Genomic DNA, 56,757 nt, shown 5'->3' with positions numbered 1-56,757 from the left:
CGGCCTGAAAATCGTGAACGCCATCGGCGAGGTCGCTGAGCGGATGAACCACCACCCCGACGTCACCCTGCGCTACACCCAGGTCGACGTGCGGCTGACCAGCCACGACGAGCACGGGGTGACCCAGCGCGACATCCGCCTGGCCCGCGCCGTCTCGTCGATCGTGTCAGGCGCCGGCGTCCGGATGGAGAGCGCAAGCGTCTCCCGCCTGGAGTGGGGCCTCGACTCGCCGGCGTACAGCTCGATCCGCCCCTTCTGGGCGGCCATCCTGGCCATGGAGACCCCGGCCGGCCGGGAGGATCTGACCGACCCGGCCGACGTGCTGCCCGAGATCTGGTTCCAGGAGTCCGGCTCCGAGGAGCCGCGCCAGCGCTGGCACCCCGACATCTGGCTCGAGCCGGCCCAGGTCCAGCCCCGCATCGCCGCCGCCGTGGCCGCCGGCGGCACCCTGGTCAGCGACGAGGCCGCCCCGTCGTTCTGGGTCCTGGCCGACCCCGAAGGCAACCGCGTCTGCCTGTGCACCTGGCAGGAGCGTCAGAGCTGAAGTCGTCCTCCGTCCTGGCGTGGCGGCTCCGCCGGCACGGGTTGCATCCACGCCTCCCCACCGGCGACCCGGCGGCGGTCGCGGAACGCGTGTGCGGCCTGCACGCCCAGGTGATGAGCTCGGCCGACCTGAGCCTGCTGGCCCGGCTCGACGACCACCAGCCGGGCGCCCTGGCGACGGCTCTGTGGCGCGACCGCACCCTGGTCAAGCTGTGGGCCGCCCGCGGCACCCTGCATTTGCTGCCCGCGGCCTCGCTGCCGACCTGGCTGGGCGCGCTCAGCACCCTGCGGAAGTTCGGCAACAACGGCCACCCCGACACCCAGCGCATCTGCGACGCCGTCGCCACCGCCCTGCACGACCGCATCCTCACCCGCCCCGAACTCGCCGAGGAGGTCGGCCGCCTGACCGGCTCCCCACGGCTCGCATCCTGGGTGTTGTCGAGCTGGGGCTCCGATCTCAAGGCGGCCTCCTTCCGGGGCCTGCTCTGCTTCGCCGAGAACGGCTTCACTTCGCCCGAGCACTGGCTCGGCCCGATCGACCGGTCCGGCTCGTCGTCCGACTCACTCCGGTCGGTGGTCCGGCTCTTCCTGCGGTCGTACGCCCCCACGACCCCCGCCCAGATCGCGCGCTGGTGGGCCGGCCCACCCCGCGAACGCCTGGGCCGCGAGCTGCTGGACCTGATCCGCCCCGAAACCGAGCTGGTCCACCACGCCGGCCACGACGCCCTGGTCCTGGCCGCCGACTTACCCGAACTTCGCGCCACCGCCGGCCTACCCCCGCCTCATGCCAGCGCCGGCCTACCCCCGCCTCATGCCAGCGCCGGCCTACCCGCGCCCCGCACCTCCGCCGGCCTGCCTACGCCCCACGCCGCCGTCGACCCACCCACGCTCCGCGCCGCCGTCGACGTGCCTGGGATCCGCGCCGCCGATGATCACTCCGAGGCCCATGCGGTGGAGAGCGCCTCCTACCGGCTGCTGCCCGCCTTCGACCCCTGGGTGCTGGGCATGCCTCGCGAAGAGCCCTTCATAGACCCGAAGCACCTACCCGCCGTCTTCCGCCCCGCCGGCCGCATAGCCCCCGTAATCCTGACCAACGGCCGGATAACCGGCACCTGGACCCATCGAGTGACCCCACGCCACGCCGAGATCACCCTCACCCCCTTCGACCCGCCCGCCACCCGCCAGCCCTTGACCGACGAGGCCGAACGCATAGCCACCCACCTGGGCCGTCCTCTCAGCATCAGCTGGGCCTGGTAGGAGGGTCATCCACGCCCGGCGATCATCCACAGAGGACATCGCAGGGCGTCGCCGGGGCGGTGTGGCAGGAGGCGGAGTGACGCGCGATGCGGGCGTGGTGTGGCAGGGGTGGGCCCCGACGGGGTGCGCGCGGTGTGGTGGTAGCGGGGCCCGACGGTGTGGCGCGCGGCGGGGGCCTGGTGTGGCAGGGGCGGAATGGCGCGCGTGGGGCGGGGCGGGGCTCGGCTGGGTGGGGCGGGCGCGGTGTGGCGGGGACGGGGTGGCGCGCGGGGCAGGCGCCGTGTGACAGGGGCGGTGTGGCGGCGGTGATGCGGTGCCGCTTGGCCCGGGGGCTGCCGCTGGGGTCGTGTGGGTGGCGGGGTGGGAAAGGCGAAAGCCGGCGGCGGGCGGGGTGCCCGGTCGCCGGCTTTCGTTGTGGAGAGGGTTAGCGGGAGCCGTAGCCCGCGTTGTTGTTGCGGTATTCGTTGTCGTCGCCCTGGCCGCCGTCGCGGGTGAAGTCCCAGCCGCCGGCGGACTCGCGGCCGGGGCGGCCGCCCATGGCGAAGCCGCCGATCTCCTGGCCTCGGCGCCAGCCGCGGAAGTAGCCCGTGGTGTGGGCGGCGATGCTGGCGGCGTCGCGGACGATGCGGAGCGGGCGCTCCTCGCGCAGCGATGAGCCGGGCACCAGGTTGGCCTGGGGAACGCGCTTGGGCAGGCCGGCCGCTGTCTCGGCGGCCACCTCGGGGGTGGCTGCTTTCTCGGCGGCGCGCCAGCCGGCGTCGTTCGGGTTGGTCCAGTCCATTTTGTCGGACTGGTCGGTGTGGCCGGTGAACCAGGCGGACCGGGCCTGGGCGAAGATGAGCAGGTCGCCGTCGCTGCTGTCGGAGGGGACGGGCGGGGCGATGCTGCGGTCGAGCGCGGTCAGGGTCGAGCTGGTGGCCGTGCCGGTGGGGACGCGGCGGGCGGCCGCGTTGCGCCGGGCCTCGCCCTCGACCAGGCGGAGCGACGGCGGCTCGGTGACCGCCGGCATGTCCGTCACCGTGGCGTCGAGGCTGGTGCCGGTGTCGACCAGGCGCAGCGCGGGCGGCTCCTTCGGCATGTCCTGCCAGGGCGGGCGGACCCGGCCGTCGGCCGGCGGGCCGCTCGCGGAGGCGGCCGGGATGGTCGCCGTCTCGTCGGCGCCGCTGTTGACCAGCGGCCAGTTGGCGCGGGAGCCGGGCTCGGGCTCGGGACCGCCGGGGCGGTTGGCCGGCATCGGCAGCGAGAAGTCGGTCGCGCTGCTGTTGGCCGCCGGCGCCGACGAGGTCGGGCGGGTGGTCGGGCGCGGCGGGATGACCGTGCGCTGACGCTCGGCCCGGGCGTTGCTGATCGCCGCGTTGGTGAGCGTGGCCCGGAACGGCTGGCCGGTCTCGGCCGGCGTCGGAGCACCCGAGGAGGGCGCGGCCGCACCCGGCGACACGGAGGCGGCCGGGAAGGACGTCCGGGTCGGCAGGGAGGGCGACGACGGCGACGACGTAGGCGCCACCGGGTTGCGGGAGCCGGGCACCGGGCGCGAACCCGGGGTGATCGGCGTCATCCCGGGCGGGGGTGGCGGCGTCGAGACGGGCCGGTTGGCCGGACCGGAGACCGGACGGCTGCTCGGCGCCGAGACTGGGCGGCTGCTCGGGGCCGACACCGGACGGCTGCTGGGCGCGGGCGCCCGGTTGGGGAACGCGGCGGCCGGCGCCGACGGGAACGCGGCGGCCGGGGCCGAGGGCCGCGGCGCGACCGGTGACGGCGCGAGCGGCGGCGGCCCGATCGGGTCGGGTGCGACCGGTGGCGAGGTGAGCGGCTGGGGTGAGGCCGGGCCGCTGCCGGTGGCGGACGGCTCGGGGCGCCCACGGCGGCCGAAGGCGGCCACCGACTGCAGCGGGGCGGGCTCGGTGGTGCGGCGCCCGGCCCGGCGGCCCACGCCGGCGGCGGGGGTGCTGCGGGCGGCGATGGTGCCGATCAGGGAGGCGCAGGCGGCGTCGCAGGCGCGCACCGCGGCGACGGCCTGGCGGACGGTCTCGCCGGCGGCCGGGGCCAGCGACTTGTTGACGCCGCCGCGGCGCGGCGACTCGCTGATCGCGACGTGCAGCGCGGTGACCGCGGCGATGATCTCGTCCTCGGTGCCGGCGCCGGCCCGGGTGAGCTCGGCCGCGACCTGCTCGGCGGCGCGCTCGGAGTCGCCCTGCCCGGTGAGCCGGCCCGGCTCGGGCAGCGCCTCGAGCACGGCCAGGGCCAGCGGGTGCGACGGGTCGGGGTACGCCCGCAGAGCCGCCGGGTACAGCTCGCGGAGCACCTCGCGCAGCGCGATGGCCGCCGCGTGGCGCCCGCTGAGCAGCGCCACGTGGGCGGCCAGGACGGGCTTGTAGCTGACCAGCTCGCGGGAGACCGGCAGGCTGCTCGCGACGAGCGCGCCGGCCTGCAGGGCCCGGGCCAGGCCGACCGCCCGGCGGGCGGCCGGTGGGGCCTGCATCTCCTCGACCGAGTCGTCGTCGGCGAAGCGCTCGGCGAAGTCGTCGGTGGTGTCGTCGTCGGCCACGACCAGCGGCCGGCCGGCCGCGGTGAGAAGCGACGTCACGAGGTGATCGTCGCTGTCGGCGGCGACCGCGGCGTCGGTGAATCCACTCGTCCGTTCCACGAGCAGTGAGCCGAGCTCGGCGTACCCGCCGGGGTCGTCACTGATCTCATGGACGCCGAGCAGTCGTCCTGCGTCGTCGACCACGGCGATGGTCAGCTGCGGGGCCGAAACCCCACGCACCGATTCATCAGCCGACGCCAGACCGCAGTACACGCGCACGAGCGCCACGGCGTCGTCCTCCTCCCCGGGACTTCTATTACATCTTGGCCAAGGACTGATGCTCCCTGGTTAGGGGTCAGTCGCGCCAGTCCACAGCGGCAGAGATCTTGCCGATTACCGAGCGCCAGCCGAGACTTGCCTGTTGTGCCCCGATTTTCTTCAATCGACGGCGACCGAAGAATCCGCCCATACCCCCGCTTTCCGCGGAACGGAGGGACTCGTCCAGGTCATCGAGGGGCGAGCCGGGCGACAGGGCCAGGATCACCGGCTTGAGCCGGAGGGCGAAGCCGAGATCGCGGGCCACCTCGCCGGCGGCGATGAGCAGTGGAAGGTCCCACGTGTCGTGCCCGCCGCGCAGATTTTCCACCACGAGATCGAGCTCGTAGCGGTCGTCGGGCTGCGGGTCGATGTCCGTCGACTGTACCCGGTCGGCCAGGGTGGCCCAGGAGTCGAGTTGTGCGAGGTCGTGCGGAGCACCCGAACGAATGAAAGAGACCAGCGACTCGGGGGTCTTGAAGGCGAGCAACCGGCCCTTGTGGCTCAGGAAGAGGGGGACCTCCTCGTCCTCCGTCTGGGCGGTCTCCTCGTCCTCGAAGTCGGCCGGGTCGGGCTCGTCGGCGTCGGCCGCCGGCTTGTCCTTGTCGTCCGCCTCGCCCTCGGCCAGCAGGGCCTTGAACTCCTCGTCGACGATGACCTCTTCCTCGTCGTCGTCATCGCCGGCGGCGGGGCGCTGGCGCGACTCGAAGAGGTCCTCCTCGGCCTCGGCCTCGGTCGGGGTGATCTCGGAGGCCTTGCGGTACGCCCGCAGGGTCAGACCGACGCCGGCCGGCAGCGCGATCTCGACCGGCTCGATGCCGACCTCTTCCCACAGCGCACTGCCGGAGGCCCCGTCAGTGGAGGCGACCTGCGCCTCGGGCTCGTCGGACTGGCTGGCCACGGTGACCTCCGCTTTGGTGGGCTGTGGGACGGGTGAGTCTGCCGACACACCTTAGTGGTCGCGCCTGGGCGCAGGCTGACCGTCCCCCGCAACTGTGCAATGACCGTTAAACAACGATCAGAAACCTTTCGGGTGCCACACCGTCTTTGTCTCGAGCAGAGCGGTCATCCGGCCCACCCCGGGATCTTCGGCCCAATCAAGAGAAACAGGCCGCAGTACGCGCTTGAGCGTGCCCGCGGCGGTCCGCTCGAGCTCGGTCGCCAGCTCGGGATCGTCGACGCCGGCCAGGTCGATCGCGTTGACGTCGTCGTGCGAGGCCAGCCAGGGCGCGATCTCAGCCGCGTGTCCGGTGAGGATGTTGACCACCCCGCCCGGCACGTCGGAGGTGGCGAGCACCTCGGCCAGGGTGACGGCGGCCTGCGGGTTGGCCGCGATCACGACCACCGTGTTGCCGGTGACGATCGCCGGCGCGATCACGCTGACCAGGCCGAGCAGCGACGGCGGGGCGGCCAGGGCGACCACGCCGGTGGGCTCGGGGGCCGAGATGTTGAAGAACGGCCCGGCCACCGGGTTGGCCCCGCCGGCCACCTGGGCGATCTTGTCGGACCAGCCCGCGTACCAGACCCAGCGGTCGACCGCGGCGTCCACCTCGGCCCCCTTGACCCCCAGGGCCTTGAACTCGGCCCGGCGGGCCTCGAGCATCTCGGCGATGCGGTAGAGCACCTGACCCCGGTTGTACGCGGTGGCGCCGGCCCATTTCGGCTGGGCGGCCCGGGCCGCGACGACCGCGTCCCGGGCGTCCTTGCGGGAGGCGAGGGAGACGTTGTCGCCGTCCACCAGATAGGTCCGTCCTGACTCGCTGCGCGGGAACTTCCCGCCGACGTACAGCTTGTAGGTCTTGCGCACGGAGAGGCGCGTCGCTGACTCAGGCAAGGTACGCCTCCAGGCCGTGACGGCCGCCCTCGCGGCCGTACCCCGATTCCTTGTAGCCGCCGAACGGCGACGTGGGGTCGAACTTGTTGAACGTGTTGGCCCAGACCACGCCGGCCCGCAGCTGGTCGGCGACGGCCAGGATCCGGGATCCCTTGTCGCTCCAGATGCCGGCCGACAACCCGTACGGCGTGTTGTTGGCCTTTTCGACGGCCTCGGCCGGCGTGCGGAAGGTCAGCACCGACAGGACCGGCCCGAAGATCTCCTCGCGGGCGATCCGGTGGGCCTGGGTGACGCCGGTGAAGATCGTCGGGGCGAACCAGAAGCCGCGGTCGGGCAGCGAACACTCCGGCGACCAGCGCTCGGCGCCTTCCTGCGCGCCGATTTCCGACAATTCGGTAATCCGGGCGAGCTGGGCCGCGGAGTTGATCGCGCCGACGTCGGTGTTCTTGTCGAGCGGGTCGCCGACGCGCAGCGTGGCCATGCGGCGCTTGAGCGAGTCGAGCAGCTCCTCGGCCACCGACTCCTGCACCAGCAGCCGCGAGCCGGCGCAGCACACGTGGCCCTGGTTGAAGAAGATGCCGTTGACGATGCCCTCGACAGCCTGGTCGATCGGCGCGTCGTCGAAGACGATGTTGGCCGCCTTGCCGCCGAGCTCGAGCGTCAGCTTCTTGCCCGTGCCGGCGACCGAGCGGGCGATCGCACGGCCGACCTCGGTCGAGCCGGTGAAGGCGACCTTGTTCACGTCGGGGTGCTCGACCAGGTAGCGGCCGGTGTCGCCGGCCCCGGTGACGATGTTGACCACGCCCGCGGGCAGCCCGGCCTGGCGGCAGACGTCGGCGAAGAAGAGCGCGGAGAGCGGGGTCGTCTCGGCCGGCTTGAGCACCACCGTGTTGCCGGTGGCCAGCGCCGGGGCGATCTTCCAGGCCAGCATGAGCAGCGGGAAGTTCCACGGGATGACCTGGCCGGCCACGCCCAGCGGGCGCGGGTCGGGGCCGAAGCCGGCGTACTTGAGCTTGTCGGCCCAGCCCGCGTAGTAGAAGAAGTGGGCGGCGACCAGCGGGAGGTCGACGTCGCGGGACTCCTTGATCGGCTTGCCGTTGTCGAGCGACTCCAGCACGGCCAGCTCGCGCGAGCGCTCCTGGATGATCCGGGCGATCCGGAACAGGTATTTCGCCCGCTCCGAGCCGGGCAGCGCGGACCAGCTCTCGAAGGCGCGGCGGGCCGCGGCGACGGCCCGGTCGACATCCTCGGGGCCGGCCAGGGCGACCTCGGCCAGCGTCTCCTCGTCGGCCGGGTTGATCGTCTTGAACGTGTCCTTGGCCTCGCTGAACTCGCCGTCGATGAACAGCCCGTACGACGGGGCGATCGAGACGATCGAGCGGGACTCGGGGGCGGGGGCGTACTCGAACAAGGTGGCCACCTCAGTCCAGGGTGAAGTAGTCCGGACCGGCGTAGTGGCCGGTGGTGAGCTTGGTGCGCTGCATCAGCAGATCGTTGAGCAGCGAGGAGGCGCCGAACCGGAACCAGTCGGGCGAGAGCCAGTCGTCGCCGACCGTCTCGTTGATCATCACAAGGTATTTGATGGCGTCCTTGGTGGTCCGGATTCCACCGGCGGGCTTCACGCCGACCTGCCGGCCGTAGCGCGCGCGGAAGTCGCGGACCGCCTCGAGCATGATCAGGGTGACCGGCAGGGTCGCCGCCACCGGGACCTTGCCGGTCGAGGTCTTGATGAAGTCGGCCCCGGCCAGCATGGCCAGCCAGGAGGCGCGGCGCACGTTGTCGTACGTCGCCAGCTCGCCCGTCTCGAGGATGACCTTGAGGTGGGCGGAGCCGCAGGCCTGTTTGACCGCGACGATCTCGTCGAAGACCTTGGCGTAGTCGCCGGCCAGGAACGCGCCCCGGCTGATCACCATGTCGATCTCGTCGGCGCCGGCCGCGACCGCGTCACGGGTGTCGGCCAGCTTGACGTCGAGCGGGGCCTGGCCGGACGGGAACGCCGTGGCCACGCTGGCCAGGTGGACGCCGCTGCCGGCCAGCACCTCGGCCGCGAACGGGACCATGGCCGGGTAGACGCAGACCGCGGCCACCTGGGGGCAGGTGGCGTCGGCCGGGTCGGGCCGCAAAGCCTTGGCCGAGAGCGCCCGCACCTTGCCCGGCGTGTCCGCGCCCTCCAGGGTGGTCAGGTCGACCATGCGGATGGCCAGGTCGATGGCGTGGGCCTTGGCGGTCGTCTTCACCGATCGGGTGCCGAGCGCCGCCGCCCTGGCCTCGACGCCCACCTTGTCGACCCCGGGCAGTCCGTGCAGGAAAGTCCGGAGATCGGCGGGGGAATCGGGCAGGCCGGACAGCCTTGACGTCGCTGTCGCAGTCATGAAAGGGATTCTACGCGGGCCCCCGACAGTTGATCTTGGTTGACCGGTAGGTTGTGCCCGTGGACGTACTCGTTGTAGATCACCCGCTGGCCCAGACCCGGCTCACCGCGATGCGCAAAGCGGACACCGACTCGGGGGTCTTCCGGGCCTCGCTGCACGAGCTGACCACCATGGTCGTCTACGAGGCGGCCCGCTCCTTCGCCACCGAGAAGTACCCGATCGACACGCCGGTCGCACCGACCGAGGGCACCCGGCTGGCCAACCCGCCGCTGATCGTGCCGGTGCTGCGGGCCGGGCTCGGCATGGCGGACTCGGCGCTCGGCCTGCTGCCCGAGTCGTCGATGGGGTTCGTGGGGCTGGCCCGCGACGAGCAGACGTACGAGCCGCGGGCCTACATGGAGTCGCTGCCGGGTGACCTCTCCGGGCAGCCGGTGCTGGTGCTCGACCCGATGCTGGCCACGGGCGGGTCGCTGCTGCACTGCTGCAAGCTGCTGGTCGACCGCGGCTGCACCGACGTGATCATCTGCTGCGTCCTGGCGGCGCCGGAGGGGATCGCCGCTCTCGAGGAGTCGGGCCTGCCGCTGCGGCTGGTCACCGCCTCGATCGACCAGGGGCTGAACGAGAAGAAGTACATCGTCCCGGGCCTGGGCGACGCCGGCGACCGCCAGTTCGGCGGCATGCGCCGGTTCTGAGCTGGCTGGCCTCGCTTCGCTCGGCGGGCTCATCTCATTGGCGGGCGAAGTGCGACTTTGGTTGCGGTCAAACCACGGTGTGGGACCAGTTCAGGGCATGGCCCTGGGCGAAGGGCATGACGCCGTGGAAGACGGTGGGGGAGTCGGCGAAGACCAGCGGCAGGAAGTGGCGGTCGGACTCCCACATCGGGACTTTGCCGGCCAAGATGTCGGCTACCGGCACCCAGTGCAGGCTGCCCTCGTCGTTGCCGGTCAGCGGGGTGCCGGTCCACGTCGGAACGCGGAAGAGGAAGCCGAACCAGTTCTCGCCGTTGCGGCCGAAGCCGGGCCAGGAGATGGTTCCGGCCAGCTCGACCGCGGAGGCGACGAGGCCCGACTCCTCCTTGATCTCGCGGCGGAGGCCGCTGACGACGTCCTCGTCGGGGGAAAGTTTGCCGCCGAGGCCGTTGTACTTGCCGTAGTGGAGATCATCCGGACGGGTGTCCCGCCGGATCATGAGGACCTGGTCGCCGTCGGGCGACAGCACGTAGCCGAGGGTCGCGATGATTGCCTGCACGGCCGCGACTCTATAAGGAAGCAACCGGGATATAACCGTCCTGACGATCGGTCTGCGTGACTGGGGACACTATCGTTTCGAGCCATGACCTCCATCGCGCTCGCCGAGGAACTGCTCCTCCTCGCGTACGACGACCAGACCGGCAAGGCGACCGGATCCCGCATCGGGCTCGACCTCGGCATGGCCGCGGCTGTGCTGGTCGATCTCGCCTTGGCCGGACGTGTCGCGTACGTCGACGGATACCTCAAAGTCATCGACCCCAGCCCGATCGGCGACCCGATCGCCGACGCCGTCCTGGCCAAGGCGGCCGAGGACGAGCCGCACACGCCCGCCCAGTGGCTGCAGCGGCTGCGCCACCGCCTGCGGACCCGTGTGCTCGAGGACCTGTGCGCCCGCGGCGTCGTCCAGGACGTGGACGAGACCCAGCAGGGCTTCATCCACGTGCACCGTTACCCGACGACCGACCCGGCGTTCGAGGCCGAGATCCGGGGCCGGCTGGCCACCGCGCTGACCAGCGACGGCCCGACCGACGAGCGGACGGCGGCGCTGGCCACCCTGCTCGTGGCGACCCGCATGGAGCCGGCGCTGCGCCTGCCTCCGGAGGAGAGCGCCCGCGCGCACGAGCGGCTCGAGCAGATCGCGTCGGGGGCCGGCTTCTCGGGCTCGGCCAACCTGGAGGACTCGATCGTGCGTCCCTCCGTCGCCCTCGTGGTGGCGACCCTGGGCCGGGCCATCTCGGCCGCCCTGGGCGCGCCCAAGCCGGCCTGACGTCCCGGCCGGGCGCGCTGAGCGCCCGGCCGCTCCGATGTCAGACCCCCAGCGCGGCGGCGATCTCGCGCCGCAGCGTCACCAATGCCTCCGCCGCGCGGCCACGGGCCGCGGTCAGGTCACCCTCGCCGGTGGGTTCCACCACTTCGAGGTACGCCTTCAGTTTGGGTTCCGTGCCCGACGGGCGGATGACCGCGCGCGCCGCTGACGTGCGGAAGGTGAGCACGTTGTTGTCGGTGTCGTCGGTCGTGGCGACCGAGGCGCCGAGCAGGGTCGCGGGCGGGGCGGTACGGGCCCGCTGCATGGCCACCCCGATCTCCGCGAGGTCGTCGACCCGGACGGACAGCTGATCGGTGGCGTGCACCCCGAACTCGGTAGCCAGCTCGTCGAGCCGGTCGGCCAGGGTGCGCCCCTCGGCCTTGAGCCCGGCCGCCAGCTCGGCCACGGTCAGGGCGGCCGTGATGCCGTCCTTGTCGCGGACCAGGGCCGGCGCGACGCAGTAGCCGAGCGCCTCCTCGTAGCCGAAGGCCAGCTCCCCGGCCGCCCGCACGATCCACTTGAAGCCGGTCAGGGTCTCCGCGTAGGGCACGCCGCGGGCGGCGCAGAGCCGGCCCAGCAGCTGCGACGAGACGATCGTGGTGGCGTACGTGCCGGGGACGCCCCGCCGGATCAGATAGTCGCCCAGCAGCACGCCCAGCTCGTCGCCGCGCAGGGCCCGCCACCCGCCGGCCGCGGTGGGGATGGCGACCGCGCACCGGTCGGCGTCCGGGTCGTTGGCGATGGCCAGGTCGGCCCCGGTGCCCTGGGCGAGCGCGAGGAGCAGGTCCATCGCGCCCGGCTCCTCCGGGTTGGGGAAGGCTACGGTCGGGAACTCGGGGTCGGGCTCGGCCTGCTCGGCCACGACGGCCAGGGCCGGGAAGCCGGCGGCGGCGAAGGCGGCCTGCAGGGTGCTGCCGCCGACGCCGTGCATCGGGGTGTAGGCGATCGACAGGTCGCGGGGACCGTTCTCGGTGAGCACGCCGGCGGCGCTCCGGGCGTACCCCTCAATGATCTTGTCGTCGATCAGCGTGCCCGGCGCGCCGAGCGGGACTCCGGCCAGCGGGCCGACGGCCCGGATGGCGGCCTCGATGCCGGCGTCGGCGGGCGGCACGATCTGCGCGCCGTCACCCGCCGGGCCGCCGAGGCCGCGGCCGAGATAGACCTTGTAGCCGTTGTCCTGGGGCGGGTTGTGGCTCGCGGTCACCATCACCCCGGCCACCGCGTCCAGGGCCCGCACCGTGTACGCCAGGACCGGCGTGGGCAGCGTGCCGGGCAGCAGCAGGGCCTCCCGGCCGGCGCCGGTGGCGACGCGGGCGGTCTGCTCGGCGAACTCACGGGAGCCGTGCCGGGCGTCGTACCCGATCACGAGCGGTCCCTCGCCGCCCTGCGCCGCCAGCCAGGTGACCAGCCCGGCCGCGGCCCGGGTGACGACCGCGAGGTTCATCCCGTTCGGCCCGGCCCGCAGCCGGCCGCGGAGCCCGGCCGTGCCGAAGGTGAGCGGCCCGGCGAACCGGTCGCGCAGCTCCTCGGCGGTGCCGGGCAGACCGTCGATCAGCCGGGTCAGCTCGGCCCGGGTGGCCGGGTCGGGGTCGTCCGCCAGCCAGGCCTCGGCCCGGGAGGTGAGTTCGTCAGGTGCCATCCGAACTTGATAGCACGTGGCCGGACCGTCAGGCGGCGCCCAGGGCGTACGACTTGATCATCTGGTCGAAGATCGGCTTGCTCGTCGGGAACTGCGATTCCTTGGTGGTCAGGTAGAACGAGTACGCCTTGCCGTCGTTGATCACCGCGCCCCAGAGGCCGTGCCGCCCCTCGGCGCCGCTGCCGCACTTGTACTCCAGCACCGCGCCCTCCCGGCCGGCGATGGTGGTCTTGGTCAGGCCGACCCGGCTGTACGGCGTGGTGCAGCTGGTCGTGCCCTTCTTCAGGTTGCTCTCGGCGACGCCCAGGAACGACGTCGGCGTGCCCTTGGAGTTCTCGACCAGGATGCGGACCTTGCGCTTGGCGTCCTGCGGGTCGGCGTAGTCGACCCAGCTGCCGGCGGCCTTGCGGGTCCAGCCGGCCGGCACCAGCACGGTGATGCCGCGGCCCTTGTACGCCTGGGTGGGGTACGACGGGGCCACGTTCTCGACCGCGGACGGCGGGGCGGCCGTCGGGGTCTTGCCGTCGTCCCCGCCGCCGGTCAGCGAGAAGACCAGCACCAGCAGGAGCACCACACCCAGGGCGCCGCCACCGGCGATGAGCTGCTTCTGGCGCGGCCAGCCCTTGACCGTGGTGATCGCCTTGTCGGCCGTCCGGCGGGCGGTGCCGACGGCGTTGTCCAGCATGGCCTTGCGCTTGGCGGACGGGCTGGACACGACCGTGCCGCCCATCATCGGGTCGCGGGCCGCCCGGGCGCCGTTCCAGGCCTCGCGGGGCGGCAGCACGCTGGTCGTGTCGCCGGTCGGCCGTGGCGGCGACAGCATGGCGCCGGTCGGCGGCAGGTCACCCGGCCCACCACGGTGGCCGGCGGCCGCGTTCTCCTGCTGGAGCTTGGCCAGGTGGTCGGTGAGCGAGTCGTTCGGCGAGAGCATGGCCCGGCCGCCGATCTGGCCGCTCGGCTGCGGCGGGATCGGCTGCGTCTCGACCGGGGCGGCCGGCGGGCGCGGCGACGGGACGACCGAGTAGGGGTCGGTCATCATGTGCGGCGGGCTCTTGCTGGCCAGCGGGCCGGCCAGCTGCTGGCGCAGCATCGTGCGGGCGGTGCCGACGTCCATCCGGCGGGCCGGGTCCTTCTCGAGCAGGCCCATCAGCACCGGGGTGAGCGAGCCGGCCCGCACGGCCGGGGCCGGCGGGTCCTCGACCACGGCGTGCATGGTCTCGATCGGGTCGCCCTTGTCGAACGGGGGACGGCCCTCGACCGCGGTGTAGAGCGTGACGCCGAGCGAGAACAGATCGCTCGGCGGGCCGAACTCGCTGCCCATGGCCCGCTCGGGCGAGATGAAGTGGGGCGAGCCGAGGACCATGCCGGGGGTGGTCAGCTGCACGTCGGTCGGCATCCGGGCGACGCCGAAGTCGGTCAGCACGCAGCGGCCGTCGGAGCAGATCAGCACGTTGGCCGGCTTGACGTCGCGGTGCAGCACGCCGTGCGCGTGGGCCACCTCGAGGGCGCCCAGCAGCGCGATGCCGATCTTGGCGACGACCCGGGCCGGGACCGGCCCGTCCTCGATCACCATGTCGGCCAGGCTGCGCGCGTCGAGCAGCTCCATCACGATCCAGGGGCGGCCGTTCTCGTGCACGACGTCGTAGACCTGCACGACGGCCGGATGCTGCAGGGCCGCGGCCGCGCGGGCCTCGCGCATGGTCCGCTCGTACATGGCGTCGCGGTCGCTGGGGGCCAGGCCGGGCGGGAGGATGACCTCCTTGATCGCCACGTCGCGGCGCAGCAGCGTGTCCGCCGCGCGCCAGACCGTGCCCATGCCACCGTGGCCCACCGCGGCACGCAGCGTGTACCGCCCGCCGATGAGCGTGCCCGGGGCTGCGCGTCCGCTGGTGGGAGCCGTGTTGCCGCCGCTCCACGTCGGAATCTGAGTCACTGAGGATGCCACCGAGGGGGTCTAGGGGCCGTCGACCAACCCCGCTATCTTGCCGGTTCCGCACCCCGATTTGAAAGTCACGGGGCCCGTGTTTACCGGAACTCGACGGTAGGTGACGGGGAAATCGCATTCGGTGGAGGCATTCGGACGCTGAGTGCAAAAGTCCTCACTCATTCGGATTGAACGAAGCCTTAGGATCACGGATGTGAACGCGGAGTCGGGATTCGAGATCAAGCCGGTTTACCGTCCGGGCGATGTGCCGCCCGACGCTCCGATCGGCGAGCCGGGCGAGTTTCCGTACACCCGGGGTGTCTATCCGACGATGTACACCAAGCGCCCCTGGACCATGCGGCAGTACGCCGGCTTCGGCACCGCGGCCGAGTCCAACGCGCGCTACCACCAGCTGCTGGCCGCCGGCACGATGGGTCTCTCGGTCGCCTTCGACCTGCCCACCCAGATGGGCTACGACTCGGACGAGCCGATCGCGCACGGCGAGGTGGGCAAGGTCGGGGTGGCCATCGACAGCATCGACGACATGCGGAAACTCTTCGACAAGATCCCGCTCGACCAGGTCTCGACGTCGATGACGATCAACGCCCCGGGCTCCGTCCTGCTGCTGCTCTACCAGCTGGTGGCCGAGGAGCAGGGGGTGCCCGGCACGGCCCTGCAGGGCACGATCCAGAACGACATCCTCAAGGAGTACATCGCCCGGGGCACGTACATTTTCCCGCCGAAACCGTCGTTGCGGCTGGTCGCCGACACTTTCGCGTACTGCCGCCGGGAGATCCCCAAGTGGAACACGATCTCCATCTCCGGCTATCACATGGCCGAGGCCGGCGCCTCGCCCGCTCAGGAGATCGCTTTCACCCTGGCCAACGGCATCGAGTACGTCCGGGCGGCGCTCGCCGCGGGTCTGGCCGTCGACGATTTCGCCCCGCGCCTGTCGTTCTTCTTCGTCGCCCGCACGACCCTGCTCGAAGAGATCGCGAAATTCCGCGCCGCCCGCCGCATGTGGGCCCGGATCATGCGCGACGAGTTCGGCGCCCAAGATCCGAAATCGCTGATGCTGCGATTCCACACCCAGACCGCGGGCGTGCAGCTGACCGCACAACAGCCCGAGGTCAACCTCGTCCGGGTGGCCATCCAGGCCCTGGGCGCGGTCGCCGGCGGCACCCAGTCGCTGCACACCAACTCGTACGACGAGGCCCTCGCGCTGCCCACCGAGAAGTCGGCCCGGCTTGCCCTGCGCACCCAGCAGGTCCTGGCCTACGAGAGCGGCCTGACCGGCACGGTCGACCCGTTCGCCGGCTCGTACGCGATCGAGGCGCTGACCGACGAGGTCGAGAAGGAGGCGCTCGCGCTGATCGAGCGGGTCTTCTCCTACGGCTCCGCGGTCGACGCCATCGAGCAGGGCTTCCAGAAACAGGAGATCGAGAGCTCGGCCTACCGGATCGCCAACGAGATCGACAGCGGCGAGCGGGTGGTCGTCGGGGTCAACCGGTTCGCCGCCGAGACCGAGGAGCGGTACGAGCCGCTGCGGGTCGACCCGGCGATCGAGGAGGCCCAGGTGGCCCGGCTGGCCGCGCTGCGTGCCGAGCGCGACGGTGTGGCGGTCGAGACAGCCCTGGCGGATTTGGCGAAGGCCGCCGGTGGGAATGACAACGTCTTACCGTTGATGAAAGAGGCGTTGCGTCGTCGTGCCACTGTGGGCGAGGTATGCCACACCTTGCGCGGCGTCTGGGGCGTCCACCGCCCGGTCGAGCGCTTCTGACGAGGAGTTTCCCGCAACCCGGGAGCTGTCGTTGAACCGCGTCACCTCGTCGGACCGTAACCGGTTGTAGGCGTGTGCGGGAAAGGCGTTGCACAGCGTTACCGAAAACGGTCTAAGCTGTCGCGCGTCGCAAAAACCCGACAAAACTTCGAGAGTACGGAAGCCGACGTGACTACTACTCTGACGGAGCCCGACGGGGCCCAGACGGAGTGGCCCGGGCCGTTGCCCGGTGCCGAGCCCCTGCCCGGCCAGCTCGACCGCTGGCTCGCCTCCCGCGGCGCGGAGCTCGTAGCGATCCGACGGCACATTCACGCTCACCCCGAGCCCTCCTACCGCGAGTTCGAGACGACGGCGCTGGTCGCCCGTGAGCTCGCCGTGGCCGGCCTCTCGCCGCAGCTGCTGCCCGACCGCAACGGTCTGTACTGCGACATCGGCCGGGGTGACCGGGTGATCGCCTTCCGGGCCGACCTGGACGCGCTGCCGCTGCAGGACCTCAAGGACGTGCCGTACCGCTCGACCGTCGCCAACGTGGCCCACGCCTGCGGGCACGACGTGCACACCACCGTCATGCTCGGCCTCGGCCTGGCCCTGGCCCAGCTCGACGAGCGCGGCCAGCTGCCGGGCCGGGTGCGGCTGATCTTCCAGCCGGCCGAGGAGTCGGTGCCCTCGGGCGCGCCGCACGTGATCGCCGCCGGCGCCCTCAAGGACGTCGACGCGATCTACGCGCTGCACTGCTACCCGCAGCTGCCGGCCGGCCTGGTCGGGGTCCGCTCGGGCCCGTTCACCGCGGCCGCCGACATGATCGACGTCAAGGTCACCGGCCCCGGCGGGCACACCGCCCGGCCCCACCTGACGGCCGACCTGGTGCACGCCCTGGGCCGGGTCATCATCGACGTGCCGTCCCTGCTGGACCGCCGCATCGACCCGCGGGCCGGTGTCTCGATGGTCTGGGGCGCCGTGCACGCGGGCGAGGCCCCCAACGCGATCCCGGGCGTGGGCGAGGCCCGCGGCACCGTGCGCATCCTCAACCGGGAGGCCTGGCGCCAGGCCCCCGAGCTGATCACCAAATTGATCGAGGACGTGGTCGCGCCGACCGGGGCCCACGTCGAGGTGGGCTATCACCGCGGCGTCCCGCCGGTGATCAACGACCGGATGGCGACCGCCGTGATCGCCGGGGCGGCCGGGGCCGCGCTCGGCGCCGACCGGGTGGTCGAGGCCGAGATCAGCATGGGTGGCGAGGACTTCGCGTTCTACCTCGACCACGTGCCGGGCGCGATGATCCGGCTCGGCACGGCCCGCCCCGGCTCGGACGAGAAGCACGACCTGCACCAGGGCGACTTCGACGTGGACGAGAGCTGCATCGGCTACGGGATCCGGGTGATGACCCACACCGCGCTCGCCGCCCTGGCGACCGGCGCTTTCTAGTCCTGTTGGGCCGGCGGCTGAGCCGCCGGCACCGGCCGGGCGGTCCGGAAGCGCCGGATCAGGTAGAGGACGGCCCACACCGGCAGGCCGATTGCGATCAGCCACGGCAGCAGCGCGCCGAGCACGGTCAGCACCACCTTGAGCGAGGCCAGCAGCGCGTCCCACCCGGCGCCGAGCCCGGCCAGGAAGCCCGGCGGGTCGTCGTCGGCCCCGGCCACCGGGTCGGCGTCCGGGTCGAGGAAGGTCACCGTGATCGTGGAGAGCGCGGTCAGGTCGGCCAGGTTGCGCTTCTTGGCCTGCAGCGAGGCCAGGTCGGACTCCCGGGTGGCCACCTCGCGCTCCAGCATCACCAGGTCGTCGAGGGACTTGGCCTGGCCGAGCAGCTTGCGGCCGCTGTCCACCCGGGCCTGCTGCACGGCGATCCGCGCGTCCAGGTCGACGACCGCCTCGGTGACGTCCTCGGTGTTGATCTGGCGCTGCTCCTCGTCGCCCAGCTTGCCCAGCTGGTCGACCACGGCGCCGAACTTGTCGGCCGGGATGCGCAGCTCCAGGGTGGCGCTGCCGGCGCCGGAGCCGCTCGTCCGGTTGTCGCCCCCGACGAAGCCGCCGGCCGTGGTGGCGATGCCGGTGGCCTGACCGGCCGCGGCGTTCACGTCCTTGACCCGGACCGAGAGCGAGCCGCGGTAGATGATCGAGCGCTGCTCGACCCGCAGATCAGGGGCCTCGGCGGTCGTGTCCTTGCCCTGGGCCGGCGCGCCTTTCTGCTCGGTGGCCTGATCGGGGGCCATGGCCGGGGCGGCGGCGCCGCCGGTGCTTTCGCCGCTGTCGCTGGAATCGGCGCTGCAGCCGGCGATCAGGAGGCCGGTGAGCAGAATGGTCGCTGCCAGATATGTCTTCCGGTTACGGATCGCACGCATGGTGTGTCTCCTTGTCCCCGCTAGAGATGTGGGGTTGGGACGTGCGGCACGCCGTACGCGGTTCCGGCAGACTGCGTGGTGGATGGTCACGAATCGGCGGCAACGGAGGGTCCCATGCGCATCACCAAGTTCGGGCATTCCTGCCTTCGCGTCGAGGGCGAGGGCGTGCTCGTCATCGACCCGGGCAACTTCAGCGAGCGGTCCGCGGTCGACGGGGCGGACGCGGTGCTGATCACCCACGAGCATCCCGATCACGTGGACCACGAGACCATCGCGCCGGTGCCGCGGGTCTACGCCCACGCCGACGTGCTGGCCACGCTCACCGGTTACGAGGGTTCGACCTTCGCGGTCGAGCCGGGTCAGCACCTCCAGGTCGCGGGCTACCAGGTCACGGCGTACGGCGGGCAGCACGCGGTGATCCACCCGGACATCCCGCGGATCGCCAACCTGGCCTACCTGGTGGCCGACGCGGGCGCCAACCTCTACCACCCGGGTGACTCGTTCACCGTGCCGGAGGACGCCACGGTGGACACGCTGTTCGCGCCGCTGAATGCTCCATGGATGCGGGCGATGGAGTCGATCGACTTCATCCGGGCGGTCAAGCCCGGACGGGCCTTCGCGCTGCACGACGGGCTGCTCAACGCGAACGGGGCGAAGATCTACGGCGGGCTCTCGGAACGGTTGTCCGGCACGACGTGGGCCCAGGTCGCGCCCGGTACGGTCCTCGACTGACCTTGATGAGCACCGCTACCGATCAACTGATCCAACGGCTGTACGAGGCCCCGCCGGACGGCTTCGTGGCGGCCCGCACGGCCGCGGTCGAGGACGCCCGCAAGGCCGGTGACAAGGCGACCGCCAAGCGGCTGGCCGCGCTCAAGAAGCCGACGGTGGCCGCCTGGGTGGTCAACCTGCTCGCGCTGCGCCGCCCCGAGCTCGTCGAGGAGCTGGCCGACCTGGCCACGGCCCTGCGGGAGGCCCAGCGCGGCCTCGACGGCGACGCGCTGCGGGAGCTGACCGCGCAGCGCCGCCAGGTGGTCTCGGCGCTGGTCTCGGCGGCCGGCAAGCTGGCCCGGGCCGAGGAACCGGGGATCAAGCTGCCGCTGGGCGAGGTGGAGGCGACGCTGACCGCGGCCATGGCCGAGCCGGACGTGGCCGCCCAGGTCCGCACCGGCCGCCTGATCCGGGCCGCCACCTACGCCGGCTTCGGCGAGGTGCCCCGGCCGCGGCTGCGCCTGGTCACCGACGTGCCGGACGCCGCCGACGACGCCTCTGGCCTTTCCGGCGTCTCCGGCGAGGAAGACGAGGAGGAAGCCGAGGTCATCGAGCTTTCGCCGCGCGAGCGGGTCGCCGAAGAGCGCCGCCAGCGGGAGCGGGAGCAACGCCGGCGGGAGCGGGACAAGCGCCGGCGGGAGCTGCGCCGCCGGCTGAGCTCGGCCGAGTCGGCCGAGCGCCGGGCCGACGAGCAGCTGGAGAAGGCCGAGGTGGCCGAACGTGACGCAGGTCACCGGGTGGAGGACCTCGACGCCGAGCTGGCCGAGTTGGAACGTCGCCGAACGGAGGCGCAGGCCGAGGTGGCGCGGCGCAAGCAGGCTCGTCGCGACGCCGAACGGGCCGCCGCCGCGGCTCGGCGGGAGGTGGGAGACGTACAGGCCGCCTTGGAGGATCTTGAATCGGACGAGTCGGAATGATCTGAATCGTCGGCTGTGACGGGAAGAAAGTTTTCCAGATCGGGCCGAGGAGAGCAGAATCGGGCGGGTGACCCCCGAACAGGCTGCCGCCAACGCCAAAACGGGACTCGCCACCATCGTGGGCGCCTTTGCCGAGTCGCCGCAGACCCTTCGCCGAGCGCGCCTGCTCGGCCTCTCCGGCTGGGCGTACCACGTCTCCGCGCGCGCGGGCGCGCTCGGCGACGTCCGCCCGGAGACGGTCGCCGCGGCCATCGGCTTCATCGCGCCCGAGGCCGTCATCGACGGCTGGGAGGCGACCGCCAAGACCTCGGCCCCGATGGAGGTGGCCACCTGGCATCTGCACGAGCTCTGCACGTGGGGCGCCGAGCAGCTGGGTGGCTTCCCGCGGCTCGGCCGGCTGCACGAGCTGACCCGGCGGGTGGTGACCGCCGTCGACTACGCGGGTCTGCCGCTGTTCGCCGCCTGGCGGGCCATGCCGATGCCCGAGCAGAGCGCCGGCGCCCAGGCCGCGGTGCTGCTGCATCTGCTGCAGGAGCACCGGCTCGGCGTGCACCTGGTGGCCGTGCGGGCCAGCGGGCTCACCCCGCTGCAGGCGATCATCGCCGGCCCCGAGGGGGAGACCGGGGCCGTCGCGTTCGGCTGGCAGCCGCCGTACCCGCCGGCCGGGCCGATCGTGCGCCGGCTCATGTGGGCCGACTCGGCGGCCGACGCCATGGCCGGGCAGGCGTACTCGTCCCTCGACCTCGCCGAACGGGTCGAGCTGGTGGGTCTGCTGGAGTCGCTGCGGCACCGGCTCGCCCCGTAAATCGCTGGCCCGGCCGGATGGTTCGTGGTCCGATGCCGGGCATGACCGAGCTTCCCGCCGGGTGGAGCCTGCGCCGCCCCACCCTCGACGACGTGCCCGCGATCCTCGAGCTGGTGCACGCCAGTGACATCGCCGCCCTCGGCTACCCCGACTTCAGCGTCGAGGAGGTGCGCGAGTCGCTGACCGAGCCACACACGGACATGGGGCGCGACGTCTGGCTGGCGCTCGACGACGAGGCGAAGATCGTCGGCTGGGCCTTCCCGGTCAACTCGACCGCCAGTGACCGCGATTTCGTCGAGGTCTACGTCTGGCCCGAGCGGGGGCGGCCGGCCATGGTGCCGCTGCTCGAGATCATCCTGGCCCGGGTGGCCGAGCGGGCGGTCGAGTTCGGCCACAGCCCGTACGAGGTCCGTGCCGGCGCCGTGCCCACCGAGAAGCCGTACATCCAGGCCCTGGAAGATCATGGCTTTGTCTTCCTCAAGCAGCACGCCCGCATGCAGATGTCGCTCGACGGCGTGCCACCCACCGCCCCGGAGCCGCCGGCGGGTGTCACCGTGCGTCTCGTGCGCCCAGACGACGACGCCGACATGCGGGCGTTCCACGGCGTCATCCAGCAGGCGTTCCTCGACTCCGATCACCGCACCGCCGACTACGAGGCGTGGCGCAAGATCCTCGATGAGGAGAAGACCCACGTGTACGACGAGTGGTTCGTGGCCGAGGTCGACGGGCAGGTCGCGGGCGCCCTGGAGTCCTCGGCCGACAGCGGTGACGGCAACGACGAGGGCTGGGTCAAGCGGCTGGGCGTCCTCGCTCCGTACCGCAAGAGGGGTCTGGGGGAGACGCTGCTGCGCCACGCCTTCGCCGTCTACGCGCGCAAGGGTTACGCCAAGGCCGGGCTGGGCGTCGACTTGGCCAACCCGACTCAGGCGGCGCGGCTCTACCTCGCGGTCGGCATGAAGCCGCTGTACGAGGCCAACATCTACCGTCGGTTCGTTTAGGCCTCGGGAGGCGCGATGCGGGTGGGGCGTTCGCGCAGCTCCTGGACGTAGTCGTCGGGCGCCCCGGCCTTCTCGGCCGCGTTGGCGATCTCGGAGAGATACCACGCGGTGGGCATGCCGCCCTCGTAACCGGCGAAGACGTAGACCCACGCGCTGAACTCGCCTTCGAGCGTCGAAACACGCACGGTGAGTTTCTGATAGGCGTCGGCCGTCACCCCCTCGACCTCGTCGAGCTGGGCGGCGTCCCACGGGTGGACGTCGTAGAGCGAGACGAACACCCGGTCGCCGGGGGACTCGACGATCGTGGTGACCGCGCCCTCCCAGCCCATTTCCCCCTCACCGGCGAAGGTCAGGCGCCAGCCTTCTATCCACCCCACGCCCACCATGGGCGAGTGCGGACAGTAGGCCCGCATGCGGGCGGGGTCGAGGTTCGAGCCATACGCGGCGTAATGACGCACGGCGATGACGATAGCCCGCCGGGGCGGTGGTGGAGAATACAAGGAGTGCGTGTCGGCACATTGGCAACGTGGAGGGAACAGTCGTGAGTCGGATCGTGATCATCGGTGGGGGACCGGGCGGGTATGAGGCGGCGCTGGTCGCGGCCCAGCTCGACGCGGACGTCACCCTCGTCGAGGCGGACGGTCCGGGCGGCGCCTGCGTCCTCACCGACTGCGTGCCCTCCAAGACCTTCATCGCCAGCTCGGAGGTGATGACGGGCTACCGCAACAACGACCGGTTCGGCATCCGCTCGGCCGGTCTGGACGGCGTCACGGTGGACGCCGCCGAGGTCAACGACCGGGTCAAGAAGCTCGCGCTGGCCCAGTCCGGCGACATCCAGGCCAAGCTGGTCAAGGCCGGCGTCGACGTGGTGCACGGCCGGGCCCGCCTCGGCGAGGACACGCTCGGCCACACCCACCAGGTGCTCGTTACCCCTCACGACGGGCAGGAGTACGCCGTGGACGCCACCACGGTGCTGCTGGCCACCGGGGCCACCCCGCGCGTGCTGCCCACGGCCGTGCCGGACGGCGAGCGCATCCTCGACTGGCGTCAGCTCTACGACCTCACCGAGCTGCCGTCGCACCTCATCGTGATCGGCTCCGGCGTGACCGGGGCCGAGTTCGCCAGCGCCTACCTGGCCATGGGCGTGCAGGTCACCCTGGTCTCCAGCCGCGAGCGGGTGATGCCGCACGAGGACGCCGACGCCGCCATGGCCATCGAGCGGGTCTTCCGCGAGCGCGGCATGACCATTCTCAGCCAGTCCCGCGGCCGTTCCGTGGTCAACACCGGCGACGGCGTGCAGGTCACCCTGGGCGACGGCCAGGTCATCGAGGGCTCGCACGCGCTCATCGCGGTCGGCGCCGTGCCCAACACGGCCGACCTCGGCCTGCAGGAGTACGGCGTCCAGGTCGGCGACGGCGGCTACGTGACGGTCGACCGGGTGTCGCGCACCAACGTGCCCGGCATCTACGCGGCCGGCGACTGCACCGGTGTGCTCGCGCTGGCCAGCGTCGCCGCCATGCAGGGCCGGATCGCCATCTGGCACGCGATGGGCGAGGCGGTGGCCCCGCTGCGGCTGCGGACCGTCTCGGCCAACGCCTTCACCGACCCCGAGCTGGCCACCGTCGGCGTCAGCCAGAACGACGTGGACGCCGGCCGGACCCCGGCCCGGCAGGTGATGCTGCCGCTGAGCGGCAACGCCCGGGCCAAGATGGCCGACCTGCACGACGGCTTCGTGAAGCTGTTCTGCCGGCCCGCGACCGGTCAGATCGTCGGCGGCGTGGTGGTCTCACCCAAGGCGAGCGAGCTGATCCTGCCGATCACCATGGCGGTGGAGAACAACCTGACCGTGGACCAGCTGGCCCACACGATCACTATCTACCCGTCGCTGTCGGGCTCGATTGCGGAAGCGGCACGTCAGCTGATGCTCCACGAGCTGCAGTGAAATCGTCCTCGCCCCTCTTCGCGGCGGCCTTGAGCTCCTCGGCCGCTTTGAGCTCCTCGGCCTCCTTGCGGCCGCCGAAGAGGGCGAGGATCCACCCGGCCGTGCCGAAGACGACGGCGGCGGTCGCGGCCACCGCGAACAGCCGCCAGGCGGACTGGGTGATGGCCGTGCCGCCGACGTGGCCGACCAGCCCGCCGTACGAACCCCAGGCCAGCGCGGCCAGCCCGTCGTAGAGGATGAACATCTTGACCGGGTAGCCGCGCCGCCCGGCGTGGAAGCCGGCCGCCATCCGGCCGCCGGGCACGAAGCGGCAGAGCAGCAGCACGAGCGGGCCGGGCCGGCGCAGACCGCGGGTGAACCGCTCGGCCGCGCGACGGGTCTTGGACTCCTCTTTCGCCTCGTCGTCGTGCTTGGGCCCGTACCGCGCGCGGAGAGCGGCCAGCCGGCCCGAGCCGCGCTCGCCGCTGGAGCGGCCCAGGGCGAAGGCGATCGAGTCGCCGGTGAACATGCCGAGGGCGCCGATCGCGATCACCAGGGCGAGGTTCAGATTGCCGTAGACAGTCAGCGCGCCGGATGTGATCATGATCGCCTGGATCGGGACCACCGGAATCATGGCGTCCACGGCCAGGAAGCCGAAGAGAGCAAGGTACGCCCACGCCGGTGTTGCCATCATGGTCAACAGTTCCGTCATGAGTCCTTGACCTCGCGGGTGGTAGGGGCCTCACGGGGATTCTCCGTGGCGGCACCTGAGAATGGGCTGTGTTTGAAGAATGCTCCCTGATCAGAGCCGGTCGGCGGTGATGCCTGACACGGTATTGTCTCGATCTCCCCGGCGCGCGTGGTTTTTCCGCCCGCCACCGCGTCTTGTCCTATTTGTCACCAGGCAAGTTTTCGGCGTGGCCCCCGCGGGCGTACCGTGAGGTGGCCGGAACGCCGGGTCCCCCGTTCTCGGTGTGCCGGCCGGCGGGCCGTCGGTAGGTCCCGTACCGGCGGCTCGCCACCTTTTCCCCTAGTGTGGGCGAGTGCCTGTTCTAGCAGCACCTGTGTATGAGGTCCATAAGTCCTTTTTAGAGGCAATGGCCGAATATCAGGCCGAGGGACGGGGTTCGCCGGGTGACAACAGCAACATCGGGAGCGACCTGCGGGCGTACGCGCAGACGTGGCTCTCGGCGCCGGTCTTCCGGACTTTCGTCGACGGCCTGCGCGCCCAGGCGCTCGAGGACACGCCCCGCCCGGCCAGCTTCGTGCCGACCACCGTGCTGTGGTGGGTCGAGGGCGTCGACTACCTGGGCCGGCTCAACATCCGCCGGCGCCTGGCGCCGGGCGTCATCGGCGAGCGCAACGGCCACATCGGCTACGACGTACGCCCGTCGGCCCGCCGCCAGGGCCACGCCACCGCGATGCTGGCCGCCGCCCTGCCCATCGCCGCTTCGCTCGGCCTCGAGCGGGTGCTCGTCACCTGCGACGCCGACAACGAGGCGTCGCGCCGCACCATCGAGCGCAACGGCGGCGTCCCCGCCCCCCGCATCGACGAGAAACTCCGCTACTGGATCGCCACCGCCCGCTGAGCCTCAGTCGATGGTGCAGACAACCGTCCCGGCCGTGACCGTCTCGCCCACCCCGATGGACAATCCGGACACCGTGCCGGCCTTGTGAGCTTGCAGCGGCTGCTCCATCTTCATGGCCTCGACCACCACGATCACGTCGCCCTCGGAGACCGTGTCGCCGTCGGCCACGGCGACCTTGACGATCGTTCCCTGCATCGGCGCGGTCAGAGCCGCGGCCCCGCCCGCCTGGGCAGTCGCCCCTCCACCGCCGCCACGCCGCTTGGCGGGCGCCGCCTTCTGTGCGGGCCGGCTGCTCAGCAGCTGCGCGGGCAGGCGTACCTCGAGCCGCTTGCCGCCCACCTCGACCACGACGGTCTCGCGCTGCTCCGGCTCGTCGCCGGCGGCCGCGGCAGCGTACGGCTCGACCCCGCCCGCCCACTCCGTCTCGATCCACCGGGTGTGGACCGTGAACGGCTCACTCGTGAACGCCGGATCGCGCACTACGGCCCGATGGAACGGCAGCACCGTGGCGATCCCCTCGACCACGGTCTCGTCGAGCACGCGCCGGGAGCGTTCCAGCGCCTCGGCCCGGGTCGCCCCGGTCACGATGATCTTGGCGAGGAGCGAGTCGAAGTTGCCCCCGATGACGCTGCCCTTCTCGACGCCCGCGTCGACCCGGACGCCGGGGCCGGACGGCCAGTTGAGCTCGGTGACCTGGCCCGGAGCGGGCAGGAAGCCCCGGCCCGGGTCCTCGCCGTTGAGGCGGAACTCGATCGAGTGCCCACGCGGCGCCGGGTCCTCGGAAATGTCCAAAGTGGCGCCATCAGCGATGCGGAACTGCTCGCGGACCAGATCGAGGCCCGAAGTCTCCTCGCTGACCGGGTGCTCCACCTGCAGGCGCGTGTTCACCTCCAGGAAGGAGATCGTCCCGTCCTGACCGACCAGATATTCGACCGTGCCGGCGCCGTGATAGCCCGCTTCGCGGCAGATCGCCTTGGCGCTGGAGTGGATCTCGGCCCGCTGCTCCGAACTCAGGAACGGGGCCGGCGCCTCCTCGACCAGCTTCTGGTGGCGGCGCTGCAGGGAGCAGTCCCGGGTGCCGACCACGATCACGTTGCCGTGGGTGTCGGCCAGGACCTGCGCCTCCACGTGGCGGGGCCGGTCGAGGTACCGCTCGACGAAGCACTCGCCCCGGCCGAACGCGGCCACGGCCTCGCGGGTCGCGCTCTCGAACAGGGCCGGGATCTCCTCGAGCGTACGGGCGACCTTGAGCCCGCGCCCGCCGCCGCCGAACGCCGCCTTGATCGCCACCGGCAGGCCGTGCTCACGCGCGAACGCGACGATCTCGTCGGCGTCCGCCACCGGCTCGGCCGTGCCCGGCACCAGCGGGGCGCCGGCGCGCTGGGCGATGTGCCGGGCGGTGACCTTGTCCCCCAGGTCGCGGATGGCCTGCGGGGACGGGCCGATCCAGGTCAGACCGGCGTCGATCACCGCCTGGGCGAAGTCGGCGTTCTCGCTGAGGAAGCCGTAGCCCGGGTGCACCGCGTCGGCCCCGGCCCGCCGCGCGACGTCGATCAGCTTGTCGATGCGCAGGTACGTGTCGGCGGCCGTCTCACCACCCAGGGCGTACGCCTCGTCGGCGAGCCGGGCCGGTAACCCGTCCCGATCACTGTCGGCGTAGACGGCGACACTGGTCAGGCCGGCGTCCCGGCAGGCCCGGATGACCCGGACGGCGATCTCGGCCCGGTTGGCGATCAATACCTTGCGCACGGGCTGAGCCTAGTCGCACTTTTATGCTGGCATGGTGTCCGCTACGCGCATGATGATCCTCGGGCTGGTCCAGTGGGCCCAGCCCGTGCACGGCTACGACGTCCGCCGGGAGCTGTTGAGCTGGAGCGCGGACAAATGGGCGAACATCCAACCCGGCTCGATCTACCACGCGCTGCGCAAGCTGGCCGAGGAAGGGCTTCTCCGCCAGGTCGCGACCGAGCAGGTCGGCACCCGCCCGGCCCGCACCACCTACGAGATCACCGACAAGGGCGTGGCCGAGTTCGAGGCCCTGCTCCGCAAGGAGTGGTGGAACCTCGCCCAGATGGCCGACCCGTTCATGGCCGCCTTCTCGTTCCTCGCGGCCCTGCCCCGCGAGGAGGCGGCGGCCGGCCTGCGTAATCGGGCCATCCAGCTCCAGGCCGCGGTTCAGCAGCTGGAGGCCGCGATGGCGGCCGACTGGGCCGACAACAAGCCGATCTACGTGAGCTGGATGTGGGAGCGGAGCGTGGTCATCTGGGAGGCCGAGATCGCCTGGTGCGAGCGTACGGCCAAGCGGATCGAGACGACGGAGAGCTACTTTCCGGCCGCGCCACCGCGTCCTAATCAAGTTTGACTAGTAAAACTTGACGGTCGTAGGCTGCCCGCATGATAGAGACTCGCGGGTTGCGCAAGTCGTTCGTCTCGCGCCAAGGGCGCGACAAAAAGACCGTCGAGGCCGTACGCGGTGTCGACCTGGACGTCGCCGAGGGCGAGATCTTCGGCTTCCTCGGTCCCAACGGCGCCGGCAAGACCACCACGCTGCGGATGCTGGCCACCCTCATCGAGCCCGACGGCGGCACGGCCACGATCGCCGGGGCTGATCTGCGGTCCGACCCGGGCGAGGTCCGCCGCCGCATCGGGTACGTCGCCCAGGGCGGCAGCACCTGGGACGACTCGACCGCCCGGGAGGAGCTGGTCCTCCAGGCCCGGCTGTACGGGATCGACAAGGGCGCCGCCCAGACGCGTACCGCCAAGGTCCTTGAAGGTTTTCAGCTCAGCGATTACGCCGACCGCAAGTGCAAGACCTACTCCGGCGGGCAGCGCCGGCGGGTCGACATCGCGCTCGGCATCATCCACGAACCCAAGGTCGTCTTCCTGGACGAGCCGACCACCGGCCTGGACCCGCAGAGCCGGGCCCACATGTGGGACGAGATCCGACGGCTGCGCGCGGAGGGCATGACCGTCTTCATCACGACCCACTACCTCGACGAGGCCGACGCGCTCTGCGACCGCATCTCCATCATGGACAACGGCGAGATCGTCGCCTCGGGCACACCGGCCGGCCTCAAACGCGAGATCAGCGGGGACGTGGTCCGGGTCGGCCTACCGGTGGACGCGGTGGCGGCGGCGGCCCAGGCCCTCACTTCCTACAAGCTGGAGACGTACGAGGACAACGTGCGCCTCTACGTGGAGGACGGCGCCGTGGCGATCCCGCAGATCCTGCGCGCCCTCGACGCGGCCTCGGTGCCCCTCGGCACGATCGAGCTGCACCGCCCCAGCCTCGACGACGTGTTCCTGACCAAGACCGGCCGCTCGCTGCGGGAGAACTGACATGAAGCTGCTCCGCGACACCTCGCTGATCTTCAACCGGCAGATGCAGCTCCTGCTGCGCAACCCCGTCTGGATCTTCGTCGGCGTCTTCCAGCCGGTGATGTACCTGCTGCTGTTCGCACCCTTGCTCAAGCCGGCCCTGCAGGTGGGTTCCAACGCCGAGGCGTACGAGATCTTCGTGCCCGGCCTGCTGGTCCTGCTGGCCATCTTCGGCGGCCTGTTCCAGGGCTTCGGCCTGATCGCCGAGCTGAGGGCCGGCGTGATCGAACGCTCCCGGGTGACGCCGGTGAGCCGCCTCGCCCTGCTGCTGGGCCGCTCCCTGCGCGACGTGGTCTCCCTGATCGCCCAGGCAGTGATCATCACGCTGCTCGCGCTCGTCTTCGACCTGCGCGTCTTCCTGGGCAACCTGATGCTGGCCTACCTGATGCTGGCCCTGATCTCCCTGATGACCTCGGCCGTGAGCTACGGCGTGGCCCTGGTCGTGAAGAGCGAGGACGCGCTGGCCCCGCTGATGAACACGGTCGCCCAGCCGGTGCTGCTGCTCAGCGGCATCCTGCTGCCACTGACGTACGCTCCCGGCTGGTTGCAGGGGATCGCCGACTGGAACCCGTTCTCGTGGGCGGTCAACGGCACCCGCGCCCTGTTCCGCGGCGACCTGGGCGCCCCCGACGTCTGGCAGGGCCTGCTCATCATGGCCATCCTGGCCTGCGCCGCCGTCGCCTGGGCGGCGCGCGAGTTCGCCCGAAGCGTCCGCTGAGAGGTTTTTACTTCCTCCAGAGCGCTCAGCTTCTCCAGAGCGCTCAGCTTCTCCAGAGCGCTTAGCTTCTCCAGAGCGCTCAGCTTCTCCGGAGCGCTCAGCTTCTCCAGAGCGCGATGATCGGGACGCCCATTTCGGCAAGAAGGGTGCGGAGCAGCGGCAACGAAAGCCCGATGACGTTGCCCGCATCCCCTTCGATCCGCTCGACGAACGCCCCACCGCGCCCATCAAGCGTGAACGACCCGGCCACATGCAGCGGCTCCCCGCTGGCCACGTACGCCTCGATCTCGGCATCGCTGATGTCCGCGAAGTGCACGGTCGTCATGCCGACCGCCTCCGCCTGCTTCCCACTGACCAGGCTGGTCAGGTGATGCCCCGTGTGCAGCACGCCGGACTTGCCCCGCATGCGCAGCCACCGCTTGGTCGCCTCCTCCGCGTTGGCCGGCTTCCCAAGGATTTCCCCCTCGAACGCCAACACCGAGTCACACCCCAGAACCACCACCCCAGGGTCCGCTTCAAGCTGCGCCGCAATGGTCCGCGCCTTCATCCGCGCCAGGGCAAGACACAGCGAGGCCGCATCCTCCGCCTCCACCACGGACTCGTCCACCCCACTGACCATCACCTCGGCATCAATCCCAGCCGCCCCAAGCAGCTGCCGCCGAGCCGGACTGGCCGACGCCAGAATCAGCCGATACGCGATGTCCTGATCCTTCTGCACGCCCCGAGGCTACAAGTCAAACACCCCCAAAAGCAGCACACGCCCCGGCGTTTCCCCCACGGTCTAACGCGCGCCCCGCCGCCGCCGACCTACAAAGAAGACAAGAGCCGCCGCCACCACAACCACCGCAGCCACCCCGGCATAGAGAAGCCCTCGGCTAGCACTCGCCGGCTCCGCCTCCTCCACCACAGCCCCAGCAGCACTAGCCGTCGGCCCCACGGTCACCGGCGCCGTAGTAGCCGCGCTAGGCGCCGAAGTCTCACCCTCCAACGGCGGCACATCAGCAGTAAGCGCCTTAACAATATTCAGGCGCCCAAAACCACACTCATCATCCCGCCCCGGCGGCCCAATATCATCAGCGGTAGCTGTAAGTCTATGGATGACTTCTTCGGCGGAAAGCTTGGGATATCTAGAGCGGACAAGCGCCGCAGCTCCAGACGCGATGGCTGCCGCCGGCGATGTTCCGCCGACATTGACGTATTTGTTCTTCGGCTCTGCGGTGGTTATCTCCACGCCCGGCGCGCAAATTTGTACTTTCGGCGTGTTGACAGACAACGCTGAATGCTTGCCATCCGGGCCCACCGAGCCCACGGCCAGCACGCCTTCAATGGCCGCCGGATATCCGACAATAGCGTCTTGTCCGGCATTTCCGATCGATGCCACCACGACAGCATCTGCGCCCATCGCCCGTGCGACTGCATCTTGCAGGTCGAACGAGGGGCCGATCCCGGCGGAAACGTTAATAATGCGAGCATTTTTCGCCAATGCCCACTCTATTCCCTTCGCCATCTCTTTAGGCGGTGCTTTGTCTGCCGAGTTGGAAATCTTGACCGGCAATACCTTCGCTCCTGGGGCGATACCTAGGATGCCGTCGTTGCCTCGTCCGTGGGCTGCGACAAGGGCTGCCATATTTGTGCCGTGGCCCGATCTGTCGGTGCGGCCGTCGCTTGATTCGCCTGAGACGAAGCTTACTCCTTCAAGGAGATTTTGGCGAAGGTCTGTATGTGCAAATGATCCTGTATCAATTACGGCGACTGTTTCTCCGGACCCTTTGCTGATGGCGTGGGCATCCGAAATTCGTAGCGACTTAAGATACCATTGGTCGTTGCGAATGCTATCTGCCATCGCGGGAGACGCCGGAATAAGGATGGCAGCTGCAAGAACAATTGCTCCTGCAGTTGCTGTGCCGCGCATTAAAATCAATTCAATCCGATCGCGGGCCCGGGGTCGATCCGCTGTTCCCTTGGAGGCGAAACCACTGGGTCTACGCCCTCCGTGGTTTTCCAGGGGTTGTCGGGGTCCCAATTCGAGGCTTCGGTTCCGTCGCTTCGAGTCTTCCTGCGGCTGCCAGCGGGCCCGTAGGGTGCATTGCTGCCACTGAGTTGCCCGGTGCCACCAGTTGCCGTGCCTCTGGCGTTTCCGGGACTACCAAGTTGGCCTCCGCCGATCACCCCGCCGACAGGATTAACCCGTTGTGCGCCTGGGCGGACTGTGGCTGGTTGGCCAAGGCCGACACCTGGGGCGCCCCCAATTACTCCCCCCGGAGGCATGACGTGAAGCCCGCCGGGGGCAGTCGCGCCGGGACGCGTGAGTCCTTCTCTCGGAACGCCGACGCCGCCCCGGCCGATGCCCGTTACCGGGGGCGGGGTGGTCGCAGTGCTTCCGGTAGGAAGGAAGCCAGGGGTCGGTGGGAGAAGCCCTGGGCTAGCTATTGGGCCGGATCCGCCTCCGGGTAAAGACGGTGTCACAGGCGGGGGATTCGGTGACGGTAGGACGGCTGTGGGACCCGTTCCTCCCAAAATAAGGCCTGGCTGTGGCGTCGCCGTAATGGGTGGCGTTATGGCCCCGGGCGGTGTAAAGACGCCGGGTGGCGATGCGATCGGTTGCGCTGGACCGGAGGTCGGAAATGTTACGGACGGCCTTGATGAAGTCGAGCCAGCTGGATTGCGGTCGGGGAAAACCGGCGTAACGGGCGGGATCGGAGGAGCTACATACTGGTCGCCGTCGTTTGCGTCTTTGGTGATCTCTTTGAACTGTCGTTCGTAAAGCGTAGGCGTTCTGATGCTGACCTGGGCCAGGGCCAAGTCGCTGCTTACGGTGCTCAGCAAGGCTGCGGCCTTTTGGCGCAGCTCCTCCTGGCGGCCGTCGGCTACGGGGGGCTTTTCGGGGGGTAGGCCGGGGTCGGCCTTCTGGGCCTGCAGCTGGGTTGCGTTGAACGTGTTCAAGGCCTGGGCGTTCGACATGTACTCGTCGAAGATCTGCTGGATGTCTTTCTGGGCAAGGCCGATCGACAGGGTGGCTGAGGCGAAGGCGTCGTGGTTGGCGATTGCGGCCTCGTACGTGTCGTCGAGGTTCTTGATGAGGTCGTCGAGGCGGGTCAGGTAGGCGAAGGCGGCCGCGTTGCGGTCGGGGGGCCAGATGGCGGCGAGGTTGTCGCGGTAGTTCTGGACCTGCCAGCGGTGCTCGTTGATGAGGTCGGCCGACTGTTTCCAGCCCGTGAGCAGCTCGTAGTGCTTGGCCGTGTCGGGTTTCTGGATGAGCTCCTGCATCTCGGGGATGCCCATCGCGTACCAGTCGGTGATGCCGCTTCCGCCGCCGCCGGCTGCGATCAACATCAGAGGTCCCCTTCAACCGTGCTCGCCGGGACGCCGTACTTGTCGAAGGCCTTGTCGACGTCGGTGACCTTGGCGTGCGAGAAGGCGTCGGAGCCCGCGTACTTCTTGCTGATGTCGGACGCGGCGGAGGCGAAGCCCTGAGTGCCGTTCGCGTAGTTGTACACGTTCTGGTGGGTGACGTCCTGGGCGTCGCGGTGCGCGAGCAGGAACGAGGCCAGCTCGGCGAAGCGGCCGTCGGGGCTCGGCAGCGGGGTGCCCATCGACTCGGAGACGCTCTCGAGATGGGGGGCGTAGCTGTCCTTGACGTTGGCGGCCAGCTTGGCGGCGAACTGCTCCATGGCCTGGATGTCGGCCTCGATCTGGCCGAAATCGGTGGTGCCGTAGTCGCGCAGCCACGCGGGACCGCGATCCTCCTCGGGAATCAACGTCACCCTCCCCCAGAGTGGTCCGGAAAACCAGCGAAACCAAAGAGTAGTCGCTCGCCGCCAGCGCATGGGGTGCCTGTGGACAGTGACCGACGATGATCTAGCGGGGGAGGGCCGAGGCGCGCCAGGAGGACGGGCGCATCGACGGTCGTGCCGAGTGGGCCCAGGCCGAGGGGGCCGGCGGGGGCTGCTCCCCATCCACTGCGCTGGATGCTCGCACCAGTACCGTGACCAGCGCGGCCAGCTCAAGATCGGTCGGTTCGCCGCGCACGACGCTGACCAGCGGTTCCGTATCCATCGACCGAGCGTACGACGGAGGCATGGAGATCCGGTGACACGCATCCCACACTCGGCTGATCGATTCGCTGTGGCTCGACAGGACCGGGTATTTTCTCCGTGATGTCTTCCTCGCCCCCGCTCATCGTCGCTGACCGTTACCGGCTCGTCGCGCCGCTCGGTCAGGGCGGCATGGGCCGCGTCTGGCGGGCGACAGACGTCGTCCTGCACCGGGACGTGGCCATCAAGGAGCTCGTCCCGCCGCCCGGTCTGACCCCCGGCGAGCGGCAGGAGATGCGTGAGCGGTCGCTGCGCGAGGCGCGCGCGATCGCCCGGCTCAACAACATCAACGTGGTTCGCGTGTTCGACGTGCTGCGCACCGACGCCGACCCGTGGATCGTCATGGAGTACGTGCCCTCGCGCTCCCTGCAGGACACGCTCGCCGCCGAGGGTCCCTTCAACGCCGTGCGGGCCGCCGAGATGGGCCTGGGCGTGCTGAACGCGTTGCGGGCCGCCCACCGGGCCGGCGTGGTGCACCGCGACGTCAAACCGGGCAACGTGCTGATCGGCGCCGACGGCCGCGTCGTGCTCACCGACTTCGGGCTGGCCACCGTGCCCGGGGACCCCAACGTCACGCGTACGGGTCTGGTGCTCGGCTCCCCGGCGTACATCGCACCGGAGCGAGCCCGGGACGGCTCAGCCGGACCCGCCGCCGATCTGTGGTCCCTCGGGGCCACGCTGTACGCGGCGGTCGAGGGTGCCTCGCCGTTCGCCCGCCCGTCCGCGATCGCCACGCTGGCCGCCCTGGCCACCGAGAACCCGCCGCCCGCGCGCAACGCCGGCCCGCTCAAGCCGGTGCTCAACGGCCTGCTGCGCAAGGATCCGGCGCACCGCATCAACGCCGAGGAGGCGGAGCGCCTGCTGCTGCGCGCGGCCGGCCGCCGCGGCAAGCTGACCTTCCCGATGAGCCCGACCATGCGCCGCCCGGGCGTGGGCCGGGACCGGACCGGCCTGCCGCACACGGGTGCCACGCCGGTCGTGCCGGGCCCCCGTCCGCCGGTCCGCCCGACCAGCCCGCCGCCGCAGCCGCCCGTCGTGAGTGGCCGTCCGGCGGTCGGCGACGGCCGGCCGCCGATCTTCACCCCGGGCAAGGCCACCGTCGGCCGCCCCGCCGCCGAGACGCCCACCCGCGTCGACGCCCCCGCGGTCAAGCCGCCGGGTACGAAGCCGCCGGCCGCCAAGCCGCCGCGAGCCGACAAGCCCACGCCTCCCGTCGATGCCACCCGCGTGGACGGCCCGCCGGTCCGCGACGACAAGACCGCCTTCATCAGCACCCGCCGGCCTCAGCCGCCCGAGCCTCAGCGTTCCGAGCCCGCAAGCGGTACGCCGCCACGCCCGGCCCGCGCCGGGCACGCGGGTTTCACCGCCGCCGACGTGGCCGCGGCCCGCCGGGGCAAGACCGCGCCCGCCGCCGACGCCACCACCGTGATGCCCGCCGCGCCGAAGCCGATGCCGGCCGACGCCACCGCGCTGATGCCCCGCATCGTCGACAAGCCCGCGGACGCCACCACGGTGGTCCCTCCGGTGAAGCCACCGACGGCGGACGCGACCACTGTGGTGCCCGCGCCGAAGCCCGCGGCCAAGAAGGGCGCCGACAAGGGCCTAGAGGCAAAGACCGAGGTGCGGCCGTACGCCCAGAGCACAGTGACCGAAACGCCCGGGAACGTCGCCGTTCCCTCGCCGGAGGCGAAGCTCCAGGAAACCGCGCCGTCTGACAAATCCGAAAAGTCGGGCAAAGCCGCGCCCGAAGTGCCGGAGAAGTCCGAGACGACCACCGGGACGGCGGACGAGCGCGAGACGAAAGCCGCGCAGCCGGCGAAGGCGGAGGACGACGACGCCAAGGCGGCCGAGGCCAAGTCAGCTCAGGGCGCGACCGAGTCCAAGGCAGCTCAGGGCGCGACCGAGTCCAAGGCAGCTCAGGGCGCGGCCGAGGGCAAGGCAGCTCAGGGCGCGGCCGAGGGCAAGGCAGCTCAGGGCGCGGCCGAGGGCAAGGCAGCCCAGGGCGCAGGCGAGGGCAAGGCAGCCCAGAGCAAGGCAGCTGAGGGAGAGGCGAAGGCCGAACAGGTCGCGCCGCCTGCGCCGGCCGAGGCTGAGGCGCCCCGGGCAGACGCCGGCGCGGACAGCGCCGAGGCCGTCGGCGCGGCGCCCGCCGCCGAGACCGAGGAAGCGGCCACCCCCGCCGAGAGCAACGCGGCTGCGTCGACAAAGAGCAAGGCGGTCGAGCCGGCCGAGAGCGTGGCGACGGCTCCCGCTGAGAGTCCGGCGACTGCTGAGACCGAGGCGGCGGCCGAGGTCCAGTCGCCTGCTGACGGCGACGCGGCTGCAGAGAGCCAGTCAGCTGACCCGGCCGAGAGCGGCGAGACGCTTGCCGCTCAGGGCAGGACGGCTCCTCATGCCGAGAGCCAGGCCGCTTCTGGCAGCGAGGTGGCTCCCCAGGCCGGGAGCAAGGCGACTGCTGACAGTAAGACGGTTGGCGAGAGTAAGACGGCCACTGAGAGCCAGGCCGCTGCTCCCGCTGAGAGCGAAACGATGACGGCGGTCCCCGCGGCAAGTAAGAAGGTGGCCGTTCCGGCCGCCAAGCCGGCGGAGACGAAGATCGACGAGCCGGTGGCGGCAAAGGCCGACACGCCGGTCGAGGCGAGTAAAGCCACCCCCGTGGCGGCGGACAAAGCCACCCCGGTGGAAACGAAGAAAGCCACACCCCCCGACGACCAGCACGCCACCAAGCTGGTCGCCAACCTGGCCGACGCCGACAAGACCGCCGTGGCCGCCGTGATGCCGCCCCGGCGTAAGACCGAGGACATCCCGGGCCTCAACCGCCCGAACCGTCCGGCGTGGACGCCCATGCCGGTCACCCCGTCCTACGCGAGCAGTCCCGGCATCACCGTTTTCGGCACCCGGCTGACGTACAAGCAGGCCGCGGTCGGTTTCGGTGTGCTGTTGTTGATCGTCGTGCTGGTCGTCGTCCTCATCGTGCAGGCCGTCGGCGACGACGACAGCGATGGTCAGGCCGCCCCGACCCCGGTCGCTTCCAGCGCGGCGGCCGCTCCGTCCGGCACCACGAAACCGTCCGCGGCCGCCACCAGCGCCGCTCCGAGCAAGACGACCCCGGCCGCCGCCGCGTTGCCGGCCGGCTGGGCGGTGCGGACCGATCCGACCGGTTTCAAGATCCCGCTGCCGGCGGACGCGGTGCGGAGCATGGGCGACGGCGGCATCCAGTACAAGTGGGACAACCGGCTGCTGCTCATCTCGCAGACGACCAGCCCGGCCGCCGACGCGTACCAGGACTGGGTCGAGCAGGAGCAGGATCGGGCCGGCAGCATCCGGGGTTATGAGCGGGTGCGCATCGACCGGGTGAACGGCTACTTCAAGAGTGCTGCCGACTGGGAGTACTACTACACGACCAGCACCAACAACCGGCAGCACGTGATCAAGCGGAATTTCGTCGTCAACAGCAAGCAGGCGTACAGCCTGAACTGGTATGTCAGTCCGGAGGACTGGAACGCCTCGCAGGCCGACATCAAGGCGATCTTCGCCGGCTTCAAGTCGAAGTAGAGTTATTTCCCGCGTGAATGGGTAGTTCATGTCGCATCACCGAGGAGGTGCGACATGAACTGCCGACGGTACGGCAGTAAGCCCACCCTAGGTTTCTGGGTGCTCATCGCGTTCGCGGATCTCGTGGTCCTGACTGTGACCATCGGACCGCCCGCCATGTTCGCCATCGTGGCCCTGCTGGCTGTTTTCGCCGGTGGTGTGTATGCCGCCCGCACGCTGACCAAGCGTTCCGAGGCGCCCACCGAGGCCGTTGTCCGGGGCCGGGCCTCCCACCACGCATAGCGTGATCGGCTACAGTTCGGCGCTGTGCCGATCGACAGCGTAAGTGATCTCTGGGACCAACTGCTCGGCGCTCAGCCGGACCCGCCCGGTCTGCTGGTGCTGCTCACGGCGCTGGCCGGGTTGCTCGCGGTGTCGTTCCGCCCGGTGTGGCGGGTGGCCCGCAATGCCGTCACGATCGCCCACGAGGGTGGTCATGCGCTGTTCGCGTTGGTGACCGGCCGCCGGTTGCGCGGTATCCGGCTGGAGTTCGACACGTCCGGTCTGACGCTGTCGTCGGGGCGCCCGACCGGCCCGGGCATGATGCTCACGCTGCTCGGCGGTTATATCGCGCCGTCGCTGGTCGGTGTGCTGGGTGCCTGGCTGCTCGGCGGTAACCGGATCACGTTGCTGCTCTGGCTGGCCGTGGTTCTGCTGCTGCTCATGCTGATCAACATCAGGAACTTCTTCGGTGTGGTCTCCCTCGTGGTGACGGGCGCGATCGTCTTCGTCGTCTCCTGGTACGCGTCGCCGCAGGTGCAGGCCGTTTTCGCGTACGCCGGGGTCTGGTTCCTGCTTTTCGGCGGGGTTCGCCCGGTCTTCGAGTTGCAGAGCCTGCGCAGCCGGGGCCGCATGCCGGAGTCGGACGCCGACCAGCTCGCTCACGTCACCCGCGTGCCGGCCATCTTCTGGGTCGGCGTCTTCCTGGTCGTCAACGTGGCCGCGTTGATCGTCGGCGCCTTCCTGTTGGCCGGCCAGTGGTTGCCCGACACGGTGTGAGTCACGGCGGGCCGGTGAAGCGGCGCCGGTAGTCGGCCGGGCTGACTCCGACGTGGCGTTTGAACAGGGCCCGCATGTTAGCCCCGGTGCCGAGCCCGGATCGGTGGGCGACGGCTTCGAGCCCGTGGGCGCCCTGTTCGATCAGGCGGCAGGCCAGGGTGACCCGTTCGACGGTCAGCCAGGCCAGCGGGGTGGTGCCCAGCTCGGCCCGGAACCGGCGGTGCAGGCTGCCTACGCTCATTCCGGCCCGCCGGGCCAGCTCGGCGACGGTGATCGGCTCGTCCAGTCGCTGCTGGGCCCAGGCCAGCGCCGAGGCGAGGGACTGGCCGGCCGCCGGTGGCATCGGGCGCTCGACGAACTGCCGTTGACCGCCGTCGCGGTAGGCGGCGAAGACGAGGCGGCGGCTGACGTGATTGGCCACCTCGGCCCCGTGATCCCGCCGGACGATGTGCAGGCCGAGGTCGAGCGCGGCGGCGCTGCCGGCCGAGGTGAGCACGTCACCGTCGTCGACGAACAGGACGTCCGGTTCGAGCGCCACCTTCGGGAAGCGCTGTTGGAACTCCTCGGCGAGATTCCAGTGGACCGTGGCCCGGCGCCCGTCGAGCAGGCCGGCCTCGGCCAGGGTGAACGCGCCGGTGCAGAGGCCGACCAGCCGGGCGCCCCGCTCGTGGGCCCGGCGCAGGGCGGCCAGCAGCATCGGGCGGCTCGGCGTGTCGACGTACGGCCGGTTGGGCACGATCACCGTGTCGGCCCGGTCGATCTCGTCGAGCCGCCCGACCGCGCCGATGCTGAACAGCGCGTCCCGCATCGGGGTGGACTTCTTAGGGGCGATCACGCGGAGGTCGTACAGCTCGAAACCGATCTCCGGCCGCAACGGGCCGCCGAAGATCTCGCAGGCGCAGCCGACCTCGAAGGGGTTGGACTGCTCGTCGACGACGAGCACGACCCGATGTGAGGATCCTTGCGGCATCGGTCATTCCTACCACTGCCGGCGGGCCCGCCGCGGGTTGGAGGATCGGTGCATGCTCACGAAATACGCGGTGGCCGACGAAGCGGCCGGCCTCACCGAGTTCTGGTCCCAGCGGGTGCTCGCCGCGGCCAACGGCAACCTGCTCAAGGTGGCCAAGGGGACCCGGTCGACGAACTGGCACTCGCACGACGACCAGGACGAGACCTTCCTGCTGCTCTCCGGGCGGATGACGATCCAGCTCCGCGACGGCGACGTGTCCCTGCTCCCCGGCGACCTGCTGGTCATCCCGCGTGGTGTCGAGCACTGTCCGCGGGTCGACGGGGACGAGGCGCACTTCCTGCTGATCGGGCCCGAGGTGACCTCGAACGCCGCCGGCGGAAAGCCGGCCTGGAGCTCATAGCGGGATGTTGCCGTGCTTCTTGGGCGGCAGGGTCTCGCGCTTGGTACGCAGCATGCGCAGCGCCTGGGTCACCTGGGCCCGGGTCTCGGACGGCTGGATGACCGCGTCGACGTAACCGCGCTCGGCCGCGATGTACGGGTTGGCCAGCGTGTCCTCGTACTCCTGGACCCGAGCGGCCCGGTTCTCCACCGGCTCGCCCCGGTAGAGGATGTTGACCGCGCCCTGGGCCCCCATGACCGCGATCTGGGCGGTGGGCCAGGCGAAGTTCATGTCGGCCCCGAGGTGCTTCGACCCCATGACGTCGTACGCGCCGCCGTACGCCTTGCGGGTGATCACCGTGATCTTCGGGACGGTGGCCTCGGCGTACGCGTAGATCAGTTTGGCGCCGCGCCGGATGATGCCGTCCCACTCCTGGGCCGTTCCGGGCAGGAAGCCGGGCACGTCGACCAGGGTCAGCACCGGGATGTTGAAGGCGTCGCAGGTCCGGACGAACCGGGCCGCCTTCTCCGAGGCCGCGATGTCGAGGGTGCCCGCGAAGTGCATCGGCTGGTTGGCGACCACGCCGACCGGGCGGCCCTCGACCCGGCCGAAGCCGACCACGATGTTCTGCGCGTAGAGCGGCTGGACCTCGAGGAAGTCGTCGACGACGGTCTCGATCACGGTCTTGATGTCGTAAGGCTGGTTGGCCGAGTCCGGGATCAGGGTATCGAGCGCGCGATCGGCCTCCGAAGCGGTCAAATCCGTCAAATCTTCGAACACGACAGGCTCGTCGAGATTGTTCGACGGCAGGTACGACAGCAGCGCCCGCACGTAGTCGATCGCATCGTCCTCGTCGGAGGCCAGGTAGTGGGCGTTGCCGCTGCGGCTGTTGTGGGTGCGGGCGCCGCCCAGCTCCTCGAAGCCGACCTCCTCACCGGTCACCGTCTTGATCACGTCGGGGCCGGTGATGAACATGTGCGAGGTCTGGTCGACCATCACGGTGAAGTCGGTGATCGCCGGCGAGTAGACCGCGCCGCCCGCGCACGGACCCATGATCAGCGAGATCTGCGGGATGACGCCGCTGGCCCGCACGTTGCGGAAGAAGATGTCGGCGTACAGGCCGAGCGCGACCACGCCCTCCTGGATGCGCGCGCCGCCAGAGTCGTTGATCCCGATGATCGGGCAGCCGGTCTTCATGGCCATGTCCAGCACCTTGACGATCTTCTCGCCGAAGACCTCGCCCAGGGAGCCGCCGAAGACGGTGAAATCCTGCGAGAAGACGCAGACGGGCCGGCCGTCGACGGTGCCGTAGCCGGTCACCACGCCGTCGCCGTAGGGGCGGTTCTTCTCCAGGCCGAAGTTGGTCGAGCGGTGCCGGGCGAGCGCGTCGAGCTCCACGAAGGAGCCCTCGTCGAGCAGCATCGCGATCCGCTCGCGGGCCGTCTTCTTGCCCCGGGCGTGCTGTTTCTCGACGGCCCGTTCGCTGCCCGCGTGGACCGCCTCGTCGGTGCGGCGCGTCAGATCACTGAGCTTGCCGGCCGTCGTGTGGATGTCGGCCTGGACCGCGTCCGGCTGTGTCGTCACAGTGGTTCCTCACGATTCCAGCGACGGTGGAAGAGACGAACTTGATCGTAGTGCGCGATCGGTTGGCGCGCCGCTACGGGTGCGTTTCGCACTCAATGCCCCATTCGTTACATCCCTCGTGACGAACTGGATGACCGCGGCCGGCATCGCCCTCATCGCCGGCGGTATCGCCACACTGATCTGTTTCCGCAGCGTGCTGTTCCGGGTCGGCGGGCGCCGGGCGGGCCGGAAGGCGGTCCGCGAGGCCACCCGGACCGCCATGATCGAGGCCGACCGTCACCCACGCCGGGTGCGGGGAAGCCGCCGCCGGAGCCAGGCGGCCGAGTGGCCGGGTGAGGACGAGGGCGGCGGCCTCGCGCTGATCGGCCTCGCCGACGAGGAGGAACGTCAAGACCTGAGGCCGTACGCCGACGAAGAGGACCGTCAGGACCTGAGGCCGTACGCCGACGAGCACCGCCCGGTCGACGAGGTCGAGCCCGAGGAGCCCGTGGCCGTCGAGGCCACCGAGCCCTTCGAGGTCGAGGTCGAAGAGGTGGTGGCGGAGCCGCAGCCCCAGCCGGCGGCCCGCTACGGCCACCGCGTCGAGGGCTGGGTCCGCCCCGAGTACCGCCAGACCGGCGACGAGCTCCCGTCCGGCGAATACTGGACCCCGATCCCGGTCGAGCTGGAGCCCGACCACGAGCCCTCGGCCAAGGGTTACGGCTGGCCCGTCGCCGTCGAGCGGCTTCCCCCGGTGCCCGACTACGAGCCCGCGACTGGCTTCGACCTCACCGCCGTGCCGTTCGAGCCGACCGAGGTCGTTCCGACCTGGCCGCCGGACGAGCGCTCGGGCCGCATCCGCCTGCCGCGTAACTGGCAGTCCCGCAACGAGAAGCGCCGCGCCGCCCGGGAGCAGCCCCCGGCCCGGGAGTGGCGGTCCGAGCCGCCGGCCGCGGAGGAACCGCCCGTCGAACGCCGCCGCCCGCGTCCACGTCCTCGCCCTTCGGTGACGCCTCCGACCAATCCCAGCCGCGTCTACGTGAGCCGCCACGCCGCCGACCCACCGCAGTGAGCCGGCGGCGACGGCTGCTTCGGCGGGGGCGCGACTAGGCTCTGGTGATGGCTTCGCCGTATACCGATCTGGACCGCCCGCCGCTGTCGCCCCGTGCGCTGGAGCGGGCGCTGGTGACCCCGGGCGGCTTTTGGCGGCGCCTCGATCTGCGGGCCGAGACCGCGTCGACCAACGCCGACGCGATCGCCGCCGCCCAGGCCGGTGAGCCCGAGGGTCTGGTCGTGGTCGCCGAGAGCCAGACCGCCGGCCGCGGTCGCCGCGATCGCCAATGGACCTCGCCGCCGCGGGCCGGCCTGACCGTCAGCGTGCTGCTGCGCCCCGGCCTGCGCAACGAGGAGCGCGGCTGGCCCGCGGTCCCGCCGGGCGCGCTCGGCTGGCTGCCCCTGCTGGCCGGCGTCGCCCTGGCCGAGGCCGTCACGCGGGTGGCCGAGGTCGAGGCCTCCTTGAAGTGGCCGAACGATCTGCTCGTGGCCGGCGGCAAGTGCGCCGGCATCCTGGCCGAGGCCTCCGGCGACGCGGTCGTGGTCGGCATCGGGCTCAACGTGAGCACCCGCGCCGAGGAGCTCCCCGAGACCAACGGCCTGCCCGCCACCTCACTACGCGTCGCCGGAGCGCCGGTGACCGACCGTGACCCGTTGTTGCGGGCGTCGCTGCGCGGAATCGCTTCCTGGTACGAGGGGTGGCGGGAGGCGGAGGGCGACGCCGAGATGTCCGGCCTGCTCGCCGCCTATCAGCGGCACTGCGCCACGATCGGCCGCCAGGTCCGGGTGCTGCTGCCGGCCGGCGGTCCGCTGGAGGGCGAGGCGACCTCGGTCGACGGGGACGGCCGGCTGGTCGTCCGATCGGCGGACGGGGCCGAGCATCGCGTCTCGGCGGGTGACGTGCTGCACGTACGCTGACCGCGTGGCGTTCCCGGAAGAAGTGCTGGCCGACGAGGAGGAACTCGTCCTCCACCTGCGCCCGCACTGGCGCACGGCGCTCCGGCCGGGCCTGCTGGTCCTGCTGGCGGTGGTGGTCAGCACGGTGGCCTGGGTGATGCTGCCGACCAACGACGGCGGCCGGATCGCCTTCGCCGTGGTCGCGCTGATCATGCTCTACCAGGGCGTCCGGTACGGAGCGGCGCCGCTGGTCAAGTGGCGGTGCACCCACTACGTGCTGACCGACGAGCGGATCCTGCTGCAGGACGGCGTGATCGCCCGGGAGCGGCGCGACCTGCCGCTCAACCGGGTCAACGATCACGTGGTGAGCCAGTCGGTCCTGGACCGGCTCTTCGGGTCGGGCACGCTGAAGGTCGACTCGATCGGTGAGCAGGCCGTCCTCCTGGCCGTGGTGCCGCGGGCGCAAAGCGTGCAGACGCTGCTCTACGAGCTGATCGAGCAGGATCGGCTACGGCGCCCGGACGACGAGGACGAGGAAGTCGAGCAGGAGCCCGAACTGCCGGCGCAGCGGCGCGGTCTCTTCCGCCGGCCGGCCAAGGGTTAACGCGGGGTGGCGTCGAGCTTCGGCTCGTCCTCGGTGCTCAGCTCGGCCAGACCGGCGGCGGCGTCCAGGTCGGCCAGCTCGGCCTCGTGACCGTCGACCGGCGGCTTGAGGAAGACGAAGGTCCGGTAGGCCCAGAAGCGGAAGACCGTGGCGATCACGATGCCGACCAGCGTGACGGCCATGAACTCGTACTTGTTGTGCTCCTCGGTCAGGCCGAAGCCGTACTTGCCGATGGCGATGGTGCCGGACTGGATGACCATGCCGATCAGGTTGAACCCGAAGAACAGCGTGTACTCACGGCGCAGCGCGGTGCGCGTGTGGTGACGGTACGTCCAGTAGCGGTTGGCGAAATACGCCAGCGTGGTGGTGATGACCGTGCCGATGACGCTGGCCTTGACCGCGCCGATCGGCAGCAGGGCCCAGGTGATGGCCAGGTAGAGCAGCGTGTTCCCGGCGCCGATGATGCCGAAGGCGATGGCTTCGGGGGCGAGGCGGCGCAGGTGTGACGTCAGCGAACTGACTGAAGGCATTGGGCAACCTTAGCGGGAGAGGGGGCTGTTACGCCGTGTCACGTACGGGGGATGGTGGCGGCGTCACAGTAGCCGCGTGATCGTCGTGACGCTCATGCGTGCCCGGCGGGGTCTCGACGGGGAACACGAACCGGCGGTACGACCAGAAGCGGAACAGGGTGCCGAAGGCGGTGCCGACGAGCTGCCCCGAGATGTTGTCCGCGAGCCGGGTCTGGAAGGCGGGCCAGACGCTGCCCAGCCCGTAGTGGCTGATGGCCAGGCAGGCGAGCCCGATGCCCAGGCCGATGGCGTTGAGCACGAAGAACATGGTGTATTGCCGGGCCATGTTGGTGTGGGCCGCGTGCCGCCAGGTCCAGAACCGGTTGCCGGTGAAGGCGACGGTGGTCGCCAGCACGGTCGAGATGGTCTTGGCGAGCAGCGTCTCGAGGCCGGCCTGGAGCAGCAGGTTGAAGATCGCCAGGTCGATGGCGAAGGAGATGCTGCCCACCGTGCCGAACTTGCCGAGCTCGCGGACGAGGGCCCGAAACCGGGAGCGCAGGCCGGATGGCTGCGTCGGCGATGTCTCGGGCACGGTCCGAGAGTACCGGGGGCCGTCACGCGCCGCTGTTTTCGTTGGCGAGTCTTAACCGCCTGATCCGGCATGGTGACGCTGCCGGTACGGAGGGTGCATGTCGCTGATCTCGGCGATCTCCGCGACCCGTTCCCGGCATTCGGCGCACCATCCCAGGTGCAGCCGCATCCGGTTGCTGTCCCGCGGGGCGAGCCGCCCGCGCAGGTGGACGCCGAGGCGGTCGGCCGCCCAGCGGCACTCCGGGTGCTTGGCCACGGCCACGTGTTGCTGGAGGTAGAGGCTGCGCAGGCCTTCGCGGGCGCGGTGGGCGAGCACGGCCACCGCGTTCGGGGTCATACCGAGCATCCCGGCCACCTCGGCCGGGCTGTTGCCCTCGACCGCGGTCTGCCACAGCACATCGCGCCACCGCTCCGGGAGCTGCCGGAACGCGGCCGCGGCGTAGGCCCGTTCCAGGCGGTCGAGGGCGGGGTCGGTGTACGGCTGGCCCTCGTCGTACCGGGTGAGGTCGTCGGTGAATTCGAGTCGCCGGTCGCGCCGGGCCCGGTGGTAGCAGACGTGCCGCATGGTGGTCGCGAGGTAGGCGCGGAAGGCGACCAGGGGCCCGCGGCCGGCCCGCAGGGCGGCGAAGACCTTGGCGAACGTCTCGGCGACCAGGTCGTCGGCGTCCGTGGGGTCGCGGGCGAGGCCGTAGGCCAGGTGCCGGGCCGCGGCGTGGTGCCGTTCGTAGAGCGTGCCGTACGCCGCGGTGTCCCCTTCACGGACCGCCGCCAGTAGTTCGGTGTCCGTGTCGGTTGGACTGCCCGGGATGGTCATTCCTGCCTCCTAGGAGAGGAAAGCCCGATTACCCAAGCTTAGGGGCTTAAGTCCGTTTTGCGAAAGTCGACGAACGGCGGGGCGCACACCTGGCCGTTCCGGCGAGGATGCGCGGAACTGCGCTGTACGGCGAAGGATCGAACGTCTGTAAGCAGAGTGGCCGAGGATTGTGCGGTTCTCCACAGATTCTTCCGATGAACCAAATGCCGAACGCCCTTAGGCTCGGTGCACTCCCACGACCTCTGTGGTCCTGGTCAACGCCGACCGAAGGAGATCACTGTGCCCCCTGCTTCTCATCCCCGGCTGCTCGCCTGGATCGACGAAGTGACCGCCCTGACCACTCCCGACCGCGTCGTCTGGTGCGACGGCTCGGAACAGGAGTGGAGAACGCTCACCGACGCCCTGGTCGAATCGGGCTCGCTGGTGCGGCTCGACCCCGAGAAGAAGCCCAACTCGTTCTGGGCGCGGACCGACCCGGGTGATGTCGCCCGCGTCGAGGAACGCACCTTCATCTGCTCGGCCGACGAGGCCGACGCCGGCCCCACCAACAACTGGATGGCGCCGGCCGAGATGAAGGCGACCATGACCGAGCTCTACCGGGGCTGCATGCGGGGCCGGACCATGTACGTGGTCCCGTTCTGCATGGGTCCCCTGGACGCCCCGAATCCGATGTTCGGCGTCGAGCTGACCGACAGCCCGTACGTCGTCGCGAGCATGCGCATCATGACCCGGATGGGGGCCGCGGTCGTCGAGGCGATGGGGACGGACGCCGACTTCGTGCCGGCCCTGCACTCGGTCGGCGCGCCGCTGGCGCCGGGGGAGGACGACGTCCCCTGGCCGTGCAACGAGACCAAGTACATCTCGCACTTCCCGGAGACCCGGGAGATCTGGTCCTTCGGCTCCGGCTACGGCGGCAACTCGCTGCTCGGCAAGAAGTGCTACGCGCTGCGCATCGCCAGCGTGGCCGCCCGCGACGAGGGCTGGCTGGCCGAGCACATGCTGATCATGAAGCTGACCTCGCCCGAGGGGCAGGTCCGCTACATCGCGGGCGCGTTCCCGTCGGCCTGCGGCAAGACCAACCTCGCCATGCTCGAGCCCACGCTGCCGGGCTGGAAGGTCGAGACGGTCGGGGACGACATCGCGTGGATGCGATTCGGTGAGGACGGCCGGCTCTGGGCCACCAACCCCGAGTTCGGGCTGTTCGGCGTCGCGCCCGGCACCGACTTCCACACCAACCCGAACGCGATGCGCACGCTCGCCCGGGGCAACTCCGTCTTCACCAATGTCGCCCTCACCGACGACGGCGACATCTGGTGGGAGGGCATGGGCGAGCCGCCGGCCCACCTGACCGACTGGAAGAACCAGGACTGGACCCCCGGCTCCGAGACCCCTTCGAGCCACCCCAACAGCCGGTTCTGCACGCCGATTGAGCAGTGCCCGATCCTGGCCGACGAGTACCACGACCCGCGCGGCGTGCCGATCGACGCGATCCTGTTCGGCGGCCGCCGCAAGACCACGGTCCCGCTGGTCACCGAGGCCCGGGACTGGGTGCACGGCGTCTACCTGGGCGCGACGCTCTCGTCGGAGACCACCGCGGCCGCGGTCGGCCAGGTCGGCGTGGTGCGGCGCGACCCGATGGCCATGCTGCCGTTCATCGGCTACCACGCCGGTGACTACTTCCAGCACTGGATCGACATGGCCAAGGGTGCGCCCGGCGACGCGGCCAAGCTGCCCAAGGTCTTCTACGTCAACTGGTTCCGGTGCGGCGAGGACGGCCGGTTCCTGTGGCCCGGCTTCGGCGAGAACAGCCGGGTCCTCAAGTGGGTCGTGGAGCGGCTCGACGGCCGCGGCGAGGCCGTGGAGACCCCGATCGGCCACGTGCCCACGCCGGAGGCGATCGACCTGACCGGCCTCGACCTCGACGAGGCCGACCTGGCGGCCGTGCTGAAGGTCGACCGCGACGAGTGGCTGGCCGAGATTCCCCAGGTCACCGAGTGGTTCGAGAAGTTCGGCGACAAGCTCCCGGCCGTCCTCTGGTCCGAGTTGGACGCCCTGCGCGCCCGCTTGGCCGAGGGCTGAGGCCCCGCGCCCGCCTCATCGACGCGTGAGGCGGGCGCGGTCGGGGTACCACGACGCCGTGCCCCGCGCCCTCCGCGCCTTGATCGCCCTGCTCGTGGCGACCGCGGTCGCCACGGTGGTGGTCGAGGTCCTCATCTACACGTACACGCCGGAGCACGGCTTCGGCCTGGCCGTGCGCACCGGGTGGGCGTTGCTGCGTACGCTCGGTTGGCTTCTGTTGATCCGGCAGGTGCGCCGTTCCCGGGCCGCGGCCCGTCCGCTCGGCCTGATCCTGGCCGTGACGACGGTCTTCGCGGTCGGCCGTCTGATCGTCCCGCGGTCCGGCCCGCCGCCGGTGCCCGGCGTGATCGGCTTCGCGGTGCTGGTCGTCCTCTGTGTCGCCGTGGTCGCCCTGCTCTACCGGCATCCGGTCGTCCGCGAGCATCTGGTGCGGCATCCGAACCGGCTCGTGCTGACCCGCGAGGGCCTGTCCCTGCGCGAGACCGCGCCCCGCCGGGCCCCCGTGACCGGGTGGCTGCTCACGGCGCGGCTGGCCGCCTTCAGCTACAGCCCGCTGATGCTGGTGCCCTGCCTGATCTCGTTCGGCCAACTTCGCGACCGGCCACAGTGGTTGCTCGCGGTGGTGTTCTGGCTGTTCGCCGGCATCGCCGTCAGCTACGCCGTCCTGCTCTGCACGATCTTCCTGATGCGCGGCCGCGCGGGCGCCCGCCGGGCCCTGGCCTGGCTCACCTTCTTCGTGCTCGCCTGGGATCTGCCGCTCTGCTACTTCCTGCTCGGCGTCGACGGGCTGATCCGAGACGGCGCTCCGCTCGTGGCCGCCGCGCTTCTGACCTGGTACGCCTTGAAGCGGGCGGCCGAGATCCCGGCCGAGGCGCGCACCTGAGGGGAGCGGCATGCCGGTCGAGAGCTTCGACGTCGTCGTGGTCGGCGCCGGTCCGGCCGGTGCGGCCGCCGCGATCGCCGCCCGCCGGGCCGGCGCCGAGGTGCTGCTGCTCGACCGGGCCGACTTCCCCCGTGACAAGCCGTGCGGCGACGGCATCGCGGCCGAGGCGGTGACCGTGCTCGACGGCCTCGGCGTGCCCGGGGTCACCGATGGTTATCCGGCTATCGAACGGTTGCGCCTGGTCGGGCCGGGTGGCGCCGCGGTGGCCCGGCCGCTGCCCCGGCCCGCGCACACCGTCCCGCGCCGGGTCTTCGACGAGCGCCTGGTCCGGGCCGCGGTCGCGGCGGGGGCCGAGCTGCGGCGGCTGACGGTCCGCACGGTGAACGACGACGGCGACGGCGTTCTGATCGACGGCAAGGTGAGGGCCCGGGTGCTGATCGGGGCAGACGGGGCCGGCTCGGTGGTGCGGCGTTCGCTCGGCCACCCGGTCAACCCGCCCGGCCACCTCGCGGTCGCCATCCGCGGGTACGCGCCGACCACCAACACCAGCGAGCAGATCATCGTCACGACCCGCCAGCGCTGGCCCGCGTACGCCTGGGAGTTCCCCCTCGGCGACGGCACCGCCAACGTCGGGTACGGCGAGGTCCTGCGGGGCGAGCCGCTGTCACGGGCGTACCTCCGGGAACGCCTGAGTGACCTCCTGGCCGGCGCCGACCCGGCCGGCCTGCGCGGGCACCACCTGCCCCTGTCCACCCACCGGCCGCCACCGGGCCGGGGCCGCGTGCTCCTCGCGGGGGACGCCCTCTCGTTGATCAACCCGTTCACCGGGGAGGGCATCTTCTACGCCGTGCTCTCCGGCGCGCTGGCCGGGTCGGCTGCCGCGAGCGGGCCCGAACGGGTGGCCGAGCGCTACCGCGACGCGCTGCGACGACGGCTCGGGCGGCACCTGCGGCACTCCGGCCTCGCCGCGTGGCTCAGCCGGCGGCCCCGCGTGGTCGACGCCGCGGTCGAGGCGGCGGCCCGAGACGGTGGTGTTTTCCGCCGGATGGTGGAGCTCGGCCTCGGTGACGGGGTTTTCGACCTTCGCACGATCGGGCGCATCACCTTGCGGTTGAGTCACCGACACCAAGCCCACCCTTGAGTCGCTACCGGGGCGGGCTAGGGTTTGAGGCGATGAGTCTGCGGTCCCTGATCTCCACTCCGTTCTACCGCGTGTACGAGCGGCGGCTGGCCGGCAAGCTGGCCGGCAAACCCGTGCCCCAACACGTCGGTGTCATGTGCGACGGCAACCGTCGCTGGGCCCGCGAGATGGGGTTCGTCGACCCCAACGACGGCCACCGTGTCGGCGCGGCCCGCGTCAAGGAGCTGCTGACCTGGTGCGACCAGGCCGGCATCAAGCACGTCACGCTCTACCTGCTGGCCACCGACAACCTGCGCCGGCCGGCGGCCGAGCTCGACCCGCTGCTCCAGATCATCGAGGATCTGGCCAGCGAGCTGGCCGAGGAGGGCAACCCGTGGCGGCTGCGCATCGTCGGCGCGCTCGACATCCTGCCCGCCCCGACGGCCGCCGCGCTCAAGGCCGCCCAGGAGAAGACGCGTAACCGGACGATCGGGGTCGAGGTCAACATGGCCGTCGGCTACGGCGGCCGGCGCGAGATCGCCGACGCCGTGCGCTCCCTGCTGCACGAGCAGGCCGCGGCCGGACGCACGATCGAGGAGATGGCCGAGATCCTCGACGTCGATCACATCGCCGAGCACCTTTACACCCGGGGCCAGCCCGACCCCGACCTGGTCATTCGCACCAGCGGCGAGCAGCGGCTCTCCGGCTTCCTGCTCTGGCAGTCGGCGCACTCGGAGTTCTACTTCCACGACGCCAACTGGCCCGATTTCCGCCGGATCGACTTCCTGCGGGCGCTGCGGTCGTACGGCAACCGGCAGCGCCGCTTCGGCGCTTAATTCTTATTGGAAGCGCTTGAGGCCCTCGGCCAGGAACTCGGCCACCGCGTCGGGGGAGTCGAGGGTCAGGTCGGCCGCGCTGGAGACCTCGGCCCCGGTCTCGGGGTTGGCCACGGCCACCGCGACGCCGAAGAACGAGGGGTCGACGGCCTCGCGGGCGCGCAGCGCGTCGAACGCCTTGATGTCGGACATGTCGTCACCGAAGTACCAGGCGCAGCCCGCCTCGCGGACGCCCTCGGTGATGACCATGCCCTTGTCCTGGTCGACGGGCGGCTTGAGCTCGACCACCATGCGGCCGGCCTGCACCCGAAGGCCCCGGCTCTCGGCCTGCTCGTGCCCCCAGCGCTCGACGGCCTGCGCGTGCTGCGGCGCGGTGCGGTAGTGCAGGGCGACGGAAAGACGCTTGTACTCCACCAGGATGTCGCTGGGCAGCTCGGTCTTGGCCGCCTCGGCCAGCTCGGCCATGGCCGGCACCCAGGGCAGCGCGGCCGGCTCGGTGACGACCTCACCCTCGTGCCACACCTCGAGGCCGTACAGCCCGTAGAGGTCGACGCGCTCGAGCGAGGAGAACCGGGACCGCAGGAAGCTGACCGGACGGGCCGAGACGATGGCGACCCGCTGGACGACGGTCGCGAGCCTCTCCAGCACGCCCAGCACCGATGGCACCGGCTGTGAGGCGTCCGGGTCGTCGGTGACCGGCGAGAGGACGCCGTCGAAGTCGAAGAAGAACGTGGTTTGGAGCCGGTGCTCGGCCGTGAAGGCCCAGGCGTCGGCGGTGCTCAGCGGATGGTTCGTACGCGGAGTCTGTGCCACGACGTCAGATTACCCGCCTGGGGTGTCGTTTCATGCTCGCAAAATTGGCCGAGAGTTGGACGTCACCCGTTTTTGCGTACTACCGCGTACGGCTGATGACCGCTAGCGTTTGGGTCATGGCACGGGGTCATCCCGAGCCAGCCGGCCGGCCCGGACCTGCGACAAGTGCGCCACGGGGCCTGCAATCCGTCCCGTGCATGAGATCGGGCGCCGGAGGTGGCGGACCGCGGGCGTACCGGGTTGCACGCCCGCTGGAGCAGGCCTGTGACATCACGCCGATCTGACGCCGACGTCGCTGCTACTTCTATCTCACGCGACTCGGCCGCCAAAGTCTCCGGAACCCCTGAACCGGCCCGTGAGGGCCGTGTTTTCGTTCTGGACACCTCGGTCCTGCTGTCCGACCCGGCGGCGTTCCGCCGGTTCTCCGATCACGAGGTGGTCATCCCCCTCGTCGTGATCTCCGAGTTGGAGGGAAAACGCCACCATCCCGAGCTGGGCTGGTTCGCTCGTCAGTCGCTGCGGCTGCTGGACGAGCTGCGCATCAAGTTCGGCCGGCTCGATGAGCCGGTGCTCTGCAACGACGAGGGCGGCACGCTGCGGGTCGAGCTCAACCACGCCGACCAGAGCGTCCTGCCGCAGGGCTTCCGCAACGACTCCAACGACACCCGGATCCTGTCCGTGGCGCTGGGTCTGGCAGCCGAGGGACGTACGGTCACGCTCGTCAGCAAGGACATGCCGCTGCGGGTCAAGGCGGCCTCGGTCGGCCTGACCGCTGACGAATACAGGCACGGCCAGGCCAGCGACCCCACCTGGACCGGCATGGCCGACCTCAAGCTGGGTGAGGAGGAGGTCAACGCGCTCTACGCGGGCGAGGAGCTCGAGCTGGAGGACACCGAGCGACTGCCCTGCCACACCGGCTTGGTGATCCACTCACCGCGCGGTTCCGCGCTGGGCCGGGTCAACCCCGACAAGTCCGTACGCCTCGTGCGCGGCGACCGGGAGGCATTCGGCATCCGCGGCCGCTCGGCCGAGCAGCGCGTTGCCCTCGACCTGCTGCTGGACGAGTCGATCGGCATCGTCTCGCTGGGCGGCCGGGCCGGCACGGGCAAGTCGGCGCTGGCGCTGTGCGCCGGCCTCGAGGCCACCATGGAGCGCAACCGCCACAAGAAGGTCATCGTGTTCCGCCCGCTCTACGCGGTCGGCGGCCAGGAGCTGGGCTACCTGCCCGGCACCGAGAACGAGAAGATGTCGCCCTGGGCCCAGGCCGTCTTCGACACGCTCGGCGCGGTCGCCCACGCCAACGTGGTGGAAGAGGTGATGGCCCGCGGCCTGCTCGAGGTGCTGCCGCTGACCCACATCCGCGGCCGGAGCCTGCACGACGCGTTCGTGATCGTCGACGAGGCGCAGTCGCTCGAGCGCAACGTGCTGCTGACCGTGCTTTCCCGGATCGGTCAGGGCTCGCGCGTCGTCCTCACGCACGACGTGGCCCAGCGCGACAACCTGCGGGTGGGCCGGCACGACGGCGTGACCGCGGTGATCGAGGCCCTCAAGGGACACCCGATCTTCGCCCACGTGACGCTGACCCGGTCCGAGCGTTCGCCCATCGCCGAGGTGGTCACCGACCTCTTGGAGGAGCTTCCACTCTGAGTGATCGCTACACTCCGTAAGGTGACAACGGCGTCCCCTTCGGAGTGACGCGATTTCTGGAGCTTTTCACCCGATTTGAGCGTGAAATTGGAGTGAGCAAAGTCACATCACCGCTCTGACGTTTCACATCCGCTTCACGCTGCGCCATGGTGTCTGACGAGCGCCATGCGTGGCCAATATCGTCGTCACATCGACGCCGGCCCTTTGTCCTCGCGGTGCTCACGGCACGTTTCCCCTGGTGGGGGACGTGCCGTGTCATTGCCCCCGACGAAGGGAACCTTCGTGAATCGGCTCTGGAGCCGGGTCGGAGTACGAGTCACCGCGGTCGGCCTGCTTGTTGCGGGCGGCGCCGGCGGCGTCTACCTCGGACAGGACCGGGAAGTCCAGCAGACGAGTGCCGAAGCGCAGCTTGTCGTGCAGGCCAATGTCGACGACGACCTGCTGTTGAAGCAGCGCCAGGCCGCGCACGCCGCGGACCGGGCGCAGCGCAGCCAGGCCGAGGCCGGCGCCGCCGAGCAGGCGGCCCAGGCGGCCAAGGCGTCCGCCGCCCAGGCCCACTCGGTCGAGCAGAAGGCGATCGCCACGAAGAAGGCGGCCGAGGCCAAGAAGAAGGCCGACGAGGCCAAGAAGAAGGCCGAGGAAGCCGCCAAGAAGGCCGAGGAGGCCAAGGAGGAGGACGGCGGCGGCAGCAGCAGCGGTCCCACCGAGTACACCGGTGAGATCCCCGCCTCCTGCGACGAGTACTCGGGCGCCCGCGCCACCGGGTGCGCGCTGATGATCCAGGCCGGCTTCGGCATCGACCAGTTCCCGTGCCTGGACAAGCTGTGGAAGAAGGAGAGTGGCTGGAACTACAAGGCCACCAACCCCAGCTCCGGCGCCTTCGGCATCCCGCAGGCCCTGCCCGGCAGCAAGATGGCCTCCGAGGGCAGCGACTGGAAGACCAACCCGGCGACCCAGATCAAGTGGGGCCTCGGGTACATCGAGGGCCGGTACGACACTCCCTGCGGCGCCTGGGGGCACTCACAGGACACCGGTTGGTACTAAGTAGACAAGCTTGGCGAAACGGGCCGCGCGGCGAACCGCGCGGCCCGTTTCGCTGTGATCAAATGTCGGTATGGTCCGAAATGCCGCTTCACTGGTCCTGATCGGTGTCCTCGCGGCAGTGCTGGGCGGGGGAGCGTCGCCGGCGCACGCCGGTGGTGAACCCCGCCCGGTCCGCGAGGTGGTCGGCGGCACCGTGGCGCCCCAGGGCAAGTTCCCCTGGGTCGTGCGCCTCTCCATGGGCTGCGGCGGGACGCTGATCGCGGCCCGCGTGGTGCTCACCGCGGGCCACTGCGTCGACGGCACCGGCGTCACCGACCGGATCCAGATCACCGCGGGGGTTTCCGACCTCCAGTCCCGTCGCGCCCTGACCGCCCGCAGTGTCTCGGTCATCCGGGCCGTCGGCTTCAAGGACGAGACCCGCGGCGACGACTGGGCGGTGATCCAGGTCGACCGCGTCCTGCACCTGCCGATCGTGCCGGTCTCGGCCGAGCCGATCGGCCCGGGCCGGTACACGGTGATGGGCTGGGGCCAGACCCGAGAGGACTCGATCAAGCAGGAGCGCCGGCTGCACTACGCGAGCGTGCCCATGGTCTCGGACGCGCGCTGCGCCAAGGCGTACCTCAAGGCCGGCGTGAAGCTGGTCGACGACGAGCAGATGTGCGCCGGCGACCGCAAGGCCGACACGTGCCAGGGTGACAGCGGGGGCCCGATGGTCGACCAGGACCGGCGCGGGCAGTGGGTGCAGGTGGGCATCGTGAGCTGGGGGCTCGGATGCGCACGGGACGGGTACCCCGGGGTCTACACCCAGATCTCCACCTTCCGCCCGGCCATCATGGCGGCGGTCCGGAAGCTTCAGTAGGCCGCTTTCGGGCGCTTCCGCCGGAAGATGATCGCGGCGATGATGCCACCGAGCAGGCCGAGCAGGTGGCCCTGCCAGGAGACCGGCTGATCGGTCGGCAGGATGTTGTAGACCTGGTACCAGTACAGCAGGCCGATGAACGCCGCCACGGCGAGGTTCCACCAGCTGCGCTCGACGACGCCACGGGCCAGCAGCAGGCCCAGGTAGCCGAAGATGACACCGCTGGCCCCGACGACGACGCTGTTGGGGTCGCCCACGAACCAGACGCCCAGGCCGCTCACCAGCATGATCACGAAGGTCGACCAGATGAAGCGGCGGACGCCGCCGGCCAGGGCGAACGTGCCGACCAGGATGAGCGGCACCGCGTTGCCGTACAGGTGATCCCACCCGGCGTGCAGGAACGGGCTGAACAGCACGCCGTCGAGCCCGGCGATGCGGTGCGGGATTATGCCACCGGCCACGTCGAGCTGGCCCGAGCCGATGCCGACGTCGATCGCCTCGATGAGGAAGAGCACCGGGATGACCGCGCACATGGTCAGGAACGCGCGGCCCAGGGACGCGTAGAACTCGTTCGTGCCGAATCTCGCCTCGGCCTCGATGCGGGTCGTGTCAGCCCCGTAACTCATCCGTCAATGGTTCCAGGGTTCGGCAAGGCCCGCCAACGGTTGGCGGGCCTCACCTTCCTGAGAGTTAGATGACCGGCTCTCCGTCACCCAGGGGGACGGTCGGCAGGTGACCGTCGAAGTCGATGGCCGAGTAGAGGGCGAGCTTCTCCAGGCGGTGGTACGAGTCGATCACCCGGATGGTGCCGCTCTTGGACCGCATCACGATCGACTGGGTGTGCGCGCCCCCGGAGCGGTACCGCACCCCCTTGAGCAGGTCACCACTGGTCACACCGGTCGCCACGAAGAAGCAGTTGTCCCCGGTGACGAGGTCGTCGGTGGTCAGCACCCGGTCGAGGTCGTGCCCGCCGGCCAGCGCCTTCTCCCGCTCGGCGTCGTCCCGCGGCCACAGCTTGGCCTGGATCATGCCGCCCAGGCATTTGATGGCACACGCGGCGGTGATGCCTTCCGGCGTGCCGCCGATGCCCATCAGCACGTCCACGTCGGACTCGGCCCGGGCGGCCGAGATGGCCCCGGCGATGTCGCCGTCCGAGATGAACTTGATGTTCGCGCCGGCCTGGCGCACTTCCTCGACCAGCTTCGCGTGCCGCGGGCGGTCGAGGATGCAGACGGTGACATCGGAGATGCTGGACCGCTTGGCCCGGGCGATGCGGCGCAGATTCTCCGCGGTGCCGGCGTTGATGTCGACGACGTCGGCGCAGTCCGGGCCGACGGCGATCTTGTCCATGTAGAAGACCGCGCTCGGGTCGAACATGGCGCCGCGCTCGGCCACCGCCAGCACCGCCACCGAGCCGGGCATGCCCTTGCTCATCAGCGTCGTGCCGTCGATCGGGTCCACCGCCACGTCCACCTCGGGACCGGTGCCGTCGCCGACCCGCTCGCCGTTGTAGAGCATGGGCGCCTCGTCCTTCTCGCCCTCGCCGATGACCACCACGCCGCGCATCTGGATCGAATTGATCAGTTTGCGCATGGCGTCGACGGCGGCGCCGTCACCGCCGTTCTTGTCGCCGCGGCCGACCCAGCGGCCGGCCGCCATCGCGGCCGCCTCGGTGACACGGACCAGGTCGAGGGCGATGTTACGGTCGAGATCCTGCGGGACCCGTG

53 protein-coding genes and 1 pseudogene (2 of these 54 only partly in view) are annotated in these 56,757 nt (G+C 70.8%); 29 read left to right on the top strand and 25 right to left on the bottom strand.

What is annotated here, in order from left to right; translation table 11 throughout:
• On the top strand, positions 1-544 hold the 3' portion of the coding sequence (locus AB0J66_RS10025) for a 4a-hydroxytetrahydrobiopterin dehydratase (RefSeq protein WP_364658046.1). The gene continues 104 nt to the left of window position 1, outside the view; 544 of the gene's 648 nt are visible here — the last part of the coding sequence; its start codon lies off the left edge, out of view; the stop codon is at positions 542-544.
• Positions 517-1,800, top strand: a complete 1,284-nt coding sequence (locus AB0J66_RS10020; protein ID WP_364658043.1) for a crosslink repair DNA glycosylase YcaQ family protein — start codon at positions 517-519, stop codon at positions 1,798-1,800. The genes AB0J66_RS10025 and AB0J66_RS10020 overlap by 28 nt, the downstream gene beginning before the upstream one ends.
• Before the next feature lie 424 nt (positions 1,801-2,224).
• Here AB0J66_RS10020 and AB0J66_RS10015 read toward each other — a convergent pair whose 3' ends face one another.
• The 5 genes from AB0J66_RS10015 to deoC form a co-directional block, all read right to left on the bottom strand.
• Entirely contained in the window at positions 2,225-4,612 is a 2,388-nt protein-coding gene (locus AB0J66_RS10015; RefSeq protein ID WP_364658040.1) for a transposase, read from the bottom strand.
• A gap of 67 nt (positions 4,613-4,679) precedes the next feature.
• Positions 4,680-5,540: a DNA primase gene (locus AB0J66_RS10010; RefSeq protein ID WP_364658038.1), complete on the bottom strand. Its 861-nt coding sequence runs from the start codon at positions 5,538-5,540 to the stop codon at positions 4,680-4,682.
• Positions 5,541-5,657: 117 nt separating this feature from the next.
• Positions 5,658-6,473 carry an aldehyde dehydrogenase family protein gene (locus tag AB0J66_RS10005; RefSeq protein ID WP_364658036.1) on the bottom strand — a complete coding sequence of 272 codons (816 nt, stop codon included), beginning with the start codon at positions 6,471-6,473 and terminating at the stop codon, positions 5,658-5,660.
• On the bottom strand, positions 6,466-7,884 hold the full coding sequence (locus tag AB0J66_RS10000; RefSeq protein ID WP_364658678.1) for an aldehyde dehydrogenase family protein: 1,419 nt from the start codon (positions 7,882-7,884) through the stop codon (positions 6,466-6,468). The genes AB0J66_RS10005 and AB0J66_RS10000 overlap by 8 nt, the downstream gene beginning before the upstream one ends.
• Positions 7,885-7,894: 10 nt before the next feature.
• Positions 7,895-8,845, bottom strand: a complete 951-nt coding sequence (gene deoC / locus AB0J66_RS09995) for a deoxyribose-phosphate aldolase (RefSeq protein ID WP_364658033.1) — start codon at positions 8,843-8,845, stop codon at positions 7,895-7,897.
• Between the two features lie 59 nt (positions 8,846-8,904).
• Between deoC and upp the strand changes: the two genes are divergently transcribed.
• The gene (upp, locus tag AB0J66_RS09990) at positions 8,905-9,537 is read left to right on the top strand and encodes a uracil phosphoribosyltransferase (RefSeq protein ID WP_364658031.1); all 633 of its coding nucleotides are present in this window, start codon (positions 8,905-8,907) and stop codon (positions 9,535-9,537) included.
• A 67-nt stretch (positions 9,538-9,604) separates the two neighbouring features.
• Here the strand turns inward: upp and AB0J66_RS09985 are convergent, their stop codons facing one another.
• Complete coding sequence (locus tag AB0J66_RS09985; RefSeq protein WP_364658029.1) at positions 9,605-10,093, bottom strand: 8-oxo-dGTP diphosphatase; 489 nt, start codon at positions 10,091-10,093, stop codon at positions 9,605-9,607.
• 84 nt (positions 10,094-10,177) lie between these two features.
• On the opposite strand from AB0J66_RS09985, the gene AB0J66_RS09980 reads away from it, so the two are divergent.
• Positions 10,178-10,861, top strand: coding sequence for a GPP34 family phosphoprotein (locus AB0J66_RS09980; RefSeq protein WP_364658026.1), 684 nt, complete (start codon positions 10,178-10,180; stop codon positions 10,859-10,861).
• A 40-nt stretch (positions 10,862-10,901) separates the two neighbouring features.
• On the opposite strand, the gene AB0J66_RS09975 is transcribed toward AB0J66_RS09980, so the two are convergent.
• Both AB0J66_RS09975 and AB0J66_RS09970 read right to left on the bottom strand, forming a co-directional pair.
• On the bottom strand, positions 10,902-12,539 hold the full coding sequence (locus AB0J66_RS09975) for a phospho-sugar mutase (RefSeq protein ID WP_364658024.1): 1,638 nt from the start codon (positions 12,537-12,539) through the stop codon (positions 10,902-10,904).
• Positions 12,540-12,567: 28 nt separating this feature from the next.
• Entirely contained in the window at positions 12,568-14,472 is a 1,905-nt protein-coding gene (locus AB0J66_RS09970) for a protein kinase (RefSeq protein WP_364658022.1), read from the bottom strand.
• A gap of 205 nt (positions 14,473-14,677) precedes the next feature.
• Here AB0J66_RS09970 and AB0J66_RS09965 point away from each other — a divergent pair, with 205 nt between their 5' ends.
• Positions 14,678-16,243 carry a methylmalonyl-CoA mutase family protein gene (locus AB0J66_RS09965; protein ID WP_364658020.1) on the top strand — a complete coding sequence of 522 codons (1,566 nt, stop codon included), beginning with the start codon at positions 14,678-14,680 and terminating at the stop codon, positions 16,241-16,243.
• Positions 16,244-16,411: 168 nt separating this feature from the next.
• Positions 16,412-17,668, top strand: a complete 1,257-nt coding sequence (locus AB0J66_RS09960) for an amidohydrolase (RefSeq protein ID WP_364658018.1) — start codon at positions 16,412-16,414, stop codon at positions 17,666-17,668.
• Here AB0J66_RS09960 and AB0J66_RS09955 read toward each other — a convergent pair.
• Positions 17,665-18,585 carry a DUF4349 domain-containing protein gene (locus AB0J66_RS09955; RefSeq protein ID WP_364658016.1) on the bottom strand — a complete coding sequence of 307 codons (921 nt, stop codon included), beginning with the start codon at positions 18,583-18,585 and terminating at the stop codon, positions 17,665-17,667. The genes AB0J66_RS09960 and AB0J66_RS09955 overlap by 4 nt on opposite strands.
• 114 nt (positions 18,586-18,699) lie before the next feature.
• Between AB0J66_RS09955 and AB0J66_RS09950 the strand changes: the two genes are divergently transcribed.
• The 4 genes from AB0J66_RS09950 to AB0J66_RS09935 all read left to right on the top strand — a co-directional run bounded on the left by AB0J66_RS09950 (position 18,700) and on the right by AB0J66_RS09935 (position 22,076).
• Positions 18,700-19,317, top strand: coding sequence for an MBL fold metallo-hydrolase (locus AB0J66_RS09950; protein WP_364658014.1), 618 nt, complete (start codon positions 18,700-18,702; stop codon positions 19,315-19,317).
• Positions 19,318-19,322: 5 nt separating this feature from the next.
• Complete coding sequence (locus AB0J66_RS09945) at positions 19,323-20,273, top strand: hypothetical protein (RefSeq protein WP_364658012.1); 951 nt, start codon at positions 19,323-19,325, stop codon at positions 20,271-20,273.
• 67 nt (positions 20,274-20,340) lie between these two features.
• Positions 20,341-21,078, top strand: coding sequence for a hypothetical protein (locus AB0J66_RS09940; protein WP_364658009.1), 738 nt, complete (start codon positions 20,341-20,343; stop codon positions 21,076-21,078).
• Between the two features lie 41 nt (positions 21,079-21,119).
• On the top strand, positions 21,120-22,076 hold the full coding sequence (locus tag AB0J66_RS09935; RefSeq protein WP_364658007.1) for a GNAT family N-acetyltransferase: 957 nt from the start codon (positions 21,120-21,122) through the stop codon (positions 22,074-22,076).
• Here the strand turns inward: AB0J66_RS09935 and AB0J66_RS09930 are convergent.
• Positions 22,073-22,534 carry a gamma-glutamylcyclotransferase gene (locus tag AB0J66_RS09930; RefSeq protein ID WP_364658005.1) on the bottom strand — a complete coding sequence of 154 codons (462 nt, stop codon included), beginning with the start codon at positions 22,532-22,534 and terminating at the stop codon, positions 22,073-22,075. The two genes, AB0J66_RS09935 and AB0J66_RS09930, sit on opposite strands and share 4 nt — an antisense overlap.
• Positions 22,535-22,617: 83 nt before the next feature.
• Between AB0J66_RS09930 and AB0J66_RS09925 the strand changes: the two genes are divergently transcribed.
• Positions 22,618-24,018 (top strand): NAD(P)H-quinone dehydrogenase, encoded by a 1,401-nt coding sequence (locus tag AB0J66_RS09925; protein ID WP_364658002.1) that lies wholly within the window; start codon positions 22,618-22,620, stop codon positions 24,016-24,018.
• Here AB0J66_RS09925 and AB0J66_RS09920 read toward each other — a convergent pair.
• Entirely contained in the window at positions 23,948-24,709 is a 762-nt protein-coding gene (locus tag AB0J66_RS09920; RefSeq protein ID WP_364657999.1) for a DedA family protein, read from the bottom strand. The two genes, AB0J66_RS09925 and AB0J66_RS09920, sit on opposite strands and share 71 nt — an antisense overlap.
• 331 nt (positions 24,710-25,040) lie before the next feature.
• On the opposite strand from AB0J66_RS09920, the gene AB0J66_RS09915 reads away from it, so the two are divergent.
• On the top strand, positions 25,041-25,586 hold the full coding sequence (locus AB0J66_RS09915) for a GNAT family N-acetyltransferase (RefSeq protein ID WP_364657997.1): 546 nt from the start codon (positions 25,041-25,043) through the stop codon (positions 25,584-25,586).
• Between the two features lie 3 nt (positions 25,587-25,589).
• On the opposite strand, the gene AB0J66_RS09910 is transcribed toward AB0J66_RS09915, so the two are convergent.
• Entirely contained in the window at positions 25,590-27,335 is a 1,746-nt protein-coding gene (locus AB0J66_RS09910; protein ID WP_364657995.1) for a biotin carboxylase N-terminal domain-containing protein, read from the bottom strand.
• 49 nt (positions 27,336-27,384) lie between these two features.
• Here AB0J66_RS09910 and AB0J66_RS09905 point away from each other — a divergent pair, with 49 nt between their 5' ends.
• From AB0J66_RS09905 to AB0J66_RS09895, 3 genes are read left to right on the top strand one after another with little or no spacing between them, the layout of a single operon-like run.
• A complete protein-coding gene (locus tag AB0J66_RS09905) occupies positions 27,385-27,948 on the top strand; it encodes a PadR family transcriptional regulator (protein WP_364658677.1) in 564 nt (187 codons plus the stop codon).
• Positions 27,949-27,980: 32 nt separating this feature from the next.
• On the top strand, positions 27,981-28,925 hold the full coding sequence (locus AB0J66_RS09900) for an ATP-binding cassette domain-containing protein (RefSeq protein ID WP_364657992.1): 945 nt from the start codon (positions 27,981-27,983) through the stop codon (positions 28,923-28,925).
• A 1-nt stretch (position 28,926) separates the two neighbouring features.
• The gene (locus tag AB0J66_RS09895) at positions 28,927-29,682 is read left to right on the top strand and encodes an ABC transporter permease (protein WP_364657989.1); all 756 of its coding nucleotides are present in this window, start codon (positions 28,927-28,929) and stop codon (positions 29,680-29,682) included.
• 97 nt (positions 29,683-29,779) lie between these two features.
• On the opposite strand, the gene AB0J66_RS09890 is transcribed toward AB0J66_RS09895, so the two are convergent.
• The 5 genes from AB0J66_RS09890 to AB0J66_RS09870 form a co-directional block, all read right to left on the bottom strand.
• A complete protein-coding gene (locus AB0J66_RS09890; protein WP_364657987.1) occupies positions 29,780-30,400 on the bottom strand; it encodes a nucleoside triphosphate pyrophosphatase in 621 nt (206 codons plus the stop codon).
• A 63-nt stretch (positions 30,401-30,463) separates the two neighbouring features.
• Complete coding sequence (locus tag AB0J66_RS09885; protein ID WP_364657985.1) at positions 30,464-31,594, bottom strand: S8 family serine peptidase; 1,131 nt, start codon at positions 31,592-31,594, stop codon at positions 30,464-30,466.
• Between the two features lie 5 nt (positions 31,595-31,599).
• Entirely contained in the window at positions 31,600-33,015 is a 1,416-nt protein-coding gene (locus AB0J66_RS09880) for a hypothetical protein (protein WP_364657983.1), read from the bottom strand.
• A complete protein-coding gene (locus AB0J66_RS09875) occupies positions 33,015-33,446 on the bottom strand; it encodes a hypothetical protein (RefSeq protein WP_364657981.1) in 432 nt (143 codons plus the stop codon). The genes AB0J66_RS09880 and AB0J66_RS09875 overlap by 1 nt, the downstream gene beginning before the upstream one ends.
• Positions 33,447-33,540: 94 nt before the next feature.
• Positions 33,541-33,738 (bottom strand): acyl-CoA carboxylase subunit epsilon, encoded by a 198-nt coding sequence (locus tag AB0J66_RS09870; protein ID WP_364657978.1) that lies wholly within the window; start codon positions 33,736-33,738, stop codon positions 33,541-33,543.
• A 101-nt stretch (positions 33,739-33,839) separates the two neighbouring features.
• Here AB0J66_RS09870 and AB0J66_RS09865 point away from each other — a divergent pair.
• The 3 genes and pseudogenes from AB0J66_RS09865 to AB0J66_RS09855 all read left to right on the top strand — a co-directional run.
• A pseudogene (locus AB0J66_RS09865) lies at positions 33,840-34,706 on the top strand (serine/threonine-protein kinase); the annotation flags it as partial.
• Positions 34,707-37,385: 2,679 nt separating this feature from the next.
• Entirely contained in the window at positions 37,386-37,613 is a 228-nt protein-coding gene (locus AB0J66_RS09860; protein ID WP_364657975.1) for a hypothetical protein, read from the top strand.
• Positions 37,614-37,637: 24 nt separating this feature from the next.
• Positions 37,638-38,369, top strand: coding sequence for a M50 family metallopeptidase (locus AB0J66_RS09855; protein WP_364657972.1), 732 nt, complete (start codon positions 37,638-37,640; stop codon positions 38,367-38,369).
• Position 38,370: 1 nt separating this feature from the next.
• Here the strand turns inward: AB0J66_RS09855 and AB0J66_RS09850 are convergent, their stop codons facing one another.
• On the bottom strand, positions 38,371-39,339 hold the full coding sequence (locus AB0J66_RS09850; protein ID WP_364657969.1) for a helix-turn-helix domain-containing protein: 969 nt from the start codon (positions 39,337-39,339) through the stop codon (positions 38,371-38,373).
• A 52-nt stretch (positions 39,340-39,391) separates the two neighbouring features.
• On the opposite strand from AB0J66_RS09850, the gene AB0J66_RS09845 reads away from it, so the two are divergent.
• Positions 39,392-39,739 carry a cupin domain-containing protein gene (locus AB0J66_RS09845; RefSeq protein WP_364657967.1) on the top strand — a complete coding sequence of 116 codons (348 nt, stop codon included), beginning with the start codon at positions 39,392-39,394 and terminating at the stop codon, positions 39,737-39,739.
• Here AB0J66_RS09845 and AB0J66_RS09840 read toward each other — a convergent pair.
• Positions 39,734-41,302: an acyl-CoA carboxylase subunit beta gene (locus AB0J66_RS09840; protein ID WP_364657964.1), complete on the bottom strand. Its 1,569-nt coding sequence runs from the start codon at positions 41,300-41,302 to the stop codon at positions 39,734-39,736. The genes AB0J66_RS09845 and AB0J66_RS09840 overlap by 6 nt on opposite strands.
• Positions 41,303-41,420: 118 nt before the next feature.
• Here AB0J66_RS09840 and AB0J66_RS09835 point away from each other — a divergent pair, with 118 nt between their 5' ends.
• Genes AB0J66_RS09835 through AB0J66_RS09825 form a run of 3 tightly spaced genes read left to right on the top strand, consistent with a single transcriptional unit; the run spans position 41,421 to position 43,835 of the window.
• Positions 41,421-42,353: a hypothetical protein gene (locus tag AB0J66_RS09835; protein ID WP_364657962.1), complete on the top strand. Its 933-nt coding sequence runs from the start codon at positions 41,421-41,423 to the stop codon at positions 42,351-42,353.
• A gap of 44 nt (positions 42,354-42,397) precedes the next feature.
• Positions 42,398-43,252 (top strand): biotin--[acetyl-CoA-carboxylase] ligase, encoded by an 855-nt coding sequence (locus AB0J66_RS09830; protein WP_364657959.1) that lies wholly within the window; start codon positions 42,398-42,400, stop codon positions 43,250-43,252.
• Between the two features lie 4 nt (positions 43,253-43,256).
• A complete protein-coding gene (locus AB0J66_RS09825; RefSeq protein ID WP_364657957.1) occupies positions 43,257-43,835 on the top strand; it encodes a PH domain-containing protein in 579 nt (192 codons plus the stop codon).
• Here AB0J66_RS09825 and AB0J66_RS09820 read toward each other — a convergent pair.
• From AB0J66_RS09820 to AB0J66_RS09810, 3 genes are read right to left on the bottom strand one after another with little or no spacing between them, the layout of a single operon-like run.
• Entirely contained in the window at positions 43,832-44,365 is a 534-nt protein-coding gene (locus AB0J66_RS09820) for a GtrA family protein (RefSeq protein WP_364657955.1), read from the bottom strand. The genes AB0J66_RS09825 and AB0J66_RS09820 overlap by 4 nt on opposite strands.
• 28 nt (positions 44,366-44,393) lie before the next feature.
• Complete coding sequence (locus tag AB0J66_RS09815; RefSeq protein ID WP_364657952.1) at positions 44,394-44,936, bottom strand: GtrA family protein; 543 nt, start codon at positions 44,934-44,936, stop codon at positions 44,394-44,396.
• 51 nt (positions 44,937-44,987) lie between these two features.
• Entirely contained in the window at positions 44,988-45,749 is a 762-nt protein-coding gene (locus AB0J66_RS09810) for a sigma-70 family RNA polymerase sigma factor (RefSeq protein WP_364657950.1), read from the bottom strand.
• 273 nt (positions 45,750-46,022) lie between these two features.
• Between AB0J66_RS09810 and AB0J66_RS09805 the strand changes: the two genes are divergently transcribed.
• From AB0J66_RS09805 to AB0J66_RS09790, 4 genes are read left to right on the top strand one after another with little or no spacing between them, the layout of a single operon-like run.
• Positions 46,023-47,828, top strand: coding sequence for a phosphoenolpyruvate carboxykinase (GTP) (locus AB0J66_RS09805; protein ID WP_364658675.1), 1,806 nt, complete (start codon positions 46,023-46,025; stop codon positions 47,826-47,828).
• A 58-nt stretch (positions 47,829-47,886) separates the two neighbouring features.
• Positions 47,887-48,711 (top strand): hypothetical protein, encoded by an 825-nt coding sequence (locus AB0J66_RS09800; protein WP_364657948.1) that lies wholly within the window; start codon positions 47,887-47,889, stop codon positions 48,709-48,711.
• A gap of 10 nt (positions 48,712-48,721) precedes the next feature.
• Entirely contained in the window at positions 48,722-49,852 is a 1,131-nt protein-coding gene (locus AB0J66_RS09795) for a geranylgeranyl reductase family protein (RefSeq protein WP_364657945.1), read from the top strand.
• 32 nt (positions 49,853-49,884) lie between these two features.
• Positions 49,885-50,667 (top strand): isoprenyl transferase, encoded by a 783-nt coding sequence (locus AB0J66_RS09790; protein WP_364657943.1) that lies wholly within the window; start codon positions 49,885-49,887, stop codon positions 50,665-50,667.
• A 3-nt stretch (positions 50,668-50,670) separates the two neighbouring features.
• Here AB0J66_RS09790 and otsB read toward each other — a convergent pair whose 3' ends face one another.
• Complete coding sequence (otsB, locus tag AB0J66_RS09785) at positions 50,671-51,450, bottom strand: trehalose-phosphatase (protein ID WP_364658673.1); 780 nt, start codon at positions 51,448-51,450, stop codon at positions 50,671-50,673.
• A gap of 294 nt (positions 51,451-51,744) precedes the next feature.
• Here otsB and AB0J66_RS09780 point away from each other — a divergent pair, with 294 nt between their 5' ends.
• The 3 genes from AB0J66_RS09780 to AB0J66_RS09770 all read left to right on the top strand — a co-directional run bounded on the left by AB0J66_RS09780 (position 51,745) and on the right by AB0J66_RS09770 (position 55,030).
• Positions 51,745-53,127 carry a PhoH family protein gene (locus AB0J66_RS09780; protein ID WP_364657941.1) on the top strand — a complete coding sequence of 461 codons (1,383 nt, stop codon included), beginning with the start codon at positions 51,745-51,747 and terminating at the stop codon, positions 53,125-53,127.
• Between the two features lie 282 nt (positions 53,128-53,409).
• Positions 53,410-54,171: a lytic transglycosylase domain-containing protein gene (locus AB0J66_RS09775; protein WP_364657939.1), complete on the top strand. Its 762-nt coding sequence runs from the start codon at positions 53,410-53,412 to the stop codon at positions 54,169-54,171.
• Positions 54,172-54,241: 70 nt separating this feature from the next.
• A complete protein-coding gene (locus tag AB0J66_RS09770) occupies positions 54,242-55,030 on the top strand; it encodes a serine protease (protein ID WP_364657934.1) in 789 nt (262 codons plus the stop codon).
• On the opposite strand, the gene AB0J66_RS09765 is transcribed toward AB0J66_RS09770, so the two are convergent.
• The gene (locus AB0J66_RS09765; RefSeq protein ID WP_364657932.1) at positions 55,024-55,656 is read right to left on the bottom strand and encodes a rhomboid family intramembrane serine protease; all 633 of its coding nucleotides are present in this window, start codon (positions 55,654-55,656) and stop codon (positions 55,024-55,026) included. The genes AB0J66_RS09770 and AB0J66_RS09765 overlap by 7 nt on opposite strands.
• Before the next feature lie 64 nt (positions 55,657-55,720).
• Positions 55,721-56,757, bottom strand: the 3' portion of a protein-coding gene (gene glpX / locus AB0J66_RS09760; RefSeq protein WP_364657930.1) for a class II fructose-bisphosphatase. 7 nt of this gene lie beyond the right edge of the window; only the last 1,037 of its 1,044 coding nucleotides appear in the window; its start codon lies off the right edge, out of view; it ends in the stop codon at positions 55,721-55,723.

Origin of the sequence: Actinoplanes sp. NPDC049598 (genome assembly GCF_040675435.1) — a bacterium.
Taxonomy (GTDB): Bacteria; Actinomycetota; Actinomycetes; order Mycobacteriales; family Micromonosporaceae; genus Actinoplanes.
Note: the sequence above shows the minus strand (reverse complement) of the source record. Positions and strands in the feature narration are given on the sequence as shown.

Bases quoted from the DNA above. Each gene is read 5' to 3' on its own strand.
- AB0J66_RS09935 (WP_364658007.1), top strand. From the start codon at position 21,120: ATGACCGAGCTTCCCGCCGGGTGGAGCCTGCGCCGCCCCACCCTCGAC.
- AB0J66_RS09860 (WP_364657975.1), top strand. From the start codon at position 37,386: ATGAACTGCCGACGGTACGGCAGTAAGCCCACCCTAGGTTTCTGGGTG.
- AB0J66_RS09895 (WP_364657989.1), top strand. From the start codon at position 28,927: ATGAAGCTGCTCCGCGACACCTCGCTGATCTTCAACCGGCAGATGCAG.
- AB0J66_RS09905 (WP_364658677.1), top strand. From the start codon at position 27,385: ATGATGATCCTCGGGCTGGTCCAGTGGGCCCAGCCCGTGCACGGCTAC.
- AB0J66_RS09770 (WP_364657934.1), top strand. From the start codon at position 54,242: ATGGTCCGAAATGCCGCTTCACTGGTCCTGATCGGTGTCCTCGCGGCA.
- AB0J66_RS09950 (WP_364658014.1), top strand. From the start codon at position 18,700: ATGCGCATCACCAAGTTCGGGCATTCCTGCCTTCGCGTCGAGGGCGAG.
- AB0J66_RS09795 (WP_364657945.1), top strand. From the start codon at position 48,722: ATGCCGGTCGAGAGCTTCGACGTCGTCGTGGTCGGCGCCGGTCCGGCC.
- AB0J66_RS09870 (WP_364657978.1), bottom strand. From the start codon at position 33,738: ATGGATACGGAACCGCTGGTCAGCGTCGTGCGCGGCGAACCGACCGAT.
- AB0J66_RS09765 (WP_364657932.1), bottom strand. From the start codon at position 55,656: ATGAGTTACGGGGCTGACACGACCCGCATCGAGGCCGAGGCGAGATTC.
- AB0J66_RS09810 (WP_364657950.1), bottom strand. From the start codon at position 45,749: ATGACCATCCCGGGCAGTCCAACCGACACGGACACCGAACTACTGGCG.
- AB0J66_RS09845 (WP_364657967.1), top strand. From the start codon at position 39,392: ATGCTCACGAAATACGCGGTGGCCGACGAAGCGGCCGGCCTCACCGAG.
- AB0J66_RS09920 (WP_364657999.1), bottom strand. From the start codon at position 24,709: ATGACGGAACTGTTGACCATGATGGCAACACCGGCGTGGGCGTACCTT.
- AB0J66_RS09955 (WP_364658016.1), bottom strand. From the start codon at position 18,585: ATGCGTGCGATCCGTAACCGGAAGACATATCTGGCAGCGACCATTCTG.
- AB0J66_RS09790 (WP_364657943.1), top strand. From the start codon at position 49,885: ATGAGTCTGCGGTCCCTGATCTCCACTCCGTTCTACCGCGTGTACGAG.
- AB0J66_RS09885 (WP_364657985.1), bottom strand. From the start codon at position 31,594: ATGCGCGGCACAGCAACTGCAGGAGCAATTGTTCTTGCAGCTGCCATC.
- AB0J66_RS09880 (WP_364657983.1), bottom strand. From the start codon at position 33,015: ATGTTGATCGCAGCCGGCGGCGGCGGAAGCGGCATCACCGACTGGTAC.
- deoC (WP_364658033.1), bottom strand. From the start codon at position 8,845: ATGACTGCGACAGCGACGTCAAGGCTGTCCGGCCTGCCCGATTCCCCC.
- AB0J66_RS09945 (WP_364658012.1), top strand. From the start codon at position 19,323: ATGAGCACCGCTACCGATCAACTGATCCAACGGCTGTACGAGGCCCCG.
- AB0J66_RS09820 (WP_364657955.1), bottom strand. From the start codon at position 44,365: ATGCCTTCAGTCAGTTCGCTGACGTCACACCTGCGCCGCCTCGCCCCC.
- AB0J66_RS09900 (WP_364657992.1), top strand. From the start codon at position 27,981: ATGATAGAGACTCGCGGGTTGCGCAAGTCGTTCGTCTCGCGCCAAGGG.
- AB0J66_RS09850 (WP_364657969.1), bottom strand. From the start codon at position 39,339: ATGCCGCAAGGATCCTCACATCGGGTCGTGCTCGTCGTCGACGAGCAG.
- AB0J66_RS09975 (WP_364658024.1), bottom strand. From the start codon at position 12,539: ATGGCACCTGACGAACTCACCTCCCGGGCCGAGGCCTGGCTGGCGGAC.
- AB0J66_RS09980 (WP_364658026.1), top strand. From the start codon at position 10,178: ATGACCTCCATCGCGCTCGCCGAGGAACTGCTCCTCCTCGCGTACGAC.